The sequence below is a fragment of the Ralstonia sp. NFACC01 genome (genome assembly GCF_900115545.1).
Taxonomy (GTDB): Bacteria; Pseudomonadota; Gammaproteobacteria; order Burkholderiales; family Burkholderiaceae; genus Ralstonia; species Ralstonia mojiangensis.
In genome coordinates this window covers 115,344-172,209 of record NZ_FOWV01000001.1, presented here as the reverse complement: position 1 = coordinate 172,209, position 56,866 = coordinate 115,344, and the positions used below count along the sequence as shown (strand labels likewise).

55 protein-coding genes and 1 tRNA gene (2 of these 56 only partly in view) are annotated in these 56,866 nt (G+C 64.0%); 28 read left to right on the top strand and 28 right to left on the bottom strand.

Annotated features, from left to right (window positions below):
* The 4 genes from rph to BM136_RS00745 form a co-directional block, all read left to right on the top strand.
* Positions 1-444, top strand: the 3' portion of a protein-coding gene (gene rph, locus BM136_RS00760) for a ribonuclease PH (RefSeq protein ID WP_092969435.1). Its footprint begins 273 nt before the window's first position; 444 of the gene's 717 nt are visible here — the last part of the coding sequence; its start codon lies off the left edge, out of view; the stop codon is at positions 442-444.
* 11 nt (positions 445-455) lie between these two features.
* Positions 456-1,061, top strand: a complete 606-nt coding sequence (gene rdgB / locus BM136_RS00755) for an RdgB/HAM1 family non-canonical purine NTP pyrophosphatase (RefSeq protein ID WP_092970674.1) — start codon at positions 456-458, stop codon at positions 1,059-1,061.
* A gap of 7 nt (positions 1,062-1,068) precedes the next feature.
* Positions 1,069-2,337 (top strand): radical SAM family heme chaperone HemW, encoded by a 1,269-nt coding sequence (gene hemW, locus BM136_RS00750; RefSeq protein WP_092969432.1) that lies wholly within the window; start codon positions 1,069-1,071, stop codon positions 2,335-2,337.
* Between the two features lie 74 nt (positions 2,338-2,411).
* Positions 2,412-2,501 (top strand) — tRNA-Ser (locus BM136_RS00745).
* 119 nt (positions 2,502-2,620) lie between these two features.
* On the opposite strand, the gene BM136_RS00740 is transcribed toward BM136_RS00745, so the two are convergent.
* Positions 2,621-2,938, bottom strand: coding sequence for a hypothetical protein (locus tag BM136_RS00740; RefSeq protein ID WP_092969429.1), 318 nt, complete (start codon positions 2,936-2,938; stop codon positions 2,621-2,623).
* Positions 2,939-3,766: 828 nt separating this feature from the next.
* Here BM136_RS00740 and BM136_RS00735 point away from each other — a divergent pair.
* From BM136_RS00735 to BM136_RS00720, 4 genes are all read left to right on the top strand, one after another.
* Complete coding sequence (locus BM136_RS00735; RefSeq protein ID WP_092969426.1) at positions 3,767-4,351, top strand: LuxR family transcriptional regulator; 585 nt, start codon at positions 3,767-3,769, stop codon at positions 4,349-4,351.
* A 315-nt stretch (positions 4,352-4,666) separates the two neighbouring features.
* Positions 4,667-5,074 carry a hypothetical protein gene (locus BM136_RS00730; protein ID WP_092969423.1) on the top strand — a complete coding sequence of 136 codons (408 nt, stop codon included), beginning with the start codon at positions 4,667-4,669 and terminating at the stop codon, positions 5,072-5,074.
* A 35-nt stretch (positions 5,075-5,109) separates the two neighbouring features.
* Entirely contained in the window at positions 5,110-5,742 is a 633-nt protein-coding gene (locus BM136_RS00725) for a DUF2968 domain-containing protein (RefSeq protein ID WP_092969420.1), read from the top strand.
* 186 nt (positions 5,743-5,928) lie between these two features.
* A complete protein-coding gene (locus BM136_RS00720) occupies positions 5,929-6,663 on the top strand; it encodes a ribonuclease E (RefSeq protein ID WP_254775590.1) in 735 nt (244 codons plus the stop codon).
* 25 nt (positions 6,664-6,688) lie between these two features.
* Here the strand turns inward: BM136_RS00720 and pcp are convergent, their stop codons facing one another.
* The 8 genes from pcp to BM136_RS00680 all read right to left on the bottom strand — a co-directional run bounded on the left by pcp (position 6,689) and on the right by BM136_RS00680 (position 14,281).
* Entirely contained in the window at positions 6,689-7,336 is a 648-nt protein-coding gene (pcp, locus tag BM136_RS00715) for a pyroglutamyl-peptidase I (RefSeq protein ID WP_092969417.1), read from the bottom strand.
* A 78-nt stretch (positions 7,337-7,414) separates the two neighbouring features.
* Complete coding sequence (locus BM136_RS00710) at positions 7,415-8,440, bottom strand: TRAP transporter substrate-binding protein (protein ID WP_092969414.1); 1,026 nt, start codon at positions 8,438-8,440, stop codon at positions 7,415-7,417.
* 142 nt (positions 8,441-8,582) lie between these two features.
* A complete protein-coding gene (locus BM136_RS00705; protein ID WP_092969411.1) occupies positions 8,583-9,539 on the bottom strand; it encodes a DUF979 domain-containing protein in 957 nt (318 codons plus the stop codon).
* Positions 9,540-9,542: 3 nt separating this feature from the next.
* Positions 9,543-10,280 carry a DUF969 domain-containing protein gene (locus tag BM136_RS00700; protein ID WP_092969408.1) on the bottom strand — a complete coding sequence of 246 codons (738 nt, stop codon included), beginning with the start codon at positions 10,278-10,280 and terminating at the stop codon, positions 9,543-9,545.
* A 54-nt stretch (positions 10,281-10,334) separates the two neighbouring features.
* Positions 10,335-11,078 carry a 5-oxoprolinase subunit PxpA gene (gene pxpA, locus BM136_RS00695; RefSeq protein WP_092969405.1) on the bottom strand — a complete coding sequence of 248 codons (744 nt, stop codon included), beginning with the start codon at positions 11,076-11,078 and terminating at the stop codon, positions 10,335-10,337.
* Between the two features lie 19 nt (positions 11,079-11,097).
* Positions 11,098-12,147, bottom strand: coding sequence for a 5-oxoprolinase subunit C family protein (locus tag BM136_RS00690; RefSeq protein WP_092969402.1), 1,050 nt, complete (start codon positions 12,145-12,147; stop codon positions 11,098-11,100).
* Positions 12,144-12,791, bottom strand: coding sequence for a 5-oxoprolinase subunit PxpB (gene pxpB, locus BM136_RS00685; RefSeq protein WP_092969399.1), 648 nt, complete (start codon positions 12,789-12,791; stop codon positions 12,144-12,146). The genes BM136_RS00690 and pxpB overlap by 4 nt, the downstream gene beginning before the upstream one ends.
* A 275-nt stretch (positions 12,792-13,066) precedes the next feature.
* Positions 13,067-14,281 (bottom strand): multidrug effflux MFS transporter, encoded by a 1,215-nt coding sequence (locus BM136_RS00680; protein WP_175537049.1) that lies wholly within the window; start codon positions 14,279-14,281, stop codon positions 13,067-13,069.
* 483 nt (positions 14,282-14,764) lie between these two features.
* Here BM136_RS00680 and BM136_RS00675 point away from each other — a divergent pair, with 483 nt between their 5' ends.
* The 5 genes from BM136_RS00675 (at position 14,765) to BM136_RS00655 (ending at position 20,015) form a co-directional block, all read left to right on the top strand.
* Complete coding sequence (locus tag BM136_RS00675) at positions 14,765-16,279, top strand: ABC transporter ATP-binding protein (RefSeq protein WP_092970670.1); 1,515 nt, start codon at positions 14,765-14,767, stop codon at positions 16,277-16,279.
* Complete coding sequence (locus BM136_RS00670; RefSeq protein WP_092969393.1) at positions 16,272-17,381, top strand: ABC transporter permease; 1,110 nt, start codon at positions 16,272-16,274, stop codon at positions 17,379-17,381. Before BM136_RS00675 ends, BM136_RS00670 begins: the two co-directional genes overlap by 8 nt.
* A 13-nt stretch (positions 17,382-17,394) precedes the next feature.
* Positions 17,395-18,315, top strand: a complete 921-nt coding sequence (locus tag BM136_RS00665; protein WP_063391503.1) for an ABC transporter permease — start codon at positions 17,395-17,397, stop codon at positions 18,313-18,315.
* Between the two features lie 81 nt (positions 18,316-18,396).
* On the top strand, positions 18,397-19,554 hold the full coding sequence (locus BM136_RS00660) for a BMP family ABC transporter substrate-binding protein (RefSeq protein WP_092969391.1): 1,158 nt from the start codon (positions 18,397-18,399) through the stop codon (positions 19,552-19,554).
* A 164-nt stretch (positions 19,555-19,718) separates the two neighbouring features.
* The gene (locus BM136_RS00655; protein ID WP_092969388.1) at positions 19,719-20,015 is read left to right on the top strand and encodes a YkvA family protein; all 297 of its coding nucleotides are present in this window, start codon (positions 19,719-19,721) and stop codon (positions 20,013-20,015) included.
* A gap of 9 nt (positions 20,016-20,024) precedes the next feature.
* On the opposite strand, the gene BM136_RS00650 is transcribed toward BM136_RS00655, so the two are convergent.
* From BM136_RS00650 to BM136_RS00635, 4 genes are read right to left on the bottom strand one after another with little or no spacing between them, the layout of a single operon-like run.
* Complete coding sequence (locus tag BM136_RS00650) at positions 20,025-21,005, bottom strand: quinone oxidoreductase family protein (protein ID WP_092969385.1); 981 nt, start codon at positions 21,003-21,005, stop codon at positions 20,025-20,027.
* Entirely contained in the window at positions 21,002-21,433 is a 432-nt protein-coding gene (locus BM136_RS00645) for a methylglyoxal synthase (protein ID WP_092969383.1), read from the bottom strand. The genes BM136_RS00650 and BM136_RS00645 overlap by 4 nt, the downstream gene beginning before the upstream one ends.
* A gap of 10 nt (positions 21,434-21,443) precedes the next feature.
* Positions 21,444-22,235, bottom strand: a complete 792-nt coding sequence (locus tag BM136_RS00640; RefSeq protein ID WP_092969379.1) for an SDR family oxidoreductase — start codon at positions 22,233-22,235, stop codon at positions 21,444-21,446.
* Between the two features lie 50 nt (positions 22,236-22,285).
* Complete coding sequence (locus BM136_RS00635) at positions 22,286-23,203, bottom strand: DMT family transporter (protein ID WP_092969376.1); 918 nt, start codon at positions 23,201-23,203, stop codon at positions 22,286-22,288.
* A gap of 184 nt (positions 23,204-23,387) precedes the next feature.
* Here BM136_RS00635 and BM136_RS00630 point away from each other — a divergent pair, with 184 nt between their 5' ends.
* A complete protein-coding gene (locus BM136_RS00630) occupies positions 23,388-24,866 on the top strand; it encodes an NCS1 family nucleobase:cation symporter-1 (protein ID WP_092969374.1) in 1,479 nt (492 codons plus the stop codon).
* 65 nt (positions 24,867-24,931) lie between these two features.
* The gene (upp, locus tag BM136_RS00625) at positions 24,932-25,582 is read left to right on the top strand and encodes a uracil phosphoribosyltransferase (RefSeq protein WP_092969371.1); all 651 of its coding nucleotides are present in this window, start codon (positions 24,932-24,934) and stop codon (positions 25,580-25,582) included.
* A gap of 71 nt (positions 25,583-25,653) precedes the next feature.
* Here upp and BM136_RS00620 read toward each other — a convergent pair whose 3' ends face one another.
* A complete protein-coding gene (locus BM136_RS00620) occupies positions 25,654-27,216 on the bottom strand; it encodes a helicase HerA-like C-terminal domain-containing protein (protein WP_092969368.1) in 1,563 nt (520 codons plus the stop codon).
* A 173-nt stretch (positions 27,217-27,389) separates the two neighbouring features.
* Here BM136_RS00620 and BM136_RS00615 point away from each other — a divergent pair, with 173 nt between their 5' ends.
* The 8 genes from BM136_RS00615 (at position 27,390) to rng (ending at position 34,648) form a co-directional block, all read left to right on the top strand.
* Positions 27,390-28,115 (top strand): YebC/PmpR family DNA-binding transcriptional regulator, encoded by a 726-nt coding sequence (locus tag BM136_RS00615; RefSeq protein ID WP_092969365.1) that lies wholly within the window; start codon positions 27,390-27,392, stop codon positions 28,113-28,115.
* Between the two features lie 95 nt (positions 28,116-28,210).
* Positions 28,211-29,479, top strand: a complete 1,269-nt coding sequence (gene purD / locus BM136_RS00610; RefSeq protein WP_092969362.1) for a phosphoribosylamine--glycine ligase — start codon at positions 28,211-28,213, stop codon at positions 29,477-29,479.
* 153 nt (positions 29,480-29,632) lie between these two features.
* The gene (gene hemF, locus BM136_RS00605; RefSeq protein ID WP_092969359.1) at positions 29,633-30,541 is read left to right on the top strand and encodes an oxygen-dependent coproporphyrinogen oxidase; all 909 of its coding nucleotides are present in this window, start codon (positions 29,633-29,635) and stop codon (positions 30,539-30,541) included.
* Complete coding sequence (locus BM136_RS00600) at positions 30,538-31,248, top strand: nicotinate-nucleotide adenylyltransferase (protein WP_092969356.1); 711 nt, start codon at positions 30,538-30,540, stop codon at positions 31,246-31,248. The genes hemF and BM136_RS00600 overlap by 4 nt, the downstream gene beginning before the upstream one ends.
* Positions 31,249-31,321: 73 nt before the next feature.
* The gene (rsfS, locus tag BM136_RS00595; RefSeq protein WP_092969353.1) at positions 31,322-31,939 is read left to right on the top strand and encodes a ribosome silencing factor; all 618 of its coding nucleotides are present in this window, start codon (positions 31,322-31,324) and stop codon (positions 31,937-31,939) included.
* 21 nt (positions 31,940-31,960) lie between these two features.
* Positions 31,961-32,431, top strand: a complete 471-nt coding sequence (gene rlmH / locus BM136_RS00590; RefSeq protein ID WP_092969350.1) for a 23S rRNA (pseudouridine(1915)-N(3))-methyltransferase RlmH — start codon at positions 31,961-31,963, stop codon at positions 32,429-32,431.
* On the top strand, positions 32,428-33,051 hold the full coding sequence (locus BM136_RS00585; protein ID WP_092969347.1) for a Maf family protein: 624 nt from the start codon (positions 32,428-32,430) through the stop codon (positions 33,049-33,051). The genes rlmH and BM136_RS00585 overlap by 4 nt, the downstream gene beginning before the upstream one ends.
* Before the next feature lie 127 nt (positions 33,052-33,178).
* The gene (rng, locus tag BM136_RS00580; protein ID WP_092969344.1) at positions 33,179-34,648 is read left to right on the top strand and encodes a ribonuclease G; all 1,470 of its coding nucleotides are present in this window, start codon (positions 33,179-33,181) and stop codon (positions 34,646-34,648) included.
* A 20-nt stretch (positions 34,649-34,668) separates the two neighbouring features.
* Here the strand turns inward: rng and BM136_RS00575 are convergent, their stop codons facing one another.
* The 4 genes from BM136_RS00575 to mdlC all read right to left on the bottom strand — a co-directional run bounded on the left by BM136_RS00575 (position 34,669) and on the right by mdlC (position 40,229).
* Positions 34,669-36,087: an MFS transporter gene (locus BM136_RS00575; RefSeq protein WP_092969341.1), complete on the bottom strand. Its 1,419-nt coding sequence runs from the start codon at positions 36,085-36,087 to the stop codon at positions 34,669-34,671.
* Between the two features lie 120 nt (positions 36,088-36,207).
* Positions 36,208-37,143 carry a ketopantoate reductase family protein gene (locus tag BM136_RS00570; protein WP_175537048.1) on the bottom strand — a complete coding sequence of 312 codons (936 nt, stop codon included), beginning with the start codon at positions 37,141-37,143 and terminating at the stop codon, positions 36,208-36,210.
* Between the two features lie 12 nt (positions 37,144-37,155).
* Positions 37,156-38,640: an aldehyde dehydrogenase gene (locus tag BM136_RS00565; RefSeq protein ID WP_092969335.1), complete on the bottom strand. Its 1,485-nt coding sequence runs from the start codon at positions 38,638-38,640 to the stop codon at positions 37,156-37,158.
* The gene (gene mdlC, locus BM136_RS00560; protein ID WP_092969333.1) at positions 38,640-40,229 is read right to left on the bottom strand and encodes a benzoylformate decarboxylase; all 1,590 of its coding nucleotides are present in this window, start codon (positions 40,227-40,229) and stop codon (positions 38,640-38,642) included. Before mdlC ends, BM136_RS00565 begins: the two co-directional genes overlap by 1 nt.
* Before the next feature lie 92 nt (positions 40,230-40,321).
* On the opposite strand from mdlC, the gene BM136_RS00555 reads away from it, so the two are divergent.
* Positions 40,322-41,221, top strand: coding sequence for a LysR family transcriptional regulator (locus BM136_RS00555; protein ID WP_092969330.1), 900 nt, complete (start codon positions 40,322-40,324; stop codon positions 41,219-41,221).
* 12 nt (positions 41,222-41,233) lie between these two features.
* Here BM136_RS00555 and BM136_RS00550 read toward each other — a convergent pair whose 3' ends face one another.
* Both BM136_RS00550 and msbA read right to left on the bottom strand, forming a co-directional pair.
* Entirely contained in the window at positions 41,234-41,833 is a 600-nt protein-coding gene (locus BM136_RS00550; protein ID WP_092969327.1) for a peroxidase-related enzyme, read from the bottom strand.
* A gap of 50 nt (positions 41,834-41,883) precedes the next feature.
* Positions 41,884-43,608: a lipid A export permease/ATP-binding protein MsbA gene (gene msbA, locus BM136_RS00545; RefSeq protein ID WP_092969325.1), complete on the bottom strand. Its 1,725-nt coding sequence runs from the start codon at positions 43,606-43,608 to the stop codon at positions 41,884-41,886.
* Between the two features lie 232 nt (positions 43,609-43,840).
* Here msbA and BM136_RS00540 point away from each other — a divergent pair, with 232 nt between their 5' ends.
* Positions 43,841-44,623 (top strand): glycosyltransferase family 25 protein, encoded by a 783-nt coding sequence (locus BM136_RS00540; RefSeq protein WP_092969322.1) that lies wholly within the window; start codon positions 43,841-43,843, stop codon positions 44,621-44,623.
* 16 nt (positions 44,624-44,639) lie between these two features.
* On the opposite strand, the gene BM136_RS00535 is transcribed toward BM136_RS00540, so the two are convergent.
* The 5 genes from BM136_RS00535 to dnaE form a co-directional block, all read right to left on the bottom strand.
* Positions 44,640-45,482, bottom strand: coding sequence for a glycosyltransferase family 2 protein (locus tag BM136_RS00535; RefSeq protein ID WP_092969319.1), 843 nt, complete (start codon positions 45,480-45,482; stop codon positions 44,640-44,642).
* The gene (locus tag BM136_RS00530; protein WP_092969316.1) at positions 45,469-46,242 is read right to left on the bottom strand and encodes a glycosyltransferase family 2 protein; all 774 of its coding nucleotides are present in this window, start codon (positions 46,240-46,242) and stop codon (positions 45,469-45,471) included. Before BM136_RS00530 ends, BM136_RS00535 begins: the two co-directional genes overlap by 14 nt.
* Positions 46,243-46,254: 12 nt before the next feature.
* Positions 46,255-47,535, bottom strand: coding sequence for an O-antigen ligase family protein (locus tag BM136_RS00525; RefSeq protein WP_092969313.1), 1,281 nt, complete (start codon positions 47,533-47,535; stop codon positions 46,255-46,257).
* Entirely contained in the window at positions 47,532-48,599 is a 1,068-nt protein-coding gene (locus BM136_RS00520) for a glycosyltransferase family 4 protein (RefSeq protein WP_092969310.1), read from the bottom strand. The genes BM136_RS00525 and BM136_RS00520 overlap by 4 nt, the downstream gene beginning before the upstream one ends.
* Positions 48,600-48,682: 83 nt before the next feature.
* Complete coding sequence (gene dnaE, locus BM136_RS00515) at positions 48,683-52,201, bottom strand: DNA polymerase III subunit alpha (protein ID WP_092970668.1); 3,519 nt, start codon at positions 52,199-52,201, stop codon at positions 48,683-48,685.
* A gap of 149 nt (positions 52,202-52,350) precedes the next feature.
* Here dnaE and BM136_RS00510 point away from each other — a divergent pair, with 149 nt between their 5' ends.
* Positions 52,351-53,199, top strand: a complete 849-nt coding sequence (locus BM136_RS00510; protein WP_092969307.1) for a sulfurtransferase — start codon at positions 52,351-52,353, stop codon at positions 53,197-53,199.
* A gap of 186 nt (positions 53,200-53,385) precedes the next feature.
* Here the strand turns inward: BM136_RS00510 and BM136_RS00505 are convergent, their stop codons facing one another.
* Both BM136_RS00505 and BM136_RS00500 read right to left on the bottom strand, forming a co-directional pair.
* Complete coding sequence (locus tag BM136_RS00505) at positions 53,386-53,958, bottom strand: flavodoxin family protein (RefSeq protein ID WP_004631035.1); 573 nt, start codon at positions 53,956-53,958, stop codon at positions 53,386-53,388.
* Between the two features lie 77 nt (positions 53,959-54,035).
* Positions 54,036-54,734 carry a pirin family protein gene (locus BM136_RS00500; RefSeq protein ID WP_092969304.1) on the bottom strand — a complete coding sequence of 233 codons (699 nt, stop codon included), beginning with the start codon at positions 54,732-54,734 and terminating at the stop codon, positions 54,036-54,038.
* 106 nt (positions 54,735-54,840) lie between these two features.
* On the opposite strand from BM136_RS00500, the gene BM136_RS00495 reads away from it, so the two are divergent.
* Both BM136_RS00495 and gluQRS read left to right on the top strand, forming a co-directional pair.
* Positions 54,841-55,743, top strand: a complete 903-nt coding sequence (locus BM136_RS00495) for a LysR family transcriptional regulator (RefSeq protein ID WP_092969301.1) — start codon at positions 54,841-54,843, stop codon at positions 55,741-55,743.
* 63 nt (positions 55,744-55,806) lie between these two features.
* Positions 55,807-56,751 (top strand): tRNA glutamyl-Q(34) synthetase GluQRS, encoded by a 945-nt coding sequence (gluQRS, locus tag BM136_RS00490; protein ID WP_092969298.1) that lies wholly within the window; start codon positions 55,807-55,809, stop codon positions 56,749-56,751.
* A 25-nt stretch (positions 56,752-56,776) separates the two neighbouring features.
* On the opposite strand, the gene BM136_RS00485 is transcribed toward gluQRS, so the two are convergent.
* Positions 56,777-56,866, bottom strand: the end of a protein-coding gene (locus BM136_RS00485; RefSeq protein WP_092969295.1) for a DEAD/DEAH box helicase. Its footprint extends 1,407 nt past the window's final position; only the last 90 of its 1,497 coding nucleotides appear in the window; the start codon falls outside the window, past its right edge; it ends in the stop codon at positions 56,777-56,779.

Below are 56,866 nucleotides of genomic sequence, written 5' to 3'. Positions count from 1 at the left end.
CGCCTGATCGGCCGTGCAATGCGCACGGTGTTCGATCTGCGCGCGCTGGGCGAGCACACGCTGCACCTCGACTGCGACGTGCTGCAAGCCGATGGCGGCACGCGCACGGCCAGCATTACCGGCGCGTTCGTCGCGGCATATGACGCTGTCTCGGTCATGCGTGAAAAGGGCCAGCTGGTGGGCAACCCGGTCCGCGACTTCGTGGCCGCCGTATCGGTGGGCGTGGTGGATGGCGTACCGGTGCTCGACCTGGACTACCCCGAAGACTCCGCCTGCGATACCGATATGAACGTCGTCATGACCGGCAGCGGCGGCTTCGTGGAAGTGCAAGGCACTGCGGAAGGCACACCATTCTCGCGCGCCGAAATGGATGCACTGCTGAACCTGGCAGACCAAGGCATCCGCACGCTAATCGGCCTGCAGAAACAAGCGCTGGGCCTGTGATCGTCACTGCCATGCGCAAGATCGTTCTCGCCTCAAACAACGCCGGTAAGCTGGCCGAGTTCAACGCGCTGCTGGGCACCCTCGGGTTTGACGTGACGCCGCAAGGCGCGCTCGGCATTCCCGAGGCGGAAGAGCCTTATGCGACGTTCGTTGAAAACGCGCTCACCAAGGCGCGCCATGCGAGCCGCGAGTCCGGCCTCCCTGCCCTGGCAGACGACTCCGGCATCTGCGTGCATGCGCTGGGCGGCGCGCCGGGCGTGTATTCCGCGCGCTATGCGCAATTGGTGGGTGGGCCGAAATCGGATGCCGCCAACAACGCCCGCCTCGTCCGCGAACTGGCCGGCAAGGCCGACCGCGGCGCGCATTATGTTTGCGTTCTCGTCTACGTGCGCCATGCCGATGACCCACAGCCGATCATTGCCGAAGGCAACTGGTTTGGCGAGGTAATCGACACACCGCGCGGCGACGGCGGCTTCGGTTACGACCCACACTTCCTGCTACCCGATCTCGGCAAGACCGCCGCCGAGCTGACCAAGGCTGAGAAGAACAGCGTGAGCCATCGTGCGCAAGCCCTCGCGCAGCTCGTCGAACGGCTGCGCACCTTTGAGAAAGCCTGAAGTTCCGATGATCCCGATTCACCCCGCCGGCGCAGCCAAGACGCCTTCCGCGACCCCCGCTGAGACCGGTGACAAGGTCACCTCCGTCTTCCTGCAGCCGGGCAAGATCAGCCTGCCCGCTTCGCCGCCGCTGTCCTTGTACGTGCACGTGCCGTGGTGCGTGCGCAAGTGCCCGTACTGCGATTTCAACTCGCATGCGGAGCCGGAACGGGGCATCCCGGAAGAGCGCTTTCTCGCTGCCGTGCGGCAAGATTTGGAAGCTGCGCTGCCGATGGTGTGGGGCCGGCATGTGCATACGATCTTCATCGGGGGCGGCACGCCCAGTTTGTTATCGGCGCAAGGGCTGGACCGCCTGCTGTCGGACATCCGCATGCTGCTGCCGGTCGACGCCGATGCCGAGATCACGATGGAAGCCAACCCGGGCACGTTTGAGGCAGAACGCTTCCGCAGCTACCGCGCCAGCGGCGTGAACCGCCTGTCGATCGGCATCCAGAGCTTCAACGACGCGCACCTGCAGGCGCTTGGCCGCATCCACAGTGCCGCCGAAGCGCGCGCCGCGATCGACATCGCCCGCGCGCATTTCGACAACATCAACCTCGACCTGATGTTCGCCCTGCCGGGCCAGACACTCGCCGAATGCGAGGCTGATGTGGAGGCCGCGTTGTCGTTCGATACGAACCATGTGTCGCTGTACCACCTGACACTGGAGCCGAACACGTACTTCGCCAAATACCCGCCCGCGCTGCCGGATGACGACACGGCGTTTGCAATGCAGGACTGGATTCACGCACGGCTGGCGGCAGCAGGCTATGAGCACTACGAGGTATCGGCGTATGCCAAGGCGGGCAAGCGCTGCAAGCACAACCTGAACTACTGGCAATTCGGTGATTACCTCGGCATCGGGCCAGGCGCGCACGGCAAGCTGAGCTTTCCGCACCGGGTCATCCGCGAGATGCGGCACAAGCATCCCGACACGTATCTGCGTCAGGCTGAGACGGCCGGCGGTGCGGCGGTCATGCAGGAGCAGCGCGAAGTCGACGTCGCCGACCTGCCGTTTGAGTTCATGCTGAACGCGCTGCGCCTGACGGACGGTTTCCCGGTCACGCTGTTCCAGGAGCGCACCGGCCTGCCGCTGCGCTCCATTGAGCGTGAACTCGACGCCGCCGAGCAGCGCGGCCTGCTGACGCGCGACCATGTCGCCATCCGGCCCACCGAGCTGGGTCAGCGATTCCTCAACGATTTGCAGGAATTGTTCTTGGCCGACGACGAAAACTGACGGTAACCGGTGCCAAGTTGCGCCAGGTACCGTTACAATGGCGCCCTTGCTCGCAACGAGCAGCGCAGCACGAAGGAAGCGTGGCCGAGTGGTTTAAGGCAGCAGTCTTGAAAACTGCCGATGGGGTGACCCATCCGTGAGTTCGAATCTCACCGCTTCCGCCAGTCCTTGTTCCAAGGCACTCCCAATTTCTCCCGCACTCCCCCGCCGCGTCGAATAACAACGCCGTTCCGCGAGCATTTCCGCTTTTGCCAGTCCCAGGTCTTCAACAGCGCATGCCGTGTTAGTGCCGCGCCATTGGCCAAAGCGCATCAGGATCTTCTCCAAGCGCCTTTGCAATGGCCAGCCGAACGCGCTTTGCCCCATTGCCCGCGATGGAAGAGGACAGCAATTGCGGAGTGACGTCGTCCAGGCCCAGCTTTTCTGAGAGTTCGCGCAAGGTGGCCTTGCCGAAACGCTCGTTGAGTAGGCGTTTTACGGTGGGTACGGTGCGGGGAAATTCGCGCGGATGGGGCGTGGGGCCTGCTACCGGACTTTTCGTGTTGCCCTCCTTCGGCTCTACCGAGAAATCGGCAGACTGAGGGAGAGGATTCTCGGCCATTGAGCGGCCTAGGTTTGTCAAAGCTTCGGCTGCGTCTCGGCCTGTGCTGGAGCACATCGTGTCCGGTGCGACCAACACCGCGAAATAGCGTCCGCGATCTTGATACAACCTTACCTTGCAAATCAAATCCATATTATTCGGACGCTAAATCGAAACCGGCTTATTGATTATTCTTTTCTCGAATGGAATAACCTGACAGCCTCTGCTGGGCGTCGCTTCCCAAGCCAAGGACGCAAGCGCCGCCCCAGGCCCCCCGGGCTTGGGGTTGGTCGAGCGCATGAAGACTCTTTCCCGTTCTTCAAAAAAGTACGACTCGTTTGTATGTTGTTCCCTCACCGATCTTATTGGTGAGGGCCTGCGCATCAACGCCGAAGCAATGTCGCGGAACGCCGACTCGCAAGGGCCAGGGAGAATCCGCTCACCCCGTGTCTACGAATCGGGTTTGGCCAGAGACGGCCAGACGACTTGCTGTTTTCCCCGTTACTCGCCCCGCGCCAGCCCCATGGGACCGCACAGGTGCTGAACATTCTTATTAGGCATGATGCTGACACCGTATATTGTCGGGAACGATAGCAGACGCTATTCTGACTGGCACCCTGCTAATTAGAGGTATGAACCCGCCAGCAGACACCATTCGTGCAGGCTGCCTTTTAGTGCAGCGGGCTCGGATCAACATATCCGCGGGCGCGGCAAGTTGCTGGCAGCGTTGTCATGATCACAACCGTGTGCAACCGTTCGTCGCAATCTGGGATTGCGACCAAGCATCGGTAATGTGCGTGCGGCGCCTGGCCACCGGGTCTTTTGTATTGCAACTAAACGCGGCAGACCATGGAAGTCCTCAATGATGTGAGCGCGATCGCTCTGGCCAATAGTCTTCCAGATGGCGTCTTTCTGGTCGACGAGCGTGGGCGGATCCGTCACGCCAATGCAGCGTGGGAAGACATTCTCGGTTATCGGCCATCCGAGCTGCTGGGGCAATCCATGCTCGAACTCGTGGCGCCGGACGACCGCGACAGAACGCAAAGGCAAGCGGGTCGCGTTCAGGCAGGTGGAAAGTGCACCGGCTTCGAGAATCGCTATCGGCACCAGCTTGGCAGCGATGTGCATTTGTCATGGTCGGCACAGTGGAGCGTCGAGCACCGATTGCGCATCGGCGTGGCGCGTAATGTCACCGCAACAAGAACGGCGGCCGAGCGCAGTCCCTTGGCGCAGCTGCAGGCGCGCTTGGCGCCTCACGAATCCAGGGTATTGCAGTTGCTGTTGACTGAAGCTGCAGAAAAGCAGATTGCGGAACAGCTCGGTCTTGCCACGTCGACCACGCACTCTTACATCACGAGCGTCTATCGCAAGTTCGGCGTGCGTGGCCGCGCGGGGCTGATGAGCCTGTGGCTCAAAGAGATGCAAAGCCGCTGATATCCGTTCTGCATCACAGCACCGTCGCATCACCATCTGCCACAAATAGCACGCTCCCCCTGCGCTATACTGCCGCCCGTCACGCACACAACGTGACCTCGGATTGGCGTCCGAGAATATCGCAGGCGGGTATGACCGCCGGTTGGCGGTTTTTTTACGCCCGCACATCAAGCGCCTCCTATGGTCGGGCCTTGGTGGGGGAGCGCTCGCGCTCGCCGGTTGCCTGCGATACCGGTACGCCAACTCTACCTTGTGCCCGGCCACCCTGATTGGCGTCAGGGAGCGGGATACCAACCCATCGCAGGAGGCCCCAGCGTGCGCCATGCCATCGCTCGCCCCGAGCAATCGCAATCCCCCTCCCCAGACGGCAGCCGTAAACTCCAGCGCGAGATTGAATCGCTCCAGCAGCAACGCGCCGACCTCGTGCGAGCGCTGGCAGCGGCCGAAGCATCCGTAAGAACATTCCCCATCGGCTCATTGCAACAGGCCAAGGCGCGGGCCCGTGTCACGCGTTTGCAGAGAGAATTGCGACGCTTGAAAGCCGCGCTTGGCACGTCGAAGCGGCATCGGGACGTCGGCGATTTTTTGATCGAGATGTTCCGCGAGCGCGTTTCTTTCAGCGAATGGCAGTGCATCGTGGCCGAGGCGCGACGCCGCCATGATTCAAAGGCGACGGAAGGTCAAATCGGTACGGTCGCTGCGGGGCCGGGCGCACAAAGCTGATATAGTCGCGTCGCCTCCGATTTCTGAACTTTGCGATGTCTCTCGTACTCCGCCGAACCGTCCTCACGTTCGTTGCCGCAGCCTCGGTTGCGGGCGCCGGCCTCGTCCACGCGCAAGCCAGTGCGCCGCAAGCCCCTGCAGTGTCCACGGCTGCATCGGGCGGCACCGTCGCTGAACTGCAGCAGTTGCTGGCGCAGAAGCGCCTGACCGAACTGCGCACGACCTACAACGGCGACTACGGCACGAGCCTGCTGCTGGTCAACGAAGACACCACGGCCTACGTCGCGCTGTCGTATCGCAAAGAATTGTGGCGTGTGTACAAGTTTGCGTCGGTCGCTCCGGCCGAGGGCGCGTACGAGACACTGGCCAGCCAGACCCAGACGTGGGCCGAAGATGATCTGCGCCGCGCCGTCACGGCGGGCCAGAAGGCGCAATTGGAGCGCGAAGCCCAGGCAGCTCAGCAGCGCGCCGCATCGCTCAGCCAGGAAGTGCGCATCATGCAGGCGCAGCGCCAGAAAATGCTGACCGAACAGCAGACCATGCGTCAGGAGACGAAGGCGCTAGACATCGAGCGCCGCGCGTATCAGACCCAGGTTGAATCGCTGCAGCAACAGATCCGCCTGCTGGAAAAGCAGCTCAACGATCCGCACTGGTCGCCGGCACCGTAACGTCTTTGACGGCACCCTCCTGGCCTGCGCAAGAGCGGCGGGCCAGCGACCTCTCCGCCTTCGATGCAACGCGCATCGCCTTAAGAACGGTCTGATCGACCACCGTCCATCTGCCGCTTAGCATGGCGCCTGCTTGCGCGGCCGGCTTTGCTTTGACGTCCGCTGCGGCCATCAGCGGAGACGGACTTGGAATCCCCCAACTTCATCATCGACGGACACCTGCGCCTACCGGGCTTGGTGCGCATGCCGCCGCCCTTCGGGCCTGCGCTCGACAGCGCGCAGCCCAGCCCCGCGACACAGGTGAGCGCATCGTCCGATCCGGTAGCCCACACGTGCGGTGACGCCGGTACAGCCCGCCATGGGCAGTGGCGTCAACGCATGACTGTGCTGTCGTTTGGCATGGCATGTACTTTGGCGGCCGCGCTGCTTGGCTGGCAGACCGGGCAGCATCGGCAGCCAGCCGCAGAGTGGGATCAAGCAACCGTGGCCGCCATCGCTCCGCAGACCGTACCGCCCCTTTCGCTTGAGCATTCCGCTGCGACGCCGGCGGCGTCGGCGGACCCCAATGAAGCCACGGAGTCCGCGGGGGCTCCCACGGCCGTAGCCGCAGCCGACGTGGTCCAGGCACCCGACATGGCGCTCGACGAAACGGAAGTCGCCACGCCGGTCATCGCCGCAGCAGCGCCGGCCGTAACGCAATTGCCGGCGAGACCGAGGCGACCGCGCCCCGTGGTGCAGGCCGCCGTGCCCGCGTCGACGCCGCCGAAGTTGCAGGGCTCGCCCGTATTGCACGACGAAGCGCCAGCGGCCATCGAAGTCGAGTGGGCAACGGCCGAGACGGCGCCGATCACCTCAGCCTATGCGGCCCCGGGCACGCCGGTGCGCATCGAGCTGCAATGGCATACGCGCTTCACGGACTGACCAGAGCGCGTGTCGCCACGCCGGCTCAGTGCAACTGGCCGCCCGTCTCGCGTACGTCGTGCAACGTGCGCAACGTTGTCTCGATGGCGATGCGCAGGCCGGTGACGATGGTGTCGTGCGCCATGCTCGGTTGCCCCGGGTGCTTGGCGGCCTGCGACGGGAGATATGGGATGTGGATGAAACCGCCGCGCGTCGGCAGCTTGTGACGGGCGATGGCATGCATCAACCCATAGAAGACGTGGTTGCAGACAAAGGTGCCCGCTGTCTGCGAGACGGACGCAGGAACACCGCCCGCACGCAGTTCGCGCACAATCGTCTTGATCGGCAGCGTTGAAAAATACGCGGCCGGCCCGTCACTTGCGATGGCGATATCGATCGGCTGCTTGCCGGCGTTGTCGGCAATGCGTGCGTCGTCGACGTTGATGGCGATGCGCTCGATGGCCATCTCGGCACGGCCACCGGCCTGCCCCACGGCGATCACCACATCCGGCTTCAACGTCTGCAGCAACTTGCCGAGCACTTTGTTGGATTCACCAAAGATGGTCGGCAACTGGCGCGCGACGATGTCGGCGCCTGCGATTCCCTGCCCGTCGAGGGTGCGCACGGCTTCCCACGACGGATTGATGGGTTCGTTCTCGAACGGATCGAAACCGGTGACGAGGACGGTAGGCATGACGTTCTCCTGCTTGCTGCGTAAGACAAAAACGATGATAAACGTCCGTCGAACATCATGCCCAAGCGCGTTGCGGCGTCAGTTTGCCTTGCTGCGCTTGTTCTCGAAGTTCAACAGGATGTCGACTTCTTCCGTGCCTGCGGTGTGCAGCCATTCGCGCGTCAGACGCTCGCCCAGGCGGCGCATATCGCCCTGCAGCGTCACGTCGGGATTGAGCACGCGCACGCCGGTCTTGGCGAGTTCGGCTTCATCGCGCTCGTAGGTCTGGCGGCTCGAATCCCAGCCGCGCGTCTCGTAATCCTTGGCGAGCTTGAGCACGGTCTGCTGCATCGCGGGCGACAGCTTGGCGAAGCGCGCCTCGTTGATGAACACGGCGTTCTTCGGAATCCACGCATTGACCTTGTAGTAGTAGGTCATGCGCTGGCCAGCCTTCGTCTCCAGACCGGTGGACGGCGAGGTGACCATGGTGTCGATCCGCCCACCGGCAATCGCGGCGGTCAGATCAGCGGCTTCCACCTGCACGGCCTGGGCACCATACAGCTCGGCAATGCGCTTTTGCGCCGCGTTATACGTGCGCAAACGATGTCCCTTCAGGTCGGACAAACGGGCGATCGGTGTTTCGGAATACAGGTTCTGCGGCGGCCAGGGCACGGCGTACAGCAGACGCAATCCGTTGGCCTTCATCAACGCTTCGATGTGGCTGCGCGAGGCATCCCACAGCAGGCGCGCATCGTTGTAGCCCGATACCACGAAGGGAATCGAATCCACGCCGAACAGCGGATCGCGCTGGGCCAGCGTCGAAAGCATCACTTCGCCCGCTTCGGCCTTGCCGTCCTTGACGCCGTCAAAGATGGCCGCCGGCTTGAGCAACGTGCCGTTCGGATAGACCTCAAGCTTGAGCCCGCCGTTTGTGGCGCTGCTGACGGCGCTGGCAAAGGCCTGCAGGTTTTGCGTATGGAAATTGAGGGCCGGATACGGCGTGGCCACTCGGAGCGTTTCCGCACAGGCTTGCCCGGCGGAAATCAACGACAGCGCGCTGGCTGCGAGAACACAAAAAAAGCGGCGTCCCGACATGGAACGGCCGCTCGTCATCTGGCTGCTCATGAATCCCCCCGGAGAAGAGCACGATGCGAGGTCTACGACCGCACACCCTGACTACCCCCTCGGGCGGCGATCACGTCTGGCGGCGTACGCCGGCTGTATTCCGCCAGCGTGACGCGCGCCGCACGCGACGCATTAAACACGATTAGTGCAGCATCAGGAAGTACAAGAGCACGATATTGGCTGTAAGCAACAGCAGCGCGGTGGGGACTTGCGCTTTGATCACAGCGTTCTTATCGGACAACTCCAGCAGCGCAGCCGGCACGATATTGAAGTTGGCCGCCATCGGGGTCATCAGCGTGCCGCAGTAGCCCGAGAACATGCCGATAGCCGCCATCACCGCGGGGTTGGCATGGAACACGCCCACCAGAATGGGCACCCCCACCCCGCCCGTCATGACCGGGAACGCCGCGAAGCCGTTGCCCATGATGACGGTGAACAACGCCATGCCCACGCAATAGACGATGACCGCGACGAGGCGATAGTCCATGTTGATGTAGGCGGTGGTCAGGTGCGCCACGGCCTTGCCCACACCGGCATCGGCAAAGACGAGACCCAGCATGGCCAGCATCTGCGGCAGCACCAGCGCCCAGCCGAGCGACTCCGTCAGCCGACGCGATTCACGCATGGCCTGCACCGGCGTGTCACGCGTCAACCAGCACGCCAGCGCCAGCGAGATGATGCAGCCCAGGCCCAGCGACACGAACGTCTGGTTCTTCGGATCGAGCAGCAAATCGCCGCCGATCTTCACGTCCTTCAGGAACACGCTGCCGATGACGGTGACCAGCGGAATGGTCAGCGCCGGGATGAACAGGCGGTTGCCCAGGCGCTTGGCGGATGCGCGGCGCTCTTCTGCCGGCAGTTCGCCATGCTTGCCCAGCGTCACGCCACCCGTGCCGGCCAGCAGCGCCATCACCACGGCCCCGATGCCCACCACGATCGGCGGGATCTTGTCGCCAACGAGGAAGATGACGGCGAAGATCGCCCAGAACAGGCCCGTGGTCCAGCGGCGCGGATGGTTCTTGTCGGCAAAGGTCATCAGCGCGGTGATCGTCAGGATGATCCCGGCCAGCCAGTACAGATAGTTGATCGACAGAATCATGGCTTACCCCTGCTTGGCCGCAGCCGTGTTGGTATTGCCGGCGGCGCCCCGCTGATTACCCATTTCACGGGCAAGCCAGCCGTCCAGGCGCTTGAGACGCACCGAGTGGATCAGGAACGCGCAGACCGCCGTCGGGATGCCCCACACCGCGATGTGCAGCGGTTCCACGTCGATGCCCGAGCCGAGCAGGAACGTGTGCATCAGCGCGATGGCGCCGAAGGCCACGAAGATGTCCTCGCCGAAGAACAGGCCGACGTTGTCGGTGGCGGCGCAGAAAGCCAGCAGGCGTTCACGCACCGGCGCCGGCAGCTTGCCGAAGCGGTTTTCAGCGGCGCCTTCGGCCATCGGGGCCAACAGCGGACGCACCATCTGCGGATGGCCGCCGAGGCTCGTCAGACCGGCGGCTGCCGTCAGCTCGCGCACGGCGAGGTAGACGATCAGCAGGCGGCCAACCGTGGCCGATTGAATGCGCGAGATCCAGTTCTGCGCGTGCTCACGCAAGCCGTGACGCTCAAGCAAACCCACCACCGCGAGCGGCAGCAGGATGATCAGCGGCAACGTCCGCGTCTTGATGATGCCCGTGCCGATCGCCGTCAGGATTTGGTCGATGGACATCGATGCCGCAAAGCCGGTGGCGATGGCGGCCACAGCCACCACCAGCATCGGATTGAATCGCAGGATGAACCCCGCGATGATGACGACCACCCCGATCAGCGGCCATAGATTCACTGCCGTACCCATGTGGTGCTTCCCCCCAAGTTAATAAAAAGCCCCGCTGGAAAACGGGGCCGTGGCTCAGGCGCCGGCGCGAACAGCGATGCCCTCGCTGCCAAGCCGTTCCCGAATGCGTCGCGCGAACGCCAGCGCGTGCGCGCCGTCGCCGTGCAGACAAACCGTTTCCGCGCGGATCGGAACCCACGTGCCGTCGATGGCCTTCACGCGTTGCTCGCGCACCATCGTCAGCGTCTGGTCGAGCGCAGCCTCCTCGCTGTCGATCAGGGCTCCCGGGGTGCCGCGTTTGACGAGCGAGCCGTCAGCGTTGTAGCCGCGATCGGCAAACACCTCTTCCTTGGCCTGCAGACCAAGTTCGCGCGCTGCCTTGACCAGTTCACCGCCGGCCAGGCCGAACACGACCAGCGAAGGATCGAAATCACGGATCGCGCGCACGATGGCGACCGCCAGAGGCCGGTCACGCGAAGCCTGGTTGTACAGCGCGCCGTGCGCTTTCACGTGGGCCAGCTTGCCGCCCTGCGCCCGCACGATGGCAGACAGGCCGCCGATCTGGAACAGCACGCCCGCGTAGATTTCATCGGGCGGGAGGTGCATCTCGGTGCGGCCAAAGTTTTCGCGATCGGGAAAGCTCGGATGCGCGCCGATCGACACGCCCTGCCGCAGCGCCCAGCCGACGGTCTGGCGCATCGTGTTGACGTCGCCAGCGTGCCAGCCGCAGGCGATGTTGGCGGAACTCACCAGCGTGAGGAGCGCCTCGTCGGTATCGCAGCCTTCGCCAAGGTCGGCGTTCAGATCAATTGCAGTCATGATGTTGTCTTCCGGTGCATCAGGCGTTCAGTCGCGTCTTGGCGGTGCGGTGCGCGCTCGACAGAATGCCCTGGCGCTGCCAATCCAGCGCGGTTTCAATTTGCTGCAGATACCGTGCCACGTCGGCGCGGGCAGCTTCGGCTTGCTCCAACGTCACGCGCTCGAAGCGCACGCGCGTGCCGAGCGGAATCTGCGCCAGGCGCCATTGGTCGGCAAGGATGACGGTGCCGATCTTCGGATAGCCGCCCGTGGTCTGCGCATCGGCCATCAGCACAATGGGCTGTCCGGACGGCGGCACCTGGATCACGCCCGGCACCACGCCGTGCGAGAGCAGATCGCCGCTGCGCTGCTTCTTGCGCTGGAGTTCCGGCCCCTGAAGGCGAAAGCCCATCCGGTTGCTGTTGGGCGTGAGCGTCCAGTCGGATTCCCAGAACGCGGCTTGTGCGTCGGCAACGAAATCGTCGTATTCGGGACCAGGCAGCACGCGCATGACGGGCGTGTCCTTCTGCGCGCGGTCGAATGTCCAGCGGGCTGCCTTCACGGCAACGGTATCGCCGCTGATGTCGGGGGCGTACGTCGTGTCTGCAGGCAACACCGGCAACCTGTCGCCGTCCTTCAGCGGGCGCCCCTCGAGGCCGCCGAAGCCGGCTTTCAGATCGGTGCTGCGCGAGCCCATCATCTCGGGCACATCGATGCCGCCGGCCACGCAAAGATATGCACGCACACCGCCCTGCGCCACACGCAAGGTCAGCGTCTGACCGCGCTGCACGGGGATGGCACGCCATGCATGCACCGGCGCGCCGTCAAGCGTGGCGCAGCAATCCGCGCCCGTCAGCGCGACCAAGCCATTGGCGTGGAAGCGCAGCGTGGCGTTGCCCAGCGTGAACTCGATGCCCGCCGCATCACTGCGGTTGCCGACCAGGCGGTTGCCCACATACAGCGAAAGCGGATCGAGCGCACCGGACGTGCACACGCCAAAGCGGCGATAGCCGGTGCGGCCCAGGTCCTGCACGGAGGCCAGCACGCCGGCCCGCACGATCTCGATCATGGGTTGGGGTTTCGAACTCATGCGCGCACCTTCGAGGCAACAAAGCGGATGCGGTCTCCGGGCGAGAGCAGCGTGGGGGGATTACGCTGCGGCATGAAGAGCGCCGCGTCTGTGCGGCCCAGCAATTGCCAGCCACCGGGGGATGCGGCCGGGTAGATGCCAGTCTGCTCGCCGCCAATGCCAACCGAGCCGGCCGGCACGGCCATGCGCGGCTCAGCGCGACGTGGCGTGGCGAGCGACTTGTCGAGCCCGCCCATGTAGGCAAAACCGGGCTGGAAGCCTAAGAAATAGACGATGTATTCGGGCGCGGTGTGACGACGCACGACTTCGGCCGTGCTCAGGCCTGTGTGCTTGGCAACTTCGCGCAGATCGGGACCTTCGTCACCGCCATAGGCGACTTCGATATCGACGAGTTTGCCGTCGGCCACCAGCGCCTGGCTTTCTTCCCAGGCCTCGCGCAGTTGGGTGGTCAATCGCTGCGCATCGGCCAGCGGGCCAAACACGAGCGTGAGGTTGTTCATGCCGGGCACCACGTCGACCACGCCCGCCCAGTTGGACGCGCGCGAAGCCATCGCCCAGATGCGCTGCTGGCAATTCAGGGTGGCCGGCGGCGGCACTTCGCACAACAGCGCCAGTTCGCCCAGCCGGTGAATCGTGCACTGCAACTTAACCCCCGTCTCGTGTGCGCCGTTGGCAGGAAGATCCCAGCAAAACGACGCGCGTTTGAAAACGAAAGCGATACGTTAATAAATTGTCGATAAATTCTGTATAAGAAGTAACCCTTAGTCGCTCAGGGCCAAGTCGCTGCTGAACGCGGTCCGACTGCACCCATCATAGGTGCCGGACACGATCAGCGTGACAGGCATGTTATGCCAAAGTCATATGAAAGGATGAAGACGCCCCTAGAACAAGAGGCGTAGATCGAGACCGGAAGGGAGGGTCAGGCGGCGGGCTCTTCGCGCGTGATGCGCAGACCCAGAAGGAGCGCGAGGATGGCGCATACAGCCATCATGCCCAGCAGCGGCAGCGCGGTCTGGCCGACGGCGGCGACCACCGTGCCGGTCACCATGCCGAGGCCGAATTGCATGGCGCCCATAAGCGCCGAGCCCGTACCCGCACGCGCGCCCTGCCCCGCCATTGCCAGCGCGCCGGTGTTGGGCGAGATGCAGCCGATCGACGCGACGTAGCAGAACAGCGCCGCCAGTACGAGTGGCAGCGGCGTAAAGCCAGCCGCGGCGGCGCCAGCTGCCAGCACGCTGGTGATGGCCGGCACCCACAACGCCCGCCGCAGCACGCGCGCCGGTGAGTACTTGCGCACCAATCGCACATTTACGCGCGAGGCAGCGATCATCCCGGCCGCGTTGCTGCCGAACACCCAGGCGTACTGCGACGGCGTCAGCCCATAACCGTCGATCAGCACGAACGACGAGACGGTGATGTACGCAAACATGCCCGACAGAAACACCGCGCCGCACCACATATAGGCGGCGTAATGGTGATCGCGCAGCAGTTCCCAGTAGTCGCGCAGCACGTGGCCGACTGCCAGCTTGCGCGCCTGCTCGGGCGCCAGCGACTCGCGCATCAGGTAATGCACCGCCACCAGCGACAGCACGCCAAATGCCGTCAGCAAGGCAAAGATGACCCGCCAAGTCGCGAACTGCAGCACCGCGCCGCCAATCATCGGCGCGAGGATGGGCGCCACCCCCATCACCAGCATCAGCGTGGAATACGCCTGTGCGGCGCCGGCCGGGTCCATGCGATCACGCACGGCAGCGCGAGCGATGACCATGCCCGCGCAGCCGCCAAACCCTTGCACGCCACGCAGCACGGTCAACATCGTGGCGTCCTTGGCGAAGGCGCAGCCGATGGAAGCGGCGACGTACATTGCGAGGCCGATATAGAGCGGCGGCTTGCGGCCGAAGCGATCGCTGGCGGGGCCGTAGATCAGCTGGCCGATCGCCAAGCTAATCAGAAAGACGGTCAGCGTGAGCCCCGCCGCGGCCGACGACGTATTCAGATCGCGCGCGATGGTCGGCAGGCTGGGCAGATACATGTCGACCGACAGCGGGCCGATGGCCGTAAGCGCGCCAAGCAGCAGGAGCCAACCGGGAATCGGACCGGGCATGCGGGATCGTGCGGGAGCGGGAGCAGTCATGAAGGGAGAACGAGACGCGGCGGACGGTAGCCCCGCGCCGGAGCAAACCGAGAACTTTAGCGCAAAGCGACGCGCCACGTGCGCGCACCGGCCAGGTGCAAGACTGCATGAGCGCCCCACCCAAGGGCTGCGCGTGCCACCTGCATACGTCGGCATGACAAGCTGGAACCGGCAAATGGCCCCGATAGGCCCGGCACGGGATTTGCACTCCGCCACCCCTCGTACGAGGCAATCGCCAGCGGGCCGAAATCGCGGTTTGGCACGATGTCGAACGATATAATTCCCGTTTGATGGCGAGCATCAGCCAACCATGATGATTGCTGCGATGCGTCGGCGCGAATCTGCGTCGGCGTCACCTGCTGTGAAGTGTCGTCAACAACCAAAAAGAGACCGCCTCCGCTGCATACCCTGCACGGTGAGCGGCACGGAAACCACGAGCCAACTGTTGTGACACCACTCCCACCACGCCTGTCGCTGACGGGCATGACCAAGCGCTACCCGAGCGTGGTCGCCAACGACGGCGTCAGCCTGACTGTCGCGCCGGGCGAGATCCATGCCGTGCTGGGCGAAAACGGCGCGGGCAAGTCGACGCTGATGAAGATCATCTTCGGCGCCGTGCAGCCCGACGCCGGCGAGATGCAACTCGACGGCCAGCGCGTCGAGATCGCCAATCCGCACCAGGCGCGCGCCCTGGGCATCGCCATGGTGTTCCAGCACTTCTCGCTCTTCGACACGCTCACCGTGGCCGAGAACATTCTGCTCGGCCTGCCCGCAGGCACCGACCTGCGCGACGTGGCTGATCAGGTGCGCAGCACGGGCGAGAAGTATGGCCTGCCGCTGGAGCCCCATCGCCATGTACATACGCTTTCCGTGGGCGAGCGCCAGCGCGTGGAAATCGTGCGTGCGCTGCTCACCAAGCCGCGCCTGCTGATCCTTGACGAACCGACCTCGGTGCTGACACCGCAGGCCGTCGAAAAGCTCTTCGTGACGCTGCGCAAGCTGGCGGCAGAAGGCACGAGCATCCTCTACATCAGCCACAAGCTCGACGAGATCCAGGCCCTGTGCCACACCGCTACGGTGATGCGCATGGGCAAGGTCACGGGCGTGTGCGACCCGCGTCAGGAAACGGCGACGTCGCTGTCGCGCATGATGATCGGCGGCGAGCCTCCGCGCGAGTTGCGCCCGCAGACCACACCGGGCGAAGTGCGCATGGAAGTGGCCGGCCTGTCGCTGCCCAAGGCCCACGCGTTTGCGACAGAGCTGCGTGACATCGCGCTGCAATTGCGCAGCGGCGAAATCGTCGGCATTGCAGGCGTGTCAGGCAACGGGCAGCAGGAACTGCTGGCGGCGCTGTCTGGCGAAGACACCCGCGCCCCGGCACAAACCATCAGCATCGGCAACGAGCCGGTCGCCAAGCTCGACCCGCGTGCACGCCGCAAGCGAGGGTTGTCTTTCGTGCCGGAAGAGCGCCTCGGGCGCGGCGCTGTGCCATCGCTGTCGCTGGCCGCCAATACGCTGCTGACGCATCAGCGTGCGCCGCAAGTGCGTGGCGGGCTCATCGACAAGAAGGCTGCGGCCAAACTGGCCACCAGCATCATCAGCCGATTTGGCGTGAAGGCCGGCGGCCCGGATGCATTGGCCAAGAGCCTGTCGGGCGGCAACCTGCAGAAATTCATCGTCGGCCGCGAAATCGAATGCGCGCCGCGCGTGCTCATCGTCGCGCAACCGACCTGGGGCGTAGACGTGGGCGCGGCGGCACAGATCCACAACGAAATCCTCGCGCTCAAGGCGGGGGGCTGCGCCATCCTCATCGTGTCGGAAGAACTCGACGAACTCTTTGCGCTGTGCGATCGCCTGCACGTGATCGCCAACGGGCGCCTCTCCCCCTCCACGCCCACGCACGCCACCGACCGCGAACAGATCGGCCTGTGGATGAGCGGCATGTGGGACAAAGCAACGGCTTCGGCAGCAGCAACCTCGGAGGTGCCACATGGCTGACGTCATGCATGGCAGCCGCCTGGCGCTGCCGGTTTCGCTGGAGCTGCGCGCGATTCCGTCGCGCACCATGGCCTATGCCTCGCCGCTGATCGCACTCGTGCTGACGATGGTGTTTGGCCTGCTGCTGTTCGCGTTGCTGGGCAAAGACCCCGTGGCAGGCCTGCGCGTGTTTCTGGTCGAGCCGCTGGCCAGCAAACGTGCGATTGGTGAAGTGCTGCTCAAGACCGTGCCGCTGGTGCTGTGCGCGCTCGGCTTGTCGGTGTGCTATCGCGCCAACGTGTGGAACATCGGCGCGGAGGGGCAACTGATCGTGGGCGGCATTTTCGCGGCGGCCACGATCATCTACTTCGATACGCCCACGCCCGCCATCCCCGGCGGCTTTGCGTTGGTGCTGGCCGTCGTCGCCGGCGTCATCGGCGGTGCGCTTTGGGCGGCGATTACGGCGCTGCTGCGCGATCGCTTTCATGCCAACGAGATCCTCGTCTCGCTCATGCTCACGTACATCGCGCAGTTGCTGCTGCTGTACGTGGTCAACGGGCCGTTGAAGGACCCGAACGGCATGAACTTCCCGCAGTCGATCGTCTTCGACAGCGCATTTGTTCTGCCGACGCTCGTGGCCGGCACGCGTCTGCACGTCGGCTTTCTGTTCATGCTCGTGATGACCGCGGCGATGACGTTGTTCGTCTTCCGCAGCTTCGCCGGCTACCGCCTGCAAGTGGGTGGGCTGGCGCCGCAAGCGGCCCGTTACGCAGGTTTCTCGTCGCGGGCGGCGCTGTGGACGGCGCTGCTGGTGTCGGGCGGCCTCGCAGGCATTGCCGGCGCCTTCGAAGTCACCGGGCCGATCGGGCAACTGCTGCCATCCATTTCCCCCGGCTACGGCTTTGCCGCCATCGTGGTGGCATTCGTCGGGCGTTTGAATCCGGTCGGCACCGTGCTGGGTGCGATCGTGATGTCGCTGTTCTACATCGGCGGCGAGCTTGCGCAATCGCGCCTGGGCCTGCCGTCGGCCATTACCGGAGTGTTCCAGGGCATGCTGCTGTTCTTCCTGCTCGCCTGCGACACGCTCATCGAATACCGCCTGCGCTGGCGCGCGCATCACTGATCAGGCCGCACACATGGAAAGTCTCGCTCCCCTGATCGCCGCGTCGATCAACGCCGGCACCCCGCTATTGCTGGCCGCCCTGGGCCTCTTGATGAACGAGCGCTCCGGCGTGCTCAACCTTGGCGCCGAGGGCATGATGCTGGTGGCCGCCGTGGTCGGCTTCATGGTTGGCTACCAGACGCAGATTCCGCTGCTGGGTTTTGCCGCCGGCGCAATTGCCGGCATGGTAATGGCTGCGCTGTTTGCCTGGCTCGCGCTGGTGCTCGTGACCAACCAGGTCGCCACCGGTCTTGCTTTGTCGATCTTCGGCACCGGGCTGTCCGCCTTCATGGGGCAGCGCTTTGTAGGCATGTCGCTGCCTGCGCAGGCGCACGGCATCCCGGGGCTGGAGTCGATTCCGTTCGTCGGCCCCGCCTTGTTCGCGCACCACTGGATGGTTTATTTCAGCCTGCTGCTGTGCGGCGCGATTGCCTGGTTTCTGTTCAAGACGCGCGCGGGCCTCACGCTGCGCGCGATCGGTGAATCGCCGGAATCGGCGCACGCGCTTGGCTACCCGGTGCGCACCATTCGCTTTGGCGCGCTGCTGTTTGGCGGCGCATGCTGCGGGCTGGCGGGCGCGTACCTGTCGCTGGTCTATACGCCGATGTGGGTCGAAAACATGGTCGCCGGCCGCGGCTGGATTGCCCTCGCGCTGACCACCTTTGCCACCTGGCGCCCGCTGCGCATCCTGTTCGGTGCGCTGCTCTTCGGCGGCGTGACGATCCTGCAATTCCACCTGCAGGGGATGGGCGTGTCGGTGCCGTCGCAGATTCTGTCGATGGCGCCGTTTGCGGCCACCATCGTCGTGCTGGCCATCATCTCGCGCAATCCGGATTGGATTCGCCTGAACATGCCCGCATCGCTTGGCAAGCCGTTCCGCCCCGGGGCTGCCTAAACTGCAGCGTGAGCCTTCTGCATTTCCGTCTTTTGCTTCAAGCTTCAAAACAGTCAACGAGCCACACAACAGGAGAAATCGATGAACGTTACCCGCAGGATCACGCTGGCCGCCCTGGCCGCCGGCGCTGCCCTGACCCTCTGGGGTTGCGGCAAGTCCAACGACAACGCTGGCGGCAGTGCCGCGCCGGCCGCATCCTCGGCCCCCGCCGCTGCCGCACCGGCTCCGGCCAATGAGCCGCTGAAGATCGCGTTCGTCTACGTCGGCCCCGTGGGCGACGCAGGCTGGACCCACGCTCACGACGACGGCCGCAAGGAAGTCGAAGCCAAGTTCGGCGACAAGGTGAAGACCAGCTTCGTTGAAAGCGTTCCCGAAAGCGCCGCGGATGCCGAACGCGTGTTCCGCGACCTGGCCACCCAAGGCAACAAGGTCATCTTCGGCACGAGCTTCGGTTTCATGGAATCGATGCTCAAGGTCGCGAAGGAATTCCCGGACGTGAAGTTCGAGCACGCCACGGGTTTCAAGACCGCCGACAACCTCGGCCAGTACGACGTTCGCACGTATGAAGGCGCGTATCTGGCGGGCGTGGTGGCCGGCAAGATGAGCAAGTCGGGCAAGCTTGGCGTGGTGGGTTCGGTGCCCATCCCCGAAGTGATCCGCAACATCGACTCGTTCACACTGGGCGCGCGCAGCGTCAACCCGAAGGCCACCACCCGCGTGGTGTGGGTCAACAAGTGGTTCGATCCGGGCAAGGAGCGCGAGGCTGCCACTACCCTTATCGGCCAAGGCGTTGACGTGCTGATGCAGAACACCGACTCCGCAGCCGTCGTGCAAACCGCGCAAGAGAAAGGCGTTTACGCAATCGGCTGGGACAGCGACATGACCAAGTTTGGCGAGAAGGCCCACCTGGCTGCCTCGATCAACAAATGGGGCGTGTATTACACCAAGGTCATCGGCGACGTGCTTGAAAACAAGTGGAAGCCGGAAACCGTGTGGTGGGGCCTGAAGGAAGGCGCGATCGATCTGGGCGCGTACAACACCGTGGTGCCGGAAGACGTGAAGACCCTGGTCGAGACCCGCAAGAAGGGCATCATCGACGGCTCGGCCCCGATCTGGAAGGGTCCGCTCAAGGACAACACCGGCAAGGAAGTTCTGCCCGCCGACAAGGTCGCCGACGACGGCTTCCTGCACGGCATCAAGTTCTACGTAGAAGGCGTCGACGGCAAGATTCCGGGTTAAGTTCACCCCGCCTCGGCAAAAAGCCGGCACCTCGCAAGAGGGCCGGCTTTTTTCATGGACGATGGCGCCAAATCTTGAAAATCGGGCGGTTTCCCCAAGCTGATACGATGCTTTGCCGGTCAACCGCTTTCATGTGACGCCGGCTTTTCATCAAGGAGCCCACGATGTTCGGACGACTCTTCCGCCTGTGGAGCGTGGTGCGCAACGACGCGCGCCTGCTGTGGTTTGCGCTGCGCCATCCGGACAAGCCGTGGTGGCTCGCGCCGGCGGCGCTGCTGCTGGTGGGCTATGTGGTATCGCCGATCGATCTGATTCCGGATGTCATCCCGGTGATCGGCTGGATGGACGACATCGTGCTGGTGCCGCTGGCGCTGCACATGCTGCTGCGCGGCCTGCCCGACCGCGTGCGCGAGGATGCACGCTTTGCCGCCGCCCGGCGTGTGAAGCCCACCGGGCGGTAACTTCCTGTCCTACGGCAAGAGGATCGTCGATCCGGTCGTCTTGCGCGACTCCAGATCGCGGTGCGCCTGCGCTGCGTTCTGCAGTTCGTAGCGTTGGTGAATTTCGATTTTCACCTTGCCGCTGCTCACCACATCAAACAACTCAGCCGCCATCGGTTCAAGCAGTTCGCGCCGCGCCGTGTAGGTCATCAGCGTCGGGCGCGTGATCTTGAGCGAGCCTTTCGCGCTCAGCACGCTGAGGTCAACCGGCGGCACCGGGCCCGATGCGTTGCCGTAGGTGACCATCATCCCGCGTGGTGCGAGGCAATCCAGCGAGCCCGTGAACGTATCTTTGCCAATGCCGTCGTAGACCACCGGCACCCCCTTGCCGCCCGTGATTTCGCGCACGCGTTCGGTAAAGTTCTCGCGCGTGTAGACGATGGTGTGATCGCAGCCGTGCGCGCGGGCAAGTTCGGCCTTGGCATCGCTGCCGACGGTGCCGATCACCGTGGCGCCGAGCGCCCTCAACCACTGGCACGCAATCAAACCCACACCACCAGCGGCTGCGTGAAACAGCACCGTATCGCCGGGCTGCACGCGATAGCTGTCGCGAAGCAGGTATTGCGCGGTCATGCCCTGCAGCATCATTGCGGCACCGGTCTCAAAGTCGATCGCATCCGGCAGGCGTACGAGAATGTCGGCCGGCATCGTGCGCACCGCAGCGTAGGCGCCGGTGGGGCGGCCGGCATAGGCAACGCGGTCGCCGGGCTTAACGTGCGTCACCGCCTCGCCCACCGCTTCCACCACACCCGACGCTTCCATGCCGATGCCGCCCGGCAGCGGCTGCGGATACAGCCCGGTGCGGAAATAGACGTCGATGTAGTTGAGGCCGATGGCGTGCTGCTTGATGGTGGCCTCGCCGGGGCCGGGCGCGGGCACGTCGACATCGACGTACTGCATCACTTCCGGACCGCCTGTCTCAAATATGCGGATGGCTTTCGCTTGTGTCATGCGTGGATCTCCTTCGGATCGGGCGCCACTCGTTGCAGGGCAGACATCACCAGGTCTGCCGTTGCGAGGTTGGTGGCGCAGGGAATGTTGTGGACGTCGCAGGCACGGACCAGCGCGTTGATGTCGGGTTCGTGCGGCTGCGGCGTCATCGGGTCGCGCAGGAAGATGACGGCGTCGACACGGCCTTCGGCCAACTGCGCGCCAATCTGCAAGTCGCCGCCCCACGGTCCGGACAGCATGCGCTGCACGGTCAGGCCGACTTCCTTCTCGAGCCGGCCGCCGGTGGTGCCGGTCGCCAGCAGGTCGCATTGCGACAGGAAGGCCTGGTGCGTTTGTGCGAAAGCGACCATGTCGTCTTTCTTGTGGTCGTGTGCGATCAGGGCGACGCGGCGTTTGCGGGCTGCGCTTTCGGGCGTAAGAGTGGTCATCGTGATTGGCTTAGAAGGTGCCAGGGAAGCTGCCGCCATCCATGAGGATGTTTTGCGCATTCAGGTAGCCAGCGTGCTGGCTGCACAGGAAGGCACACACGGCGCCAAACTCGGCCGGTTGGCCGAAGCGTCGAGCCGGATTGCCCTGCCGCTTGCGGTCGAAATTCTCTTCTGCGCTGATGCCGGCAGCCTTGGCGCCAGCTTCCAGCGTCTTGGTCAGGCGGTCGGTCTCGAACTGACCCGGCAGCAGATTGTTGATGGTCACGCCGTGCTTGGCCACTTCACGGGCCAGGCCCGCCACGAAGCCCGTCAGCCCAGAGCGCGCGCCATTGGACAAACCCAGCACGTCAATCGGCGCCTTGACCGCACCGCTGGTGATATTGACGATGCGGCCCCAGCGGCGCTCGATCATCTTGTCGACGGTGGCTTTGATGAGGTCGATAGGCGTGAGCATGTTGGCGTTGAGCGCAGCATTCCATGCGTCGCGGTCCCAATCGCGGAAGTTGCCCGGCGGCGGGCCGCCTGCGTTGTTGATGAGAATGTCGGGCGAGCCGCCCAGGCGCTCGCATGCGAGCAGCGCCTCGGCGCGGCCTTCCGGCGTGGTGATGTCGGTCGCCACGGCTTCCACGCGCACGCCGTGCGCCGTGCGGATGCGCTCGGCGGCAGCCGACAACGCTTCGGCACCGCGCGCGACGATCACCACGTCCACGCCTTCGGCAGCCAGCGCGTCGGCGCACGCAAAGCCCAATCCCTTGCTTGCCCCGCACACCAGCGCACGCTTGCCTTTCAGGCCCAAGTCCATCTGTCTGACTCCTTGTGATTGTTATTTGGATTATTTCGATCGGCCGCCCGTCAGCCGCGACGGCGTGACAGCAGCGCCATACCGGCAAGCACCAGCGCGCTGCCGGCAATCTGCCAAATCGTGATCGGCTCGCCCAGCAGCCACCAGCCCAGCAGCAGCGTTGACACCGGCCCGATCATGCCCGCCTGCGACGCCACGGGCGCACCCACGCGCGCCACCGCCATCATCGTCATCGTGACCGGCGCCACCGTGCAGAACACCGAGTTGATGGCCGACAGCCCATACACCTGCCAGGGCAACACCAGCGCTGACACCGGCCGCAGCACCAGAAACTGGACGATACAGGCCGCGGTCGACACGCACATCGCATAGGCAACCAGCCGCATCGAACCCACGCGCTTGACCAGCTCACCGCTGGCCAGCAGGTAGATACCGTAGCTGATGGCGCTGGCAAGCACCAACCCGCCGCCCAGCCAGACGTTGTTGCCGCCCAGGTTCAGGTCGTGCGCGAACACCAGCACGATGCCGGCATAGGCCAGCGCCAGCGACACCCACTGCAAGCCGGTAATGCGCCGCTTGAATACCGTCGACGTGATCAGCAGCACGAATGACGGCGTCAGAAAGAGGATCAGCCGCTCCAGCCCGGCCGTGATGTACTGCAGGCCGAGGAAGTCGAGAAAGCTGGAGAGGTAATAGCCGATCAGCCCCAAGCCGACGATGCGCCAGCGGTCGGGTACGGTCAGAGGCTCCGCACGGCGCGACTGCCACCACCCCATCGCCATGAACAGCGGCGCGGCCAGCAGCATGCGCAGGGTGATCACCATGACGGCGTCCACCTGGTAGCGATACATCAGCTTGGCGACGATGGCCTTGGCGGAAAACAGCACGGCGCCCGCGGAGGCAAGCAGCAGCCCGCCGGTGTCGGTGGTTCTTGCGGGAGTGGTGGACGCAGAGGACGCGGTGTTCACAGCGGAACGCGGAAGAACCGCGGGCGGTGTTGGAGAGCGTCGTCGATTGTATTGGAATTCAACAAAACGTTCCGGCGCGGGGTGCGCTGCACTTGGCACAGCTTTCGCTTGAGCACGCCGGGGAGCGCCGTACAATCGCGCCTGCATTCCGAATATCTACAACGACAACGGATTCCACATCTACATGAGCCAAACCACCTCTTCCGCCTTCTCCGCGGATGCCGCCGGGGCACCCGACCCGACCCTCTGGAACGAAGACCTCAACCCCACGCCGCCCGCCGCCCGCACCTGGACGGCCACCAACTACGCCGCGTTGTGGGTGTCGATGGTGGTATCGGTGCCGGCATACATGTTGGCTTCGGGCCTGATGAGCGAGGGCATGAACTGGTGGCAAGCCGTGCTGACGGTGTTCCTTGGCAACCTGATCGTGCTGGTGCCGATGGTGCTGGTGGGCCACGCGGGTACCAAGTACGGCATTCCCTTCCCCGTGCTGGTGCGGGCCTCGTTCGGCGTGCGCGGCGCGCAGTTGCCGGCCATTCTGCGGGCCATCGTGGCGTGCGGCTGGTTCGGCATCCAGACGTGGCTGGGCAGTCAGGCGATCTACACGATCCTCAACGTCGTCACCGACAACATGCTGGTGGGCAGCAACATTCCGGGGCTGGGCATCAACCCGGGCCAGGGATTCTGCTTCCTGCTGTTCTGGGCGCTGCACATCTGGCTGATCACCAAGGGACTCGAATCGATCAAGCGCTTCCAGGCGCTGGCCACCCCGTTGCTGATCCTCGCCGCATTTGGCCTGGTCTGGTGGGCGTATATCAATGCGGGCGGCTTTGGACCGATGCTGTCGGCGCCGTCGGCTTTCTCGGCGGGCGGCAAGCGCGCCGGCGAGTTCTGGGGCTTCTTCTGGCCGTCCCTCACCGCCATGGTCGGCTACTGGGCCACGCTGGCCCTGAACATTCCCGACTTCACCCGCTTCGCGCGCAGCCAGCGCGATCAGCTCGTCGGACAGGCGATCGGCCTGCCGCTCCCGATGGGGCTGCTGGCGCTGGTGGCCGTGCTCGTCACGTCGTCCACGGTGGTCATCTACGGTCAGGCCATCTGGGATCCGGTCACGCTGGCCGGCAAGATGACCGGCCCGTCGGTCATCGTGGCCCTGCTGGCGCTGATCACCGCCACACTGATGACGAACATCGCCGCCAACGTGGTTTCGCCGGCGTATGACTTCTCGAACCTGGCGCCGCATCGCATTTCATTCCGCATCGGCGGCTACATCACGGCGGGCATCGGCCTGGCGATGATGCCGTGGAAGATTCTCGAGACGACCAAGGGCTATATCTTCACGTGGCTGGTTGGTTACGGCGCGCTGCTGGGCCCGGTGGCCGGGATCATGATGGTCGACTATTTCCTGGTGCGCCGCACCGTGCTCAAGACCGGCGAACTCTTCCGCGTGGACGGCCCTTACGGTTACGGCAACGGCTGGAACGGCCGCGCCATCGTCGCGCTCATCATCGGCGTGCTGCCCAATCTGCCGGGTTTCTTCAAGCAGGCCGGGTTTGTCGCCAGCGTGCCAGGCGTATTCGAAGCGTTGTACACGTATGCATGGTTCGTGGGCCTCGCCATTTCGGCTGTGGTGTATGTGATCCTGATGCGCGGCCGCCGCTGAGCGCTTCCAAAATCGACACGGGGCGCGCCGGTACAATGCGCCCCATCTGAGAATCCCCTGCCGCCATGAAACAAGATCCGCGCTTTCCGAACCTGTTCATCCTCAATCACCCGCTGATCCAGCACAAACTCACGCACATGCGCGACAAGGACACGTCCACGCGCACGTTCCGCGAGCTGCTGCGCGAGATCACCTTGCTGATGGGCTACGAGATCACGCGCAACCTGCCGCTGACCAGCCGCCACATCGACACGCCGATGGGCCCGATGGAAGCGCCCGTCATCGCGGGCCGCAAGCTCGCTGTGGTGCCGGTGCTGCGCGCAGGCGTGGGTATGAGCGACGGGCTGGTGGAACTGATTCCGTCCGCGCGTATCGGCCACATCGGCGTGTACCGTGACGAGCAACACCGCCCGGTGGAATACCTCGTGCGCCTGCCGGATTTGGAGGACCGCACCTTCATCCTGTGCGATCCGATGGTCGCCACCGGCTACTCGGCCGTACACGCTGTCGACGTGCTGAAGAAGCGCGGCGTGCCCGACGAGAACATTCTGTTCCTGGCGCTCGTCGCGGCGCCCGAAGGCGTGGAGGTGTTCCAGCAGGCACATCCGGGCGTGAAGCTGTTCGTCGCGTCGCTCGATTCGCACCTGGATGAAAACGCCTACATCATCCCGGGCCTGGGTGATGCAGGCGACCGCCTGTTCGGCACGAAGAACTGAACGCGCAAGCGCTCAGCGCAAACAAAAACAGCCGGCATTGCCGGCTGTTGTCTTTGGTACGCTGGAGGCGCTCAGCGCTTCTTCGACCCGCCCAGAATGCTGCCCAGCACGCCGCGCACGATTTCGCGCCCGACCGTCGAACCGATGGTACGCATCGTCGACTTGGCCAACGTTTCGACAATCGAATCGCCACGGCCGCTGCGGCCCGTACCCTTCGTCAGGATTGCGCCGACATCGCCAAGCCATCCGCCGCTCTCCTGTTGTGCGGGTGCTGGCGCGGGTGCGGGTGCTGAACCTGTCGATGCACCGAAATCCGTGCCGATGGAACCCGGTGCGGGCGAGGATGCTGGCCCGCCCTTTGCCACACGCCCGCTCAGGATTTCGTACGCCGATTCGCGATCGATTGCCGTGTCATAGCGGCCGGCCACCAGCGAATTGCTCATCAGCTCGCGGCGCTCGTCATCCGAGATCGGGCCGATGCGCGATGCGGGCGGAACGACAAACGCACGCTGCGTGATCTCCGGGCGACCGCCCTCGTCAAGCATGGAAATCAGCGCCTCGCCCACGGCCAGTTCGCCGATGGCTTCTTCGATGCTGAACTCCGGGTTCGCGCGCATCGTTGTCGCGGCCGCCTTCACGGCCTTCTGATCGCGCGGGGTGAAGGCGCGCAACGCGTGCTGCACGCGGTTGCCGAGCTGGCCGAGCACCGTGTCCGGCACGTCGGCCGGGTTCTGCGTCACGAAGTACACGCCTACGCCCTTGGAACGGATCAGCCGCACCACCTGCTCCACCTTCTGCAGCAGGGACGGCGGTGCGTCATTGAACAGCAGGTGCGCCTCGTCAAAGAAGAAAGCGAGCTTGGGCTTGTCCACGTCGCCCACCTCGGGCAGATGCTCGAACAGCTCGGAGAGCATCCACAGCAGGAACGTCGCATACAACTTGGGCGCATTGAGCAGCTTGTCGGCCGCCAGGATGTTGATCACGCCCTGGCCGCGCACGGTCTGCATTAGGTCGTTGATGTCGAGCATCGGCTCGCCGAAGAACTGGTCGGCACCCTGCTCTTCCAGGGCGATCAGGTTGCGCTGGATGGCCCCGATGCTGGCCGACGAGATGTTCCCATACTTGTTCGTGTAGTCCGACGAATGCTCGCCAACGTGCTGGAGCATCGCGCGCAGATCTTTCATGTCGAGCAGCGCGAGGCCCGAGTCGTCCGCAATCTTGAAGACGAGGTTCAGTACGCCGGTCTGGATGTCATTCAACTCAAGCATGCGCGAGAGCATCAGCGGGCCCATGTCGGACACGGTGGCGCGCACGGGGTGGCCGCGTTCGCCATACACATCCCACAACGTGACGGGGCAACCAGCCCATTGCGGCTCTTCCAGGCCGCGCTCCTGCAGGCGGGCCTTGAGCTTGTCGTTCGACTGGCCGGCTTGCGAAATGCCGGTCAGGTCACCTTTTACGTCGGCCAGAAAGACTGGCACACCAATCTTCGACAAGCCCTGGGCGATCGTTTGCAGGGTGACGGTCTTGCCGGTGCCAGTGGCGCCGGTGATCAAGCCATGCCGGTTGGCGAGCTGGGGCAACAGCACCAACTCCGCTTTGGCGTTCTTGGCAATCAGGATGGGATCGGTCATGGCGTTTGGACGAGGATCAATCTGGGGGGATGACACACCAGCAAGTCGACCGGATGGACGGGGCGGCGGGCGTGTGCAGCATGCTAAAATCCGCGACCGATTATAGAGCGTGCAGGTGGCGTCAAACCGCCATCTGGGCGCCAGATTCCACTGCATTCCGCTCGGAGAGTTTCATGGCCGGTCATTCCAAATGGGCCAACATCAAGCATAAGAAAGCCGCTGCCGACGCCAAGCGCGGCAAAGTTTGGACGCGCCTGATCAAGGAAATCACCGTGGCGGCCCGCCTGGGCGGCGGCGATGCCGACTCCAACCCGCGCCTGCGCCTGGCCATGGACAAGGCCACCGACGCAAACATGCCCAAGGACAACATCAACCGCGCCATCCAGCGCGGTGTGGGCGGCCTGGAAGGCGCGAACTACGAAGAAATCCGCTACGAAGGCTACGGCATCAACGGCGCAGCCATAATCGTCGACTGCCTGACCGACAACCGCACGCGCACCGTGGCTGAAGTCCGGCACGGCTTCGACAAGTACGGCGGCAACATGGGCACATCGGGCTCCGTCGCGTTCCTGTTCGACCACATCGGCCAATTCATCTTTGCCCCCGGCACGCCGGAAGACAAGCTGATGGACGCCGCGCTGGAAGCCGGCGCCGACGATGTCGTCACGCATGAAGACGGCTCGCTCGAAGTCATCTGCCCGCCGCACGATTTCGCCAAGGTCAAGACCGCGCTGGAAGCCGCCGGCTTCAAGGCGGAACTGGCCGAAGTCATCATGAAGCCGCAGACTGAAGTCGAGTTCACCGGCGAAGACGCGGTCAAGATGCAGAAGCTGCTCGACGTCCTGGAAAACCTGGACGACGTGCAGGAAGTCTTCACCAACGCGGTCATCGGGGAGTAAGCCCCGGACACGCGCATAACGGCGATCGACCTCACGATCGCCGTTTTTGTTTTCCAGATTTCGAATCGGATTTTGCAATTTCAGGTAGGTACAGCATGAAAGTGATGGTGGTCGGTTCGGGCGGTCGAGAGCACGCCCTGGCATGGAAGCTGGCACGCTCGCCCAAGGTGCAGGTGGTATACGTAGCCCCCGGCAACGGCGGCACGGCGCTCGACAAGCGCCTGCAGAACCTCCCGATCACGGATCCGGAAGTGCTGGCCGCCTTTGCCGAGCGCGAGGGCATCCACTTCACGGTGGTCGGGCCGGAGGCACCGCTGGCCGCCGGCATCGTCGACCTGTTCCGCGCCAAGGGCCTGCGCATCTTCGGGCCGACCAAGGCCGCCGCACAGCTCGAATCGTCGAAGGATTTCGCCAAGGCGTTCATGCACCGCCACGGCATTCCGACCGCCAAGTACCAGACCTTTAGCGATGCTGCGCAGGCGCACGCGTACATTGACCAGGAAGGCGCCCCGATTGTCATCAAGGCCGATGGCCTGGCCGCCGGCAAGGGCGTGGTCGTGGCAATGACCGCCGAAGAAGCGCACAACGCCATCGACATGATGCTGGCTGACAACCGCCTGGGTGACGCCGGTGCGCGCGTGGTGATCGAAGAATTCCTCGCCGGCGAAGAAGCCAGCTTCATCGTTGTGTGCGACGGCAAGAACGTCGTGGCACTGGCCACCAGCCAGGACCACAAGCGTCTGCTCGACAGCGACGCCGGCCCCAACACGGGCGGCATGGGCGCCTACTCGCCTGCGCCGGTGGTCACGCCCACGCTGCATGCCCGCGCCCTGCGCGAGATCATCATGCCGACCATCCGCGGCATGGAAAAAGACGGCATCCCGTACACCGGTTTTCTGTATGCCGGCCTGATGATCGACGCAGAAGGCAACCCCAAGACGCTCGAATTCAACTGCCGCATGGGTGATCCGGAAACGCAGCCCATCATGGCGCGCATGAAGACCGACCTGTACGACGTGCTCGACCGCGCCATCGACGGCAAGCTCGACGGCATGGAGTTGGACTGGGACCGCCGCACCGCGCTGGGCGTGGTCATGGCCGCCCACAACTATCCGGACACGCCGCGCAAGGGCGACGTCATCACCGGCATCCCGAAGGAAACCGAAGACAGCGTCACCTTCCATGCCGGCACCACGCTCAAGGACGGCGTGCTGACCACCAACGGCGGCCGGGTGCTGTGCGTGGTTGGCCTGGCCGATACCGTCAAGGCGGCCCAGCGTGCGGCGTACAACGCTATCGAGCAGATTCACTTTGACGGCGCCCAGTACCGGACCGATATCGGCCATCGCGCCATCCGCCATTGACCGACCGCCGGCAGAGCTTGCCCCACCATGGGGCAGGCGCGGCCTCCGTCACCCCGGGTGATCCCCAACTTGCCCCGGTGGCCCGCCCGCTACAATGGTGACAACCGCATGACTCGGCCCGGCTCGACCTTACGAGCGGCCCCTCCTGATCGCATGGATACCCAAGCCGTCCGCGCCTACCTGCTGGACCTGCAGGACCGCATCACCACTGCCGCCAGCGCGCTGGACGGCGGCACATTCAGCACCGACGCGTGGGAAAAACCGCCCACCGAGCGCCTGCGCGGCAGCGGCCGCACCCGCATCCTCGAAGACGGCGCAATACTTGAGCGCGGCGGCGTCGGTTTTTCGCACGTGATGGGCGACACCCTGCCCCCCTCCGCGACCGCCAACCGGCCCGAATTGGCCGGGCGCGGGTTCGAGGCGATGGGCGTGTCGCTGGTCTTCCATCCGCGCAACCCGTACGTGCCGACGGTGCATATGAATGTGCGCTGCTTCGTCGCCGTGCGCCCCGATGCCGAGCCCGTCTGGTGGTTCGGCGGCGGCATGGATCTCACGCCTTACTACGGCTTCGCCGAAGACGCCTCTCACTTCCACCGTACCTGCCAGGGCGCCCTGGCCCCCTACGGCGATGAGCTGTACCCCCGCTTCAAGCAATGGTGCGACGACTATTTCTATCTGAAACACCGAAAGGAAGCGCGCGGCGTCGGCGGCATCTTCTTCGACGACTTTGCCGAGCTGGGCTTCGAGCGCAGCTTCGAGATGATGCGCTCGGTGGGTGACGCCTTCCTGCCCGCCTGGCTGCCCATCGCGGAGCAACGCCACACCACCCCCTACGGTGAGCGCGAACGCGCATTCCAGGCCTATCGCCGTGGCCGCTATGTCGAGTTCAACCTGGTCTTCGACCGCGGCACGCTGTTCGGCCTGCAAAGCGGCGGCCGCACGGAATCCATCCTGATGTCGATGCCGCCGGTCGCCAACTGGCGCTACGACTGGCAGCCGGAACCGGGTTCGCCGGAGGCCGCGCTGTACACCGATTTCCTGCCGGCGCGCGATTGGGTATGACGCTTCCCTCATTCGTGCGCCCCGATCTCGATCGCCCCTACCGGCTTGGCTTGCTGGGCGGCACGTTCGATCCGCCGCATGTCGGCCACATCGCCCTGGCCGAGCTGTGCATTGCCCGCCTCGACCTGGATGAGCTGCTGTGGATTCCCACCGGCGTGTCGTGGCAGAAAGCCGCCGACATCACGCCGGCACCGTTGCGCTTTGCCATGACCGAACTCGCCGCCAAAGCGGTACGCGGTGGCCGCGCGCGCGTCCACGTGAGCAGCATGGAAGTCGACCGCCACGGCCCCAGCTACACCATCGACACCGTACGTGAATTGCGCGGTGTTTACGGCCCGGATACCTCCATGGCATGGCTCATGGGCGCCGACCAGCTTGTCGGCCTGGACACCTGGCACGGCTGGCAGGACCTGTTCGAATACGTTCACTTGTGCGTCGCCACGCGCCCCGGTTTCGACCTTCAGGCGCTGCATGCGCCGGTGCAGCGCGAACTTGATGTGCGCCGGGGCGACACAGCATTGATACAATGCGCACCCGCCGGCCATATGTGGATCGACCAGACCTTGGCTGTCGACCTGTCATCCACCCGCCTGCGCCAGCAACTTGCCACCGGCGCGCGCTGCGACACCGACCTGCCCGCCGGGGTGGCCGACCTGATCCAATCGCATTCGCTGTACCGCCGTGCCAATGGCACGGTCAGTGCTTGACCGCGTGATTGACCACATTCACGCGATTTTTTCTGACCTTTTTCTCGCCCTTTAAACGTTCTTCTCACTCAGTATGGATATTCGCAAACTACAACGCGTGATCGTCGACGCGCTCGAAGACGTCAAGGCGCAAGACATCAAGGTCTTCAATACGACCCACCTGACCGAACTGTTCGATCGCACGGTCATCGCCAGCGGCACGTCCAATCGCCAGACCAAGGCGCTGGCCGCATCGGTGCGTGACGCCGTCAAGGAAGCCGGCGGCCACGTCATCGCCGTGGAAGGCGAAGACGTGGGCGAATGGGTGCTGGTCGACTGCGGCGACGCCGTGGTCCACATCATGCAGCCGCAGCTGCGCCAGTACTACAACCTCGAAGAAATTTGGGGCGACAAGCCGGTGCGCATCGAACTGGGCGGCACCGGCAAGCGCGGCCTGCCCAAGGCCAGCGAAGGTTACGACGACGAGGAAGACGAGGCCGAAGAGGTCACGCCGGCCAAGCGCCGCACCACCAAGCCGAAGCTGGCAGGCGAACGCCCGACCAAGGCCGGCGCACCGGCCAAGAAGGCTCCCGCCAAGAAGCCCGCTACCAAGCGGGCAACCGGTGCTGGCAAGACCGCCACCAAGACCGCCGCAAAAACGGCAACCAAGACGGCAGCCAAGCGCGCTCCGGCCAAGAAACGCGCAGCGTAACGTCGAGCGCGCAGTCTCGCCATGCAGTTGCTGATCGTTGCCGTGGGGCACAAGATGCCGTCCTGGATCGAGGACGGCTTCTCTGAATATGCCAAGCGCATGCCGCCCGAACTGCGCATCGAACTGCGCGAAATCAAGCCTGAGCAGCGCTCCGGCAGCCGCACGGCCGCCACCGTCATGCAGCTTGAAGCAGCGCGCATTGAAGCCGCGCTGCCCAAGGGCTGTCGCATGATCGCGCTGGATGAGCGCGGCAAAGACCTCACCACAGTCGCACTCGCAGAATCCCTCGCCGGATGGCAACAGGAAGGCGGCGACATCGCCTTCGTGATCGGCGGCGCTGATGGGCTGGACCCGGCGCTCAAGGCTAAGGCTCGCACGCTGATCCGCCTATCGAGCCTGACGCTGCCGCACGGCATGGTGCGCGTGCTGCTGGCCGAACAGCTCTACCGCGCGTGGAGCATCACGCAAAACCACCCATACCACCGCGTATGACCATGGATGCACCCGGCGCGCCACACCTCTATCTCGCCTCGCAGAGCCCGCGCCGGCAGGAACTGTTGCGCCAGATCGGCGCGCGCTTCGAGCTGCTGCTGGCCGGCGACGACGAAGATGCCGAAGCGCTGGAAGCCGTGCTCCCCGGCGAAACGCCCGACGACTACGTTCAACGTGTCTGCGCATTGAAGGCACAGGCCGCGGTGCGCCGCCGCATTGCACGCAACCTCCCTGCCCTGCCGATCCTGACGTCGGACACCACGGTCTGCCTGGGCGGCGAGATCCTCGGGAAACCAACCGACGCAGCCGATGCCCACCGCATGCTGCGCGCGATGTCCGGCCGCGAGCACCGTGTGCTGACCGCCGTAACGGTCGTCACCACCAGCGGCACGCCGATGCACGCGCTGTCCATTTCCGACGTGCGCTTTGCGGTGCTGACAGACAACGACATCGCCCGCTACATCGCCAGCGGCGAACCCTTCGGCAAGGCGGGCGCGTACGGCATCCAGGGTCGCGCGGCCGCCTTTGTGGCCCATATTTCGGGAAGCTATTCGGGTATCATGGGTCTACCCTTGTTCGAGACCGCCGCACTGCTCGCACAGGCGGGCATCACGCTGTAACTCGCCCCTGACCGGCCGCTGAACCACGCACCGGACAGCGTGCGAGGGCCGGTTTCAAGACACGCTTCGGGCGCATACGATCAAGCCCTGAGGCGGGTGCTGAAACCCGCTCTCTTGGTACCTCTCCATGTCCGAAGACATCCTCGTCAATATCACGCCGCAAGAAACGCGCGTGGCCATCGTCCAGCAAGCCGCCGTTCAAGAACTTCACATCGAGCGCACACTGACGCGCGGCTTGGTCGGCAACATTTACCTTGGCAAGGTGGTGCGCGTGCTGCCCGGCATGCAATCGGCCTTTATCGATATCGGGCTGGAGCGTGCAGCGTTTTTGCATGTGGCCGACATCTGGCACCCGCGTGACGCCAAGGACGCGCCGCCCACACCGCAGGTCGCCATCGAGAAGACGCTCTTCGAAGGCCAGGCGCTGATGGTGCAGGTCATCAAGGATCCGATCGGCACCAAGGGCGCTCGGCTGTCCACGCAAGTCAGCATTGCCGGCCGCACGCTGGTGTATCTGCCGCAAGACCCGCACATCGGGATCTCGCAGAAGATCGGCAACGAGGCCGAGCGTGAGGCGCTGCGTGCGCGCGTGACCGCCATGGTGCCCGTCGAAGAGCGCGGCGGCTTCATCGTGCGCACCATCGCCGAAGAGTCGACCGACGAAGAACTGGCCAACGACGTCGCTTACCTGCGCAAGATCTGGGCGACCATCCGTCACAACGCGACCACCCTGCCCGCCCCGTCGATCCTGTATCAGGACCTGAACCTCGCCCAGCGCGTGCTGCGCGATTTCGTGACGGACGAAACGCGCAGCATCCAGGTCGATTCGCGCGAGAACCACCAGAAGCTCGTCGAGTTTGCGCAGGAATACACGCCGGCCGTGGTCGAGCGCCTGACGCATTACACCGGAGAACGGCCGATCTTCGACCTGTACAACATCGAGGCGGAGGTTGAGCGCGCGCTGTCGCGCCGGGTCGACCTGAAATCGGGTGGCTACCTGATGATCGACCAGACCGAGGCGATGACGACCATCGACGTCAATACCGGCGGTTACGTGGGCGCGCGCAACTTCGACGACACGATCTTCAAGACGAACCTGGAAGCAGCGCACACCATCGCGCGGCAACTTCGGCTGCGCAACCTGGGCGGCATCATCATCATCGACTTCATCGACATGGAGTCGGCCGAGCATCGCGACGCGGTGCTGGCGGAACTGCGCAAGGCGCTGTCGCGCGACCGCACCCGCATCACCGTCAACAGTTTCTCGCAGCTTGGGCTGGTGGAGATGACGCGCAAGCGCACGCGGGAGTCGCTCGCGCATGTGCTGTGCGAGCAGTGCCCGGTGTGCCAGGGCAAGGGTCAGGTGAAGACGCCGCGCACCGTGTGCTACGACATCCTGCGCGAGATCATGCGTGAGTCGCGGCAGTTCAATCCGCGCGAATTCCGCATCCTTGCTTCGCAGTCGGTCATCGACCTGTTCCTGGAAGAAGAAAGCCAGCACCTTGCGATGCTGGGCGACTTCATCGGCAAGCCGATTTCGCTGCAGGTGGAATCGTCGGCGGCCAGCCAGGAGCAGTACGACATCATTCTGATGTAGCACTGCGCCGAGCGCGGCAGCTACGGTTTGACCGGGCTGCCGTGCGAAACCGGCGCAGCTGCCATGGATGCTCGCGCACGCTCCGTTAGACGCGGAATCTGCTCGCGCATGGCGAGCAGCGCGGCCAACACCACCAACATCACGATTCCGAGCATGGCCAGATAGGCCACGGAGCCGCCAGCGGTGATGACGATTGCGCCGGCAAACGCGCTGAGAATTGCGCCCAGCCGCCCAAATGCCACCGCCGATGCCGTGCCTGTCGCGCGCACGGCCGTCGGATAAACGTAGGCGCACAGCGCATACATCGTCGATTGCACAGCATTGACGAACAGCCCATGCAGCCCCAGGCCGACGATCAGCAAGTTCGTGTTGAGCTTTGCATCGACACCCTGCAACGCAAAGGCGCTCACGGCCGCGCCCACGCAACACAGCGCCATTGGCCAACGCGATCCCCACCGTGCGATCGTCACCGCGCAGACCAACGCGCCGATCACCCCGCCCAGGTTGTACGCCGTCAGTCCCGAGCCCGCCACGCTCACGCTCAAACCTTCTGAAGCCAGCATCGTCGGCAGCCAGCTGAACGCTGCGTACACGGCGAGCAGACACATGAAGAAGGCCGCCCACAGCGCCACCGTGTCGCGTGCCTGCCCCGGCGCGAAAAGCGAGCGGAAACTGGCGTGCTGAATGACCTTCTGACCCGCCACATCGGCAAACGCCGTATTGGCGGGTACATCGCGCCCCATCTTCGATAGCAGATGCGCAAGTTGCGGCCAGTGCGATTGACGTCGCGCCAGGAAGCGCGGCGATTCAGGCAGCGCGGCCACCAACACAAATCCAAGCACGAGCGGCAGCGCACCGCCAATCCAGAACAGCCCTCGCCAGCCATAAAGCGGCAGCACGTGGCCGGCAAACAAGCCCGCCAGCATCCCGCCCAGCGGCACGCATACGATCGTGGCCGTCACGGCCAGCGTGCGACGACGCGCAGGCGTGAACTCCGCCGTCATCGTCGTGGAGCTTGGGAGCGCGCCGCCAATGCCCAGGCCTGCGATAAATCGCAGCGCGGCAATCGTCGCCACATTGGGTGCGAAACCGATCGAGCACGTCGCTATGCCAAACACGAACACGCTGCCGATCAACGCCCAGCGTCGCCCAAAGCGATCGGCAAACAGGCCCGCCAACGCGCTGCCCAGCCCCATGCCGATCAGGCCGGCCGCCACCGCTGGGGCGAACGCATTGCGCGTGATGCCCCACTCCTTGATGAGTACGGGGATGGCGAAGCCGATCAACTGGCCGTCGAAGCCGTCCATGACTATAGCGAAGGCCGCAAGCAGCACCGCCAACTTCTGTGCAAGGGAAAACGGCCCGTCATCAAGGACCGTACCGATATCGACCGTGGTGGAGTTCTGACTCATGCCGGCCTCCGCTGGGATGCCAAACATGCGAAAGCGCAATGCAATACCACCGCCGCGCTCACCAATCTGGAACTGCTCATCATGTGGTTGTCTCCGTTGATGTGGCGTCTGCGCGCCATCGAATAAGACCCGGGGTATCTCGGTCTGCTAAGGCACCTGCTGGTGCACGGTGCTCGCCTGCACCAATCGCACCAATTGCATCAACGTCTCGGTGTGAGGCACCGGTACGCCATGCCGGCGCGCCGTCGCCACCACGGCGCCATTGATGGATTCGATCTCGGTCGGACGTCCGGCCAGCACGTCTTGCAGCATTGACGGCTTGTGTCCGCGATGCGCGACGATGGCGTGTCGCACGTTGTCGCTCACCTTGGCGGCATCGACGTTGATGCCGCTCGCGCGCGCCACGGCTAGCACTTCGTCCACGATGGTCAGTGCCAAGGCTGGGCCGTCTTCCACCGCGCTTATCGCATCGACAGGCTGGTTCAGGACCGTGCACAGCGGATTGAGCGCGGCATTGAAGGCGACCTTCTCCCACACGGCGCCCCACACGTTGTCATCGGCCTGGCAGTTCAGACCGGCGGCGGATAGCGCATCCACCACGCGTGCGAGTATCGGAGGCCGCTCGCCGTCTGCGCTCATCAGGCGAATCACACCTGAGCCGTGTGACCGCACGTGACCCGGGCCAGCCAAATCTGCGGGCCACGTCGTGACGCCAACAAAGACGCGCGCTCGCCGCACCAACGAAGCCAGCGCCTCCACGTTGCCCAGCCCGTTCTGAAGCGTCAGCACATGCGTCGATTCACCGATCAGGTGACGCACGCTCGCAAGTGCCGTCCGCGTATGCATCGCCTTGGTAAAGACGATCACCAAGTCAGGCACGTCTGTCGCGTCGCCGGGACGCAGGGCCTGCAGATTGCGGACGTGCCGGTCGCCGGTGGCGGTTTCCAGCCGCAAACCGTGTGCGGCAATCGCGTGCAGATGCGCATCGTTGATGTCGAGCAGCGTGACGTGTTGATCAGCTTCGGCCAGCAGCCCGCCAAACAACGAGCCCATCGCGCCCGCCCCCAGAATTGCGATCTTCATCGGCATCTCAGCTCAGAACGGGTAATGGCGCGGCGTGGTCTGCACCGTCATCCAGCGCAGCTCGGTGAACTCCGCCATGCCAGCGCGGCCGCCGAAGCGCCCGAAGCCGCTTGCCTTGACGCCACCAAACGGCATCTGCGCCTCATCGTGGACGGTCGGTCCATTGATGTGGCAGATGCCAGATTCGATGCGGCGAGCGACGTTCATCGCGCGTGCTACATCGCGGCTGAACACGGCAGACGACAAGCCGTACGCGTTGTCATTCGCACAGGCAACGGCGGCATCGTCGCCGCTTACGCGCACGATGCCCTTGACGGGGCCGAACGATTCTTCCGCATAGATCAGCATGTCGGGCGTGACGTGGTCGAGCAGCGTGGCGGGCATCAACGTGCTGGTGGCCTTGCCGCCGCACAGCAGTTTCGCGCCTTTGGCGAGGGCGTCGTCGATGAGGTGATTGCAGCGGTCGACAGTGCTCATGTCGACCACCGAGCCCAGCACCGCCGGCCCTTTGCGCGGATCGCCCAGCGGCAGCGCTGCAGCCTTGGCCGCCAGCTTGGCAACGAACGCATCGGCGATGGACTCGTCCACGATGATGCGCTCGGTGGACATGCAGATCTGGCCAGAATTGGCGAATGCGCCAAACGCTGCACCGTCGACAGCGGCATCGATATCCGCATCCGACAGCACCAGCAGCGGCGCCTTGCCGCCCAACTCCAGCACCACAGGTTTCAGATACGTCGCGCAGGTCTGCGCGATGATCCGACCCACGCGCGTGGAGCCAGTAAAGTTGACGCGCCGCACTGCCGGGTGCGCGATCATCGCTTCCACCACCGCGCCCGCATCGGCCGGAGCATTCGTCACAAAATTGACGACGCCGTTTGGCAAGCCCGCCTCTTGCAAGGCTTCAATGATGAGCCCGTGCGTGGCGGGCGAAACTTCCGAGCCCTTGAGCACGACGGTGTTACCGCACGCCAGCGGCAACGCAATCGCGCGCACGGCGAGGATGACCGGCGCATTCCACGGCGCGATGCCCAGCACGACGCCTGCCGGTTGGCGCACGCCCATGGCGAGGCTGCCGGGCACGTCGGACGGAATGATCTCGCCCGCAATCTGTGTGACCATGGCGGCGGCTTCCTGCAAGCCGCTCGCGGCCAGATGCACGTTGAATCCGGCCCACAGTGCGGAGGCGCCTGTTTCGGCAGCCATCGCTGCGGCAAATGCCTCGCCCTTGGCTTCAAGCGCTTGTGCAGCACGCATCAGCAACGCACGGCGCTCTGTCGGGCCCATCGCCGCCCAGGCCGGGAATGCGGCTGCAGCGGCATCGATGGCGCGGCGCGCATCGTCCACCGTGGCGGCGGGTGCACGCGTGGCCACGGTGCCGTCGAGCGGGTTACGCCGCTCGAAGACGGCGCCACTGGCAGCTTGCACTCGCTCGCCGTTGATCAGCATCGAGATGTTCTGCGCCGCGTCCGACTGGGCAATGTTCGTATTTGTCATCAGGCAATCTCCACTTCAATCAAGGTTGGTCCGGTCGATTGCAGCGCGGTGCGCAGCACGGCCTCCAGCGCATGCGGGTCACTCACGCGCTGGCCGGTGCAGCCCATGGCGCGGGCCAGGCCGACAAAATCGATGCCGTGCAGATCCGTGCCCTGCACGGCGTCGGTCGGCGCAAAGCCGAACACCGGCGCGAAATCCTGCAGGGCCGCATAGCGGCGGTTGTTCAGGATCACGAATGTCATGGGCAACTTGAGCAGCGCTGCGCTCCACAGCGCCTGGATGGAATACATGCTCGATCCGTCGCCAATCAGACCAATCACGCGTGTGCCCGGTTTGGCGAGTGCCACGCCAACTGCGGCCGGCATGCCGTAGCCCAAGCCGCCGCTGTCCATCGTGTAGAACGCTCCCGAACGTCGCATCGGCAAGTAAGCCTGCATGGTTGAGCGCGCACTCGGAGCCTCTTCGACGACGATGTCTGCCGGGCCGCGCACGGTATCGAGCGTCTGCAGAACAAAGGCGACCGACATGGGTGAGCCTGGCTCGGCTCGCGGCGATTTGACGCGTGACGCGGGCAGCGGCCGTGCCGGTGGCGCTGGGCGGGCGAGCAAATCCAGCACGCCCAAGCGGATGTTGCCGACGGCGGAAATGCCCTCAGGCGTCCACGCAGCGGTCGCTGGATCGTCGATCAACTGCACGAGCTTCGCCCCGACCGGCACATGCGGCCCATGGCCTTCCACGTGGTACGTAAACGCCGGTGCGCCGAGCGCGAACACCACGTCGTGCCCTTGCAGCAGGCTGACGATCTTTTCGCGCATGGCGGGCAGGAAACCGGCGAACAGGCGGTGGTCTTCGGGAAACGCGCCACGCCCGGCCATTGGTGCGGTGAACACGCGCGCGTTGTGTCTCTCGGCGAGTTGTACGACGGCGTCCCATGCGCCAGCGCGGTCAATTGCGGCCCCCACCACGAACGCCGGCCGCTGCGCCGCGTCGAGCAGGTCGCCGATGCGCGCCAGCGTGACGGGATCGGGCCGCACCGCGGTGGCAACTTCGTGCACGGCAACGGGCTCCGTCGGCTGATCCCAGTCATCCACCGGAATCGACACCAGAACGGGGCCTCGCGGCTCCTGCATTGCGATGTGATACGCGCGGGCCAGCGCCAGCGGCACGTCTTGGGCACGCGCCGGCTCGATGCTCCATTTGACGTACGGCTTGGCCAACTCGGTCGCCTGATTGGAAGCGAGAAACGGGTCGAACGGCAGGATCGACCTCGCCTGCTGTCCGGCGGTGATCACCAGCGGCGTGCGATTCTTGAAGGCCGTGAAGATGTTGCCCATGGCGTTGCCAACACCAGCCGCCGAGTGCAGGTTCACCAGCGCGGCATTGCCTGTGGCCTGTGCGAATCCGTCCGCCATGCCCACCACCACGGCTTCCTGTAACCCCAGGATGTAGCGAAAATCCTCCGGAAAATCGCGAAACATCGGCAGCTCGGTCGAGCCCGGATTGCCAAACACGTGGGTCATGCCGAGCCGGCGCAGCAGCTCAATGGTGGCGTCGCGCATGGTGGTCAGCGCGAGCGAAGTGCGGGTCATACGGGCAGCCTCCTCGGAACAGGCCGCCAGTATGGAATCCGTAGTTCTTAACGCGATATTGAATTATTTCGCCAAAGTCATTACATTTTGGCATGTCTTTCGATCTGCGCCAGTTACGCGCCTTTACCACCATCGTTTCAGCGGGCAGCCTTGGGCGTGCGGCAGAGGTTCTCCACGTCACGCAGCCGGCGCTCAGCCGCATCGTCAAGCGATTGGAAGACGAAGTGGGCGCCCCGCTATTCGAGCGGCATTCCAAGGGAATGCAACTGACCGCCATCGGGCAGGCGCTCCTGCCGCACGCGTCGCTGCTGCAGCACGGGGCCGATTACGCACAGGAAGAGATCGACGCGATGCGCGGGCTTGCCAAGGGCACGATCCGTGTGGGCGCCGTGGGCAGCATCGCAAGCTATGTCTTGCCGTTGGCCGTGGGCACGGTGGTAGCCCGCTGGCCGAACCTGCGCGTGGAAATTCTCGAAGGCGTGTGGGATCGGCTGGCCGAAGGACTGGTCAAGCACGAGATCGATCTCGCGTTGTCGATGGCGATGCCGGATACCGACGAAATCATCGCCATCGCGGATTGCCGCTGGGAGGATGCGAGTTTCGTGGTTGCGTCGCCGGAGCATTCGCTACGCCATCGCCCTGGCCTGACATTGGCCGATACGCTGGATGCATTCTGGGCCGTTCCGCCACGCGGTACCGGCCCGTACGAGCACATGCGTCAGGTATTCGAAGCCGCGGGTTTGGGCCTGCCGAACATTGTGGTGGAAACCCGTTCGGTGACGGCACTCAAGAGCCTCGTGGCACGCTCCGGATTCCTGAGCTGGATGGCAGAACCGATGATCGATGCGGAGCGCCGCGCCGGCGTGATCGAGCCGCTACCGATTCCCGGCTTGGTGGCGCGCCGCACCCTCACGGCGTTCCGGCGTCGACACGGCATCCTGCCGAGCCCCGCCGTCAAGCTGCTCGAAGCGCTGCGCGAGCTGACGGCGTAGGCCCGTTGCGCCCTATTTCTTCTTCTCGCGCGGCAAGCGGCCGAGCAGGAAGAACTCGTCATTGGGCCGCATCGAAATCACATTCGCCATGCGGTTCGACAGGCCAAAGAACGCGGTGATGCCGGTGATGTCCCAGATGTCCTCGTCATCGAAGCCGTGCGCACGCAGCGCTTCATAGTCGGCGTCGTTGACGGCGTGCGAGGCGGTGCAGACCTTCATCGCAAAGTCGAGCATGGCGCGCTGGCGCGGCGTGATGTCGGCTTTCCGGTAATTGACGGCCACCTGGTCGGCCACCAGCGAATTCTTCTCGTAAATGCGCAGGATGGCACCGTGCGCGACCACGCAATACAAGCATTGGTTGGCGGCGGAAGTGGCGACCACGATCATCTCGCGCTCGCCCTTGGTGAGACTGCTGCCTTCGCGCAGCATCAGCGCATCGTGGTACGCGAAGAAGGCGCGGCATTCGTCGGGCCGATGCGACAGCGCCAGGAAGACGTTCGGCACAAAGCCGCTCTTCTCCTGCACCTCCAGGATGCGCGCGCGAATATCTTCAGGAATGTCGGCCAGTTCAGGAACAGGGAACCGGCTGATGGGCGGCGTGGTGGTCGTCACGATGTCTCCTTTGATTTGAGCATCCTGAGCACACCGCCCGTGAGGAAGGCTTACTGAGTGGCGAACTGGATGCGATGGAGTCCAGCATACAACCCATCGCGCTCGATGAGTTCGCGGTGCGTGCCGGCTTCGGCGATCTTGCCGTGCTCCAGCACGATGATGCGGTCGGCGTTTTCGATGGTCGACAGACGGTGCGCGATCACCAGCGTCGTACGCCCTTCCATCAGGCGTTCGAGGGCGGCCTGCACCTGGCGCTCAGACTCCGAATCCAGCGCGGAAGTCGCTTCGTCCAGGATCAGGATCGGCGCGTCCTTGTAGATCGCGCGCGCAATCGCCAGACGCTGGCGCTGTCCGCCGGACAGCTTCGAGCCGTTGTCACCGACATTGGTATCGATGCCCTCGGGCAGGTTGTCGACCACATCGGTCAGATAAGCCGCTTCCAGCGCACGGCGCACGCGGGCCATGTCGATCTCAGAGGCGTCGCGCGCGCCATAGGCCACGTTGGCAGCGATGGTGTCATTGAACAGCACCACATCTTGGCTCACGAAAGCGATCTGGCGGCGCAGGTCATACAGCGCCAGATCCGCCAGCGCATCGCCGTCGAGCGAGATCGTGCCCGAGGTCGGATCGAAGAAGCGCGGGAGCAGGTTCACCAGCGTGGTCTTGCCACTGCCCGACGGCCCGACCAGCGCGACGACCTCGCCCGGCTTGACGTGCAAGTTGACGTTGTCGAGCGCTGCCCGACCATCTTCGCCATAACGGAAGGTGACGTTATCGAAGCGAACATCGCCGCGGGCGCGATCGATCTTCTTGCCGCCTTCTTGCGGTTCGATCGGCGTGTCGATCAGGCCGAAAATAAACTCGGCGGCGGTCAGGCCCCGCTGCAGCGGCTGATTCACGTCGGTCAGGTGCTTGAGCGGCGAAATCAGCAACAGCATCGCCATCACAAAGCCGGTAAAGCCGCCGACCGTGGTCTGGTTGGCTTGCGCCTGCATCATGGCAATGGCCAGGATGATCGACAGCGCCAGCGCGGCCAGAAACTGCGTCACCGGCTGGTTCAGGCCACCGGCCACGGCCACGCGCATGGCGTAACCACGCAGACGATTCGTCATGGCATTGAAGCGCAGCGATTCATACGCCTCGCCGCCGTGCAGCTTGACGACCTTGTAACCGCCCACGGCCTCTTCCACCACATAGGCGGCCTGATTGGTCAGATTTTGGCTCTCGCGGTTGAGCGAGCGCAGGCGGCGATTGATACGCGACATCAGCAGCCCGATGATCGGCAGGATCACCGCCACCACCAGCGTCAGGCGCCAGTTGGTGTAGAAGAGGAAGATCAGCAGCGCCAGCACCGTCATTGAATCGCGCACCAGCGTGATGAACACACCGGTCAGCACCTGCAGCACTTGGTTCACTTCAAAGATGACCGCGTTGATGATCGACGCGGCCGTATTGCGCTGATAGTACGAAGCGGGCGCCTGCAGCAGCCGTTCGAACATCTTCATCCGCAGATTCAGCAGCACCTTGTTCGAGACGAGGCTCAGCAGATAAGTCGACGCAAATTGCGCGATGCCGCGCACCACGGCAATCCCCACCAGCATGGCCGGCACCTGCCACAGCTTTCCGGCGTATTCACCGCCGAAGCCCTGATCCAGCAAATCCTTCACGACCTTGGGGATGATCCCCTCCGTGGCCGCCACCACACCCATGGCGACCATTGCCAGGATGAAGGCGGTCAATTCGGGGCGAAGGTAGCCCCACAACCGCTTGAGCATCGGCTTGGCGGGCGCTGGGTGGTCAGACTTTGCTTGTATACTCACGGCGTTTTCAAATGAGGGTGGGCAGCTTGCGTCGCATGGCGATCGCATGGCCGCCATAAAGTGCGCTGCGGCGGCGGTCATCCGACAGACGGGCGACCCGGCATTTTAGCGGCAATCCACCACCCGGCCCATCCTGCTGCGCAATGCCCGGTCCAGACTGGCCGGCGGATCACCTGACGCTTCCGCAATGAGTTCGCGCGTTCCCACGTTTTTCATCAATCTCGACCACGACGCCGGGCGCCGCGAGGCCCTGGAGCGACAACTCGATGCGTTGGGCCTGCCGCATCGCCGCTTCCCAGGCGTGTACGGTAAGACACTTCCCGCCGACGAACTTGCGCGCCACTATGACCACGCACGCGCTACGAGCCAAAGCCGCGAATTGACAGTGGGCGAAGTCGGCTGCGCGCTGAGCCACCTTGGCGTCTACCGGGCAATGATCGAGCAGGATCTGCCCTACGCGCTCATTCTGGAAGACGATGCCAAACTCGGGCCGGATGTGCCCGCCGTGCTCGATGCGCTGGCACTGAGCGTGTCACCCGACGAACCCATCGTCACACTGCTCACGCACATCGACCGTTACTACAAGCGCAGCGCCCGACCGCTGACAGCGGACCACCGCACGGTCAAACTTGCCAACTACCAGTGGCTCGCGCATGGTTATTTCGTCACGCGCGCCGCGGCCAAGCGCATGGTCGAGCAGCTCTATCCCGTGTGGCTGGCCGCAGACTACTGGTACAAGTTCGAGCGCGAAGGCATCGTGCAGATGCGTGCGGTCGTGCCTTATGTGATTGGCGTGCAGAACTTCGATAGCGGCTCAAACCTGGAAGCTGATCGCGCCATCAAAAGCCGCGAAGCCGACAACCGGCTCGGTGTCGGCCACCATCTGCACCAGATCTTTGTGCGCAAGTTCCTCTATCAGATCTTCGTGCGGCCATTCCTCGGCATCGCCAAGCAGCAGAAGACTTGGTGAGCATGACGGCGCCCGCTCAGGCGCCTTGCTCTCGTAACTCTGTAAGCCCGGTTTCTGCTCGGATGATGTCGGTATTGCGGCGAGCCATCATGCGCTGATAGTTGGGGCTCTCCTGCTCGCGCGATTGCTCGCGATGCCATAGATGGAAGACTTCAGTCGCGCAGAAGCCGCGCTTGCGCCGCACGCCGGCGTTGTACAGGCGCACAACAAGGTCGGCGTCTTCATGGCCCCACCCGACGAAGCTCTGATCGAAGCCGTTCACGTGCTCGAAATCGCTGCGCCACACGCCAAGGTTGCAGCTCTTGATGCCGCGCAGGCTGGTGTCCTTGAACGTACGCGGCGCCCGCAAACCTGGCACCAATAGCGGCAGGAACTTGTTGATGCGCCCCGCACGCCAGGCGGCAAACCAATACGCGCGGTCCTTCAGGTGGATATCGATCTGCCGGGTAATGACTTCATGCGTCATCGCTTCATCGAGCAGGATGCGGCTGCCAGACACCAGGCGCCCCTGCTCGGCCAACGCGCGGTGCCGGGCCACAAAATCCGGACGCGGCACGCAATCGCCATCGAGAAAAACAAGGTAATCGGCATCCGTCGCCAGCACGCCGCGGTTGCGTATCTCACCAGCACGAAAGCCGTCGTCTGGGTGCCAGACATGGCGCAGCGGATACGGCGCGACCTTGGCAGCGGCTTCGACCGCCACGCGTGTGTCATCGCGCGAACCGTCGTCGGCGACGACGACGTCGAATGCGCGGTCGGTCTGGGCGCCACACCCTGCCAGCACGCGGGCAAGCGCGTCCGGGCGGTTATACGTCGTAACGATGAGGGCGATGCGACGCGGCGGCTCAGCGCTTGCCATGACGATGCAGCATCATCAGCTTGATGTAGCGGTAATAGGTGCCTTCGGCGTTCGACACGGCGAGCATGAAGCCCTCCGCGCCATCGAGAAAGCCGCGCTGGATGATGTACGTACGGATGAACGCCCAGAGCCCGTGGCCGATCGCGCTACCGAGCGACGCGCGCTTGCCCTTGGCATAGGCTGCGGCTGCACCGGCGGTCGAATAATCGTTGGCCTTATCGAGCGCAGCCCGCAGGTCCGGAATCGAGTAGTGAATGATCGGCGCGCGGAAGTCGCCCACCGTCCCCTCGAAGACCAGGTGCGAGTGCACCGGTGCGTCGAAGAACGTCACCTGCTCGCGCTTGAAAAAACGACGAATGCGGTCCGGCCACCAGCCCGAGTGTTTCATGAAGCGGCCACAAAAACTGGAACTGCGCGGCATGGAGTAGACAGTGTGCGAGCTGCCCGATTCCAGTACGGCGATCATCTCGGCCCGCAATTCGGGGCTGATGCGCTCGTCGGCATCCAGCGAGAGCACCCAGTCGGTGCGCGCCTCGCGCAGAGCGCGGTTGGACTGTTCGCCGTAGCCGGGCCAGTCGGTCTCGAACACGCGCGCACCGAGTTGGCGGCAGATGTCCTGCGTGCCGTCCGTGCTACCGGAATCGAAGACGATGACATCGTCCGCCCAGTCGCGCACGGAACGGATGCAGTCGCCGATATCAGCGGCTTCGTTCTTGGCGACGATGATGACAGCGAGCGTGGCTCGATTGGATGCGGACATGCGAAAGCGATCTTAGAGAACAGGAGCGGCGCCAAGCTGCTGCCGGCGTCGATGAATATGCGCGGTGAATACGGCCACCATCACGCTGTAGAACACGACCGTCTGCGCGATGATCAGCATCACCTCGGTCAGCCCGAACAGTACGAAGCCGACGCATAACGTGAGGCCCATCGCCCCCGTGGTACGGAGAACACGATCGTCGCACAAGGCGGCTCGCAGAAAGTACACGGCAGGCACCAGATACAGCGCCAGCAACGCGCCTATGCCCAGCACGCCAAGCGTGGCGCCATTGTATAGAAACTCGTTGTGGGCATGCTCGAAGGCAGTCGCTTCCTGTGTGATCAGGCCTTCCGCGTGAATCGCCTTGAGAGCGGGCTCAAATTGGCCTCTTCCCACCCCGGCTAGTGGATGGCGCGTCAACATCAGCGTCGCCGCCTTCCAAAGTTGGAAGCGGATGCCGACCGAGGTGTTGGTTTGCCCCGCCTGATAGGCATGGATGTCCTCCATCGCCTGACCAAAGCGGGTGCGCACCATACTCGACGACACGCATACGGTCACCAACAGCGCGAAGAACACCAGCAAGGCAGTCGCTCGCTTCTTCCAGCTCACATGCCGTAGCGTCGCCACGGCGATCAGCAGCAGTATGGGGATTGCAATCCAGCCACCCCGCGACTGCGACAGATACGACGCATAGAGCCCAGCGCCACCTGCAAACACGCGCAAAAGGATAAGCGGCCAGCCGTCACGATTGGACCAACCAATGGAAATCAGCGAGAACAAGCCCATCAACAGCGATAGATTGCCGAAGGGGATGGTATTGGCAAATGCGCCAATCTTGTCTGGCCGTCCGATACGCAGTTCGAGATAAGCCCACACTACCGAGGCCAGCGCGCCCGCAACACAACCCCATTGCACACTCTCCAACTGTTTAGGACGCAATTGCAACAGAGCAAACAGCGCCAAGCCGAACAACCAGAGCCTCCCATAGGCAAAAGGCACATTGCGCGGCGCGGCAGGATTCAATAGCGCACTGATCAGCATGGCAGTCGGCATGGCGGCCATTGCCAGAATCAGCCAGCGATATTCGCGCCACATCGCTCGCAGTCGGTTCATGGCCTCTGCAGGCGCTGCCAGCATCGACCAGATCGCAGCAATAAGTAGCAGCAAGAACGACAGGAACGCTGCGCCGCGCACCGACAGCATGAAAGCCGGGAGGATGGCAATTCCAAACACGGCCAGGGCCGCCAGCGCACTGGATATCAGCGTCCGGCCACGTTGCATCAAGCCGCTCATCGCAATGTCCCCGCGCCGGGTGCGAGCGCCAGCAGTGCATCGATGTGCGCAGCGATGCTCGGGTCATAGCGCAGGTGTTCACGCGGATTCGCGAGGCGCGCCTGGCCGGCCTGCGCGCGGGCAACAGCCGCCTCGATCGTGCGCGCCAGCGTAGCTGGATCGTTCAGATCAAAGGTGGGCGCACCTTCTTCCGAGATCACCTCGGTGCAGGCGATATTGGCTGCCAGTACGGCAGGCGTGCCGCACAGCACAGACTCCACCCCGATCAGCCCGAACGGCTCGTAGTGCGAAGCGAGAATCGTGTAGTCCGCCGCGCGGTAGACATTCTCGATGTCCTTGCGGTATCCCAGGTAGCGGATGTTGGGCGAGGACGACGACACCGGCCGTCCGATCACCGCCAGCTGCACAGGCAAATCCGTCTTCGAGAAAAACGCCTCCAGCAGCGGATAGCCCTTGCGCTTGTGGCTCGACGATGGGAACACAAACGTGACGCGATCCTTCGCAAAGCCCAGCTCATCGCGCAGGCGCTGACGCTCGGCCTCGCCCACCGGCGAGAACTTCGTCTCGCTCACCGGCGGGTACACCGTCTTCACCTTGGCCGCCGGAATGTCGTAATAGTCCAGCACTTCCTGCGCCATCAACCGCGAGTGCGCAACGACAACGTGCGAGCGCACATAGTCTCGGCGCTCCAGCGCGATCTGCTGGCGGTCCCAGAAGGCAGCCTCTTTGGAAAAGCTCTTGAGATAGCCAACGTGCGTACCGCCACAAATGGCGATATCCGATGCCCCCGTGCGGTTGCAGCCGATCATCAGATCGATGTGCTCACGCTTGGCCAGATAGCGCACCAGCCAGCCGAACGCGTGGTCGTTCAATTTGCCCGGCAGCTTGCGTGTGGGCAATGCAACGGCCTTGACCTGGCGGTATTCGGGAAGCGCCTTGTCCACCATCTTGGCGAAGAACACGGGACGGATGTCGCGCTCATGCAGGCCGCGCACCAGGTCCATCGCGTAGCGCTCGCTGCCGCCGCTGTAGCCCAGCGCGTTGCACGAGATTCCGACGTTCATGGATGCTCTAGTAATAATCGTATTGAGACTGCAGTCGTGCCGAGCCTGTGCCCGGCGATGGCGCCCCCTGCGCCATCTTCGAACTACTCGTACACCGTTGCCACGTTCTCTGCGTCCAGCGCCTGACGCAGCGCGGCGATTGCCGCTTCGCTCGGGACAATGCGCCAGGCGTCGCCAAGCACGGCTTCGCAGCGGGCCTGCTCGCAGACGTAGCTGATACGCACCGAGACGCCATTGCCATCCGCCGCCACATGCGGAGAGAGCAGGTCGCGCAGCCTGGCCGCCGTTGAATCGCCATTCATCGACAGACGGATCGCCCGCGCAAACTTGGCGCGCGCCTGCGTCATGTCCATGACCGACTCGGCTGTCACGCGCACGCCGCCAGTGAACATGTCGTGCCGGGCACTGCCCTGCACAATCAGCACTTCGTCTTCCTTGAACAGCGCGCGGTTGGCTTCAAACACTTCGTTGAAGACCGTCACTTCGGTGGCTTCGCTGGCAGAGCCGTCGTCGAGCATGACGATCAGCATCTTGCCGCGCTGCGTCATCTGGGTGCGCTGGCCGACGATCACGCCCGCCACCGTCTTGTTACGCGCGTCGCGATTGCCGTAGCCGCCGCCATTGCCCTTGTCGGTCACTTCGCGAGCCAGGTCGGCCAGCGTCGTACGCGCAAAGCGGCGCACCTCGTCACGGCATTCATCGAACAGGTGACCAGAAAGGTAGAACCCCAGCGCCTGCTTTTCTTCCTGCAGCTTGCGCTTGGTCGTCCAGGCCGGTTCGTCGACGAGTTCGGGGCGATGCTGCTCGGCATCGTCACCGCTCATCAGGTCGAACAGCGACACCTGGTTGGCAGCCGCCGCCTTCTGCTCGGCGGCTTCCATGGCCAGGCCGATCGAAGCGAGCAATTGCGCGCGGTTGGCGTTGAGGCTGTCGAAGGCGCCGGCCCGCACCAGCGCTTCGATTGTGCGGCGATTGACCTGGCGGCGGTCAACACGCTCGCAGAAGTCGAACAAGTCCTTGAAGGGGCCATCCTCGCGTGCCCGCAGGATGTCTTCGATCGCACCCTGACCGCTGCCCTTCACGCCACCCAGGCCGTAGCGGATGGTCTTGGCGTCGGTTGGCGCAAAGCGATACTGGCTCGCGTTGATATCCGGCGGCAGCACGGTCAGGCCGTTCTTGCCTCGGGCATCGTCGTAGAGGATCTTCACCTTGTCGGTGTCGTCCATGGCGAGCGACATGTTGGCTGCCATGAATTCGGCCGGGTGATGCGCCTTGAGCCAAGCCGTGTAGTACGCCAGCAGCGCATACGCGGCCGCGTGCGACTTGTTGAAGCCGTAGCCCGCGAACTTCTCCATCAGGTCGAAGATTTCGTCGGCCTTTTCGGTGGAGAGCCCGTCCTTGGCCGCGCCCGCACGGAACAACGCGCGGTGCTCGGCCATTTCTTCGGTTTTCTTCTTACCCATCGCGCGGCGCAGCAAGTCAGCGCCGCCGAGCGAGTACCCGCCCACGATCTGCGCCATCTGCATCACCTGCTCCTGGTAGACCATGATGCCGTAGGTCTCCTTGAGCACCGGCTCGACGCGCGGATCGGGGTACTCCACCTTCTCGCGGCCGTGCTTACGGGCGCAGAAGCTAGGGATCAGGTCCATCGGGCCCGGGCGATACAGCGCCACCAGGGCGATGATGTCCTCAAAGCGGTCGGGCTTGGCGTCCTTCAGCATGCCCTGCATGCCGCGGCTTTCCAGCTGGAACACGGCGACCGTGTTGGCCGTCTTGAGGATGTCGAACGCTTTCTTGTCCGTCAGCGGAATATGACTGCAGTTCCAGTCCGCCTTGGACGGATCGAGCATACGTATGTAGCGCTCGGCCCAGTCGAGGATTGTGAGCGTGGTCAGGCCCAAGAAGTCGAACTTGACCAGGCCGACGGCTTCCACGTCGTCCTTGTCGTACTGACTGACGACGCCGGCATCTTCGCCGCCCTGCGTGTAAAGCGGGCAGAAGTCGGTCAGCTTTCCTGGGGCGATCAGCACACCGCCCGCGTGCATGCCGACGTTACGCGTCATGCCTTCCACGCGCTGGGCAAGCTCCAGGAGCTGCTTGACCTCTTCTTCGTTGGCTTCGCGCTCGGCCAGTAGCGGCTCTTCCTTCTTGGCTTCTTCCAGTGTGACGAGCTTGCCCGGCTTGAACGGGATCAGCTTGGCCACGCCGTCAACGAAGTTGTAGCCGAGATCGAGCACGCGGCCCACGTCACGCACAGCGGCCTTGGCAGCCATGGTGCCGAAGGTGGCAATCTGCGAGACGGCGTCCTTGCCGTACTTCTCTTTCACGTACTGAATGACGCGGTCGCGGCCGTGCTGGCAGAAGTCGATATCGAAGTCGGGCATCGACACACGTTCCGGGTTCAGGAACCGCTCGAACAGCAGGTTGTATTTGAGCGGATCCAGATCGGTAATGCCCAGCGCGTATGCCACCAGCGAACCGGCACCCGAGCCCCGGCCCGGCCCCACCGGCACGCCATTGTTCTTGGCCCAGTTGATGAAGTCCGCAACGATCAGGAAGTAGCCCGGGAAGCCCATCTTGATGATGGTGCCGGTCTCGAATTCCAGGCGGGCGTAATACTCGGCGCGTTTGGATTCGCGCACGGCCTCGTCGGGGAACAGCACTTCCATGCGCTTTTCCAGCCCTTCCTTGGCAAGCTGGACGAGATAGTCATCCAGCGACATGCCATCGGGCGTCGGGAACAGCGGCAGCTTGGGCTTGCCCAGTTCCAGCTTGAGGTTGCAGCGCTGCGCAATCTGCACCGCGTTGGCCAGCGCGGACGGGATGTCGGCAAACAGCGCGCACATCTCGTCCTGCGTCTTGAAATACTGTTCGGTCGTGAAACGGCGGGCGCGACGCGGATTGGCGAGCAGTTCGCCCTCCGCAATGCAGGTGCGCGCTTCGTGGGCCGTGAAATCGTCCGGCGTCATGAACTGCACCGGATGCGTGGCAACCACGGGCAACTGCATGGCCGATGCGAGCTTCACGGCTTGCTGGATGTAGGCCTCGGTACCAGTCTGCCCGGCGCGTTGCAGTTCGATGTAGAAGGCGCCCGGAAACACGCGCGACCAGTTCGTCGCCAGCTTGCGCGCCAGCGCCTCGTTTCCGTTGGCCAGCGCCATGCCGATATCGCCGCCCATGGCGCCTGAGAGCGCCAGCAGGCCCGTGGCCAATGGGGCATTCTCCACGCCCGGCTCGTCGAACCATTCGGGGGCGATTTCCGCGCGGCCGCGATGTTGGTTGGAGAGCCAAGCACGGGCCAGCAACTGGCACAGGTTCAGGTAACCCTGCTTGTCACGGACCAACAACAGAAGACGTGCCGGCTTGTCGCGCTCGTCGTGATTGGTGATCCACACGTCGGCGCCGACGATCGGCTTGACGCCCTTGCCGCGCGCCTCCTTGTAGAAGCGCACCAGCCCGAAGGCGTTGGCGAGATCGGTCAGCGCCAAGGCGCCCATGCCGTCTTTGGCTGCGGCCTTGACGGCATCGTCCAGACGGACGTTGCCATCGACGACGGAATATTCGGAGTGGAGACGGAGGTGGACGAAGCGCGGCGAATTCATCCGCGTATTGTACCGGGTGACACCTGCCGCAAAGCATTCCGAGCGCGTCCGGTTGACCATCGACAACTCCGCGCGGCTGCTCGGGCGGCTATAATTTCGGCTTACGAATCAACGGGTTACCCAAGGCGCCAAAAACGGCGCGGCAGCACATGCAGATCGTCAATATTTCCGCTTACAAATTCGTCACCCTCGATGACCGCGAGACCCTGCGCCCCGCCCTGCTGGCCGAGTGCCAGGCGCGCGAGCTGAAGGGCACCGTGCTGCTGGCACCAGAGGGCATCAACATCTTCCTGGCCGGCTCGCGTGAAGCCATTGATGGCATCGTCGGGTGGCTGCGTGCCGACCCCCGTTTTGCTGACCTGGCACCGAAGGAAAGCCTGTCAGACCACCAGCCATTCCGCCGCTTGCTGGTGCGCATGAAGAAAGAAATCATCACCATGCGCCACCCGCTGATCCGCCCGGAAGACGGCCGCGCGCCGTCGGTTGCGCCGCCGGACCTCAAGCGCTGGCTCGATCAGGGCCACGACGACGAGGGCCGCCCCGTGGTGATGCTTGACACGCGCAATGACTATGAAGTTGCCGTCGGCACATTCAAGAACGTCGTCGAATACAACCTCAAGAAATTCACCGAATTTCCGCCCGCCATTGCTGCGCACAAGGACGACTTTGCCGGTAAGACGGTCGTGTCGTTCTGTACCGGCGGCATCCGCTGCGAAAAGGCGGCGATCCACATGCAGGAGATCGGCGTCGAGCGCGTCTATCAGCTCGAAGGCGGCATCCTCAAATATTTCGAGGAAGTGGGCGGAGCCCATTACGACGGGGATTGCTTCGTGTTCGACCACCGCACAGCGCTCAACCCCGAACTGCTGCCGGCGGGACCGAAGCAGTGCTTTGCATGCCGCGCTGTGGTAACCCCGGAAGAACAGCAGTCAGCCGACTACATCCCCGGCCAGCGCTGCCCACATTGCGCCGACAGCCAAACGCGCGCCGCCGCATGAAGCGCCTTGCGGCCGCCGTCCTCGTCGGCACGCTATGCCTTGTCGCATTGGCGGCTTGCTCGACGAGCTGCGAGGGTGGCTCGAACCGCGGCGTCTTCTGCGGAGCAGGCACGCGCTTCTGAGCCTTAACAGCGCACCAACAAAAAAACGCCGGACATGCCGGCGTTTTTCTTTGACCGACTCGCTTTACTGACGGCCGCGCACGAACTGATTGGTGATGGCAACAATGCGCTCGCCGAACAGCTTGGCGGTTTCCAGGTCGCCCGGCAACGGGCCCTCTTCAGGGCTCGCATCAGACGGCGATTGCGCCAGCGCGCCGCCAAAGCCCGCCAGGTAATTCACGTCGTTGCGCGTAGCAGCCTTGCTGTTGGCCGGCATCATGCCCGTGCCGACCCAGATCATTCCGTGCTGCTGCGACAGCGTCCACAGGTACTGGATCGACGCGTACTTGTCTCCATTCATCGATGCGGAATTCGTGAACCCCGCGGCGATCTTGTCCTTCCACGCGCCGGTGAACCATGCTTTGGACGATGCATCGGCAAACTTCTTGAAGTCGCCCGACACGCCGCCCATGTAGGTCGGCGCGCCAAAGACGATTGTGTCGACGCCGGCCAGCAGCGCCCACGTGTCATCGTTGACGTCTGTGACCGAAATCAGGTGTGCTTCGGCGCCGGCGCCTTGCACGCCTGCAAACACGGCCTCAGCCTGCTTCTTGGTGTGGCCATAACCGCTGTGATAAACGACTGCAACTCGTGCCATGGGAATCCTCTTGGGGTTGGGGTACCGCGGGGAACAACGGAAAAGAAAAATGGCGCACACAGCGTGCGCCACGAACATTACGGCAGATCGAACACCAGCACTTCGCTGTCTTCGCCGCCAGAGAGCGTCACCGCCTCTTCTTGCGTCAGCTTGGCTGCGTCGCCGCCGACCAGCGTGCGACCGTTGATGCTCACCTTCCCGCGAACCACGTGCACATAAGCACGGCGGCCTGCGGCGATAGGCAAGGACGCAGTTTCTGCGCCATCAAACTTGCCGGCATAGAGCGCCATGTCCTGGTGCACCTTCACCGAACCGTCGCGACCATCGGTGCTGGCGATCAGGGCGAGCTTTCCGCGCTTGGCAGCCTCGTCGAAATGACGCTCTTCATAGCCCGGCGTGAGATTCAACTGCGCGGGGAGCACCCAGATCTGCAGGAAATGCGTGGTCTGGTCCTGCGCGTGGTTGAACTCGGAGTGACGCACACCTGTCCCAGCCGTCATGCGCTGCACGTCGCCCGGGCGCAGCACGCTGCCGTTGCCCATGCTGTCCTTGTGCGCCAGTTCGCCATCCAGCACGTAACTGATGATTTCCATGTCGCGGTGGCCATGGGTGCCAAAACCCATACCAGCGGCGACGCGGTCTTCATTGATGACACGCAACGGCCCGAACTGAACGTGTTCCGGGTCCATGTAATCGGCAAACGAAAAGCTGTGATACGACTTGAGCCAGCCGTGGTCTGCGTAGCCGCGATCTTGAGAAGGGCGGATTTCAATCATTTTGATGAATCTCCTATCCAAATTACTGCGTCGATGTGTGAATGGTACGCAGATTGGCTATAGTTTCGGGGTACAGCTTTGACTCAATACATCAAAAATTCTGAATATGGCGCTATCGCTGGAATCTCTCGAAGTGCTGGACGCGATTGAACGCAAGGGCAGCTTTGCCGCCGCGGCGCACGAACTCGGCAAAGTGCCGTCGGCGCTCACATACGTGGTGCGCAAGCTGGAAGACGATCTCGATGTCCTGCTGTTTGACCGCCGCCGCCATCGAGCGGAACTCACGCCCGCCGGCCGCGCATTGCTTGACGAAGGCCGTCACCTGCTGCAGGCCGCCGACGAACTCGCGCGCCGCGTCAAGCGCCTCGCCACCGGTTGGGAAGCCACGCTGACCATCGTAGTTGACGATCTCGTGCACTTTCGCGCACTCATGCCCGTCATCCAGGATTTCTACGCCGAAAACTCCGCCACGCGACTACGCTTTTGCCGCGAAGTACTGGCCGGCACGTGGGATGCACTGCTCTCCGGCCGCGCGGATCTCCTGATCGGGCCCGCGCAGGTGATGCAGGTGCAGGGCATTCAGACGCGCACGGTGGGCAGCATTCCCTTTGTATTTGCGGTGGCGGCACATCATCCGTTGGCGCAAATGGAAGAGCCATTGCCTGCAACCGCCATCACGCGACATCGCATCGTTGCTGTGGGAGATACGTCCCGCAATCTGCCCGCACGCACCATCGGCGTGATGGCCGGGCAGGACACGCTGGTGGTGCCGTCCATGGCTGACAAGGTGCAGGCGCAGATTCGAGGCTTGGGTTGCGGCTGGTTGCCCGTGCCACTGGCGCAGCCGTATCTGGATTCCGGCGTGCTGATCGCCAAGGAAACCACCGAAGACAAGCGCGCCGGAACATTTCAGGTTGCCTGGCGCAACAACATGCGCGGCAAGGCGTTGCAATGGTGGGTCGACAAGTTGGAAGACCCGCGTCTGGGGCAGGCGCTGATGATGCAGTAGGCGTCCTGGGGCAGATAAATCGCGCACAATAGCGCCATCGACCTCTGCGCCTGGAGCGTTGCGTTGTCCCAAGCCAATCTCGATTTTCCGGAATCCACTACGTCATCGCGCGGCCAATATCGCGGCCGCTTTGCGCCCTCGCCAACGGGGCCGCTGCATATCGGCTCGCTGGTCACTGCGCTGGCGAGCTGGCTGGATGCGCGCGTGCACGGCGGCACATGGCTCGTGCGCATTGAAGACATCGATTTCCAGCGCAACGTGCCCGGCGCCGACCGCGATATCCTCGCCACACTTGATGTGCTCGGACTCATTCCCGACGAGGCGCCGCAGTGGCAAAGCACGCACCTGTCACGCTTTGAACAGTCGCTGGAGCAACTGCAGGCGAACGGCAGCCTCTACCCGTGCGGCTGCACGCGCCGCGAGATTGCGGACTCCGTCACCAGCATCGACGCAAATGGGCATGTGCGTCACCAGACCCTGATCTATCCCGGCACGTGCCGCAACGGGCTGCACGGCCGCCCCCCGCGCGCTTGGCGCGTGCGTGTGCCGGATGCCGATGCCGCCACCATCTGCTTCAGCGATCGCTGGCAAGGCACACAATGCCAGAACCTGGCTGAAGCCGTAGGCGACTTCGTGCTCAAGCGCGCGGACGGCATGTGGGCGTACCAGATTGCGGTGGTGGTAGACGATGCCACGCAAGGCATCACGGACATCGTGCGGGGCGCCGACCTGCTCGACTCGACGCCGCGCCAGATCTATCTGCAGCAGTTGCTCGGGCTGCCCGCGTTGCGCTACCTGCACGTGCCCGTGGTGGTGAACCCCGAGGGCGAGAAACTGAGCAAGCAGACAGGCGCGCGCGCCATCAACCGCAGTCAACCGCTGGCCGCGCTAACGGAAGCGGCACGGCACCTCGGGTTGGACATTCGTGCGGGCGATGTAGATGGGTTCTACCGAGACGCAGTCCCGGCCTGGGCCAATCGTCTTGCACGATTGACCACGGCGGCATAGTGGCCGCCGTTTTCAACAGACTGACTTAACGCTTGCGCGGCACGCCGCCGAGCAGCGCCGCAATCGGGCGCTTGGCGGTACGCGGATGCCCGGTCGCTTGCGCTGGCTTGGCAGC

Coding starts and splice junctions, on each gene's coding strand:
- hemW (WP_092969432.1), top strand. CDS start 1,069: ATGATCCCGATTCACCCCGCCGGCGCAGCCAAGACGCCTTCCGCGACC.
- BM136_RS00735 (WP_092969426.1), top strand. CDS start 3,767: ATGGAAGTCCTCAATGATGTGAGCGCGATCGCTCTGGCCAATAGTCTT.
- BM136_RS00615 (WP_092969365.1), top strand. CDS start 27,390: ATGGCCGGTCATTCCAAATGGGCCAACATCAAGCATAAGAAAGCCGCT.
- BM136_RS00640 (WP_092969379.1), bottom strand. CDS start 22,235: ATGGACTTGGGCCTGAAAGGCAAGCGTGCGCTGGTGTGCGGGGCAAGC.
- purD (WP_092969362.1), top strand. CDS start 28,211: ATGAAAGTGATGGTGGTCGGTTCGGGCGGTCGAGAGCACGCCCTGGCA.
- BM136_RS00520 (WP_092969310.1), bottom strand. CDS start 48,599: ATGAACGTCGGAATCTCGTGCAACGCGCTGGGCTACAGCGGCGGCAGC.
- BM136_RS00645 (WP_092969383.1), bottom strand. CDS start 21,433: ATGACCACTCTTACGCCCGAAAGCGCAGCCCGCAAACGCCGCGTCGCC.
- upp (WP_092969371.1), top strand. CDS start 24,932: ATGAAACAAGATCCGCGCTTTCCGAACCTGTTCATCCTCAATCACCCG.
- rdgB (WP_092970674.1), top strand. CDS start 456: ATGCGCAAGATCGTTCTCGCCTCAAACAACGCCGGTAAGCTGGCCGAG.
- BM136_RS00725 (WP_092969420.1), top strand. CDS start 5,110: ATGTCTCTCGTACTCCGCCGAACCGTCCTCACGTTCGTTGCCGCAGCC.
- BM136_RS00670 (WP_092969393.1), top strand. CDS start 16,272: ATGGCTGACGTCATGCATGGCAGCCGCCTGGCGCTGCCGGTTTCGCTG.
- BM136_RS00660 (WP_092969391.1), top strand. CDS start 18,397: ATGAACGTTACCCGCAGGATCACGCTGGCCGCCCTGGCCGCCGGCGCT.
- hemF (WP_092969359.1), top strand. CDS start 29,633: ATGGATACCCAAGCCGTCCGCGCCTACCTGCTGGACCTGCAGGACCGC.
- rlmH (WP_092969350.1), top strand. CDS start 31,961: ATGCAGTTGCTGATCGTTGCCGTGGGGCACAAGATGCCGTCCTGGATC.
- msbA (WP_092969325.1), bottom strand. CDS start 43,608: ATGCTCAAGCGGTTGTGGGGCTACCTTCGCCCCGAATTGACCGCCTTC.
- BM136_RS00705 (WP_092969411.1), bottom strand. CDS start 9,539: ATGATTCTGTCGATCAACTATCTGTACTGGCTGGCCGGGATCATCCTG.
- BM136_RS00630 (WP_092969374.1), top strand. CDS start 23,388: ATGAGCCAAACCACCTCTTCCGCCTTCTCCGCGGATGCCGCCGGGGCA.
- dnaE (WP_092970668.1), bottom strand. CDS start 52,201: ATGAATTCGCCGCGCTTCGTCCACCTCCGTCTCCACTCCGAATATTCC.
- BM136_RS00585 (WP_092969347.1), top strand. CDS start 32,428: ATGACCATGGATGCACCCGGCGCGCCACACCTCTATCTCGCCTCGCAG.
- BM136_RS00700 (WP_092969408.1), bottom strand. CDS start 10,280: ATGGGTACGGCAGTGAATCTATGGCCGCTGATCGGGGTGGTCGTCATC.
- BM136_RS00655 (WP_092969388.1), top strand. CDS start 19,719: ATGTTCGGACGACTCTTCCGCCTGTGGAGCGTGGTGCGCAACGACGCG.
- BM136_RS00530 (WP_092969316.1), bottom strand. CDS start 46,242: ATGTCCGCATCCAATCGAGCCACGCTCGCTGTCATCATCGTCGCCAAG.
- pcp (WP_092969417.1), bottom strand. CDS start 7,336: ATGCCTACCGTCCTCGTCACCGGTTTCGATCCGTTCGAGAACGAACCC.
- BM136_RS00570 (WP_175537048.1), bottom strand. CDS start 37,143: ATGAAGATCGCAATTCTGGGGGCGGGCGCGATGGGCTCGTTGTTTGGC.
- BM136_RS00555 (WP_092969330.1), top strand. CDS start 40,322: ATGTCTTTCGATCTGCGCCAGTTACGCGCCTTTACCACCATCGTTTCA.
- BM136_RS00690 (WP_092969402.1), bottom strand. CDS start 12,147: ATGAGTTCGAAACCCCAACCCATGATCGAGATCGTGCGGGCCGGCGTG.
- BM136_RS00620 (WP_092969368.1), bottom strand. CDS start 27,216: ATGACCGATCCCATCCTGATTGCCAAGAACGCCAAAGCGGAGTTGGTG.
- BM136_RS00525 (WP_092969313.1), bottom strand. CDS start 47,535: ATGAGCGGCTTGATGCAACGTGGCCGGACGCTGATATCCAGTGCGCTG.
- BM136_RS00600 (WP_092969356.1), top strand. CDS start 30,538: ATGACGCTTCCCTCATTCGTGCGCCCCGATCTCGATCGCCCCTACCGG.
- BM136_RS00505 (WP_004631035.1), bottom strand. CDS start 53,958: ATGGCACGAGTTGCAGTCGTTTATCACAGCGGTTATGGCCACACCAAG.
- BM136_RS00535 (WP_092969319.1), bottom strand. CDS start 45,482: ATGGCAAGCGCTGAGCCGCCGCGTCGCATCGCCCTCATCGTTACGACG.
- BM136_RS00495 (WP_092969301.1), top strand. CDS start 54,841: ATGGCGCTATCGCTGGAATCTCTCGAAGTGCTGGACGCGATTGAACGC.
- BM136_RS00665 (WP_063391503.1), top strand. CDS start 17,395: ATGGAAAGTCTCGCTCCCCTGATCGCCGCGTCGATCAACGCCGGCACC.
- BM136_RS00500 (WP_092969304.1), bottom strand. CDS start 54,734: ATGATTGAAATCCGCCCTTCTCAAGATCGCGGCTACGCAGACCACGGC.
- BM136_RS00675 (WP_092970670.1), top strand. CDS start 14,765: ATGACCAAGCGCTACCCGAGCGTGGTCGCCAACGACGGCGTCAGCCTG.
- BM136_RS00540 (WP_092969322.1), top strand. CDS start 43,841: ATGAGTTCGCGCGTTCCCACGTTTTTCATCAATCTCGACCACGACGCC.
- BM136_RS00575 (WP_092969341.1), bottom strand. CDS start 36,087: ATGTTTGGCATCCCAGCGGAGGCCGGCATGAGTCAGAACTCCACCACG.
- BM136_RS00565 (WP_092969335.1), bottom strand. CDS start 38,640: ATGACAAATACGAACATTGCCCAGTCGGACGCGGCGCAGAACATCTCG.
- BM136_RS00680 (WP_175537049.1), bottom strand. CDS start 14,281: ATGACTGCTCCCGCTCCCGCACGATCCCGCATGCCCGGTCCGATTCCC.
- BM136_RS00710 (WP_092969414.1), bottom strand. CDS start 8,440: ATGAGCAGCCAGATGACGAGCGGCCGTTCCATGTCGGGACGCCGCTTT.
- BM136_RS00650 (WP_092969385.1), bottom strand. CDS start 21,005: ATGACACAAGCGAAAGCCATCCGCATATTTGAGACAGGCGGTCCGGAA.
- BM136_RS00740 (WP_092969429.1), bottom strand. CDS start 2,938: ATGGCCGAGAATCCTCTCCCTCAGTCTGCCGATTTCTCGGTAGAGCCG.
- pxpA (WP_092969405.1), bottom strand. CDS start 11,078: ATGACTGCAATTGATCTGAACGCCGACCTTGGCGAAGGCTGCGATACC.
- mdlC (WP_092969333.1), bottom strand. CDS start 40,229: ATGACCCGCACTTCGCTCGCGCTGACCACCATGCGCGACGCCACCATT.
- BM136_RS00510 (WP_092969307.1), top strand. CDS start 52,351: ATGCAGATCGTCAATATTTCCGCTTACAAATTCGTCACCCTCGATGAC.
- rsfS (WP_092969353.1), top strand. CDS start 31,322: ATGGATATTCGCAAACTACAACGCGTGATCGTCGACGCGCTCGAAGAC.
- rng (WP_092969344.1), top strand. CDS start 33,179: ATGTCCGAAGACATCCTCGTCAATATCACGCCGCAAGAAACGCGCGTG.